This window comes from Brevibacillus sp. Leaf182 (genome assembly GCF_001423865.2).
GTDB classification, from domain to species: domain Bacteria; phylum Bacillota; class Bacilli; order Brevibacillales; family Brevibacillaceae; genus Brevibacillus; species Brevibacillus brevis_C.
The window spans coordinates 1-42,144 of sequence record NZ_LMPN02000011.1; the positions used below are offsets into that span (position 1 = coordinate 1).

The window sequence follows — 42,144 nt, forward strand, 5'->3', positions numbered from 1 at the left end:
ACCTATCCGGTATTAGCATAAGTTTCCCTTTGTTATCCCAGTCTGAGAGGCAGGTTGCCTACGTGTTACTCACCCGTCCGCCGCTAGCCTCCGAAGAGACTCGCTCGACTTGCATGTATTAGGCACGCCGCCAGCGTTCGTCCTGAGCCAGGATCAAACTCTCCAATAAAGTTTGTTACTGGTTCAAAGCTGGCAAATCATTTAATGATAGACTCATTAACGCTTTCGCTGTTCAGTTTTCAAAGAGCATTTTCACAACAACCATTTCATCTTATCAGGTTGTCCAGGTCGTGTCAACAAGTTTTTTCAACGTGTTTTTCAGCGACCTCATTAATCTATCACAAACCACAAAAGAAAAGCAAGAACTATTTTCACATCATTTTTGTGATTGATTCAGTAAAAAAGAAGAACAGGTATTAATATAACACTTAAACTTTTTAAGTGCAAGTAAAAAATAAAAACCACCTGAGTTTTTCTCAGATGGTTCTATTCTGCAAGGGCTAGTCGCGGTTACGCATATGTGGGAACAGCAGTACGTCGCGAATAGAAGGAGAGTTGGTCAACAGCATTACCAGACGGTCAATTCCGATTCCTAATCCCCCAGTTGGCGGCATACCGTACTCAAGCGCTTCAATGAAATCGTCGTCCATATCATGCGCTTCGTCGTTACCAGCTTCTTTTTCCAAGAGCTGTGCTTCAAAACGTTCACGCTGGTCAATTGGATCATTGAGCTCTGTAAATGCATTAGCATGCTCACGAGCTACGATAAACAGCTCAAAACGATCCGTGAATCGCGGATCCTGGTCATTTTTCTTCGCCAATGGCGAAATTGCCACAGGATGACCGTAAACAAAGGTAGGCTGAATCAACGTATGCTCCAGCTTTTGCTCAAAGAATTCATTCACTACATGTCCGAACGTATGGTGAGGCTCAACGGATACGCCATGCTCTTTTGCCAAAGCACGCGCTTCATCGTCGCTCATTTCCTTCCAGAAATCGACGCCGAGATTTTCCTTAATCAAATCTACCATGTGTACACGACGCCATTTTGGTGTCAGGTCAATCTCATTGCCTTGGTACTGAATTTTCATAGTGCCCAATACTTCCTGTGCAATATGAGCAACCATTTCTTCAGTCAGGTTCATGATATCCTGGTAGTCGGCATATGCTTCGTACAGCTCAATCATGGTGAACTCAGGGTTGTGACGAGTAGAGATCCCTTCGTTGCGGTAAACGCGACCGATCTCATACACCTTTTCCAGACCACCGACAATCAGGCGTTTCAAGTGCAGCTCAATTGCAATACGCATATACAGTTGCATATCCAATGCATTGTGGTGCGTGATAAATGGACGAGCAGATGCACCACCGGCAATCGCATGGAGTGTAGGTGTTTCTACTTCCAGATAGCCAAGGTTGTCCAAATAACGACGCATCGAAGTAAGAATGCGGCTACGAGTAATGAAGGTATCGCGAACTTCTGGATTCACAATCAAATCCACGTAACGCTTACGGTAACGGGTCTCGATATCTTTGAGACCATGGTATTTCTCAGGCAGTGGACGCAGTGATTTGGTCAGGTAGGATACTTCCTTCGCTTTTACACTGAGCTCGCCGGTTTTTGTTTTGAAAACAACACCAGTTACACCGATCATGTCACCGATATCAGCCAAATCAAATACTTTGCTCAACTCTTCGCCAACGGTATCCTGACGGACGTAGATTTGAATTTGACCGGAACGATCCAGCAATTGAGCAAAGCTCGCCTTACCCATTCCACGTTTCGCCATCAAGCGGCCTGCAATCGTAACCACGTTCTCTTCCGCTTCCAGCTCTTCCTTGCTCTTTTCACTAAAAGCTTTCGTTATATCTGCAGCGTGATGCGTTTGCTCGAATTTTTTACCGAACGGATCAAAGCCCCACTCACGCAATTGATTCATTTTGTCGTGACGCACTTGAAGAAGCTCGTGGAGCCCTTCCTGTTGCTGTTCTTCTTGTTGAAGGTCTTGCTCGTTTGCCATTTCACTCACTCCTCTAGAAAATGCCTGCATTAACAATTTTGTACAGACTTTTATAATAGCGATACGGCGTACCTCGCAAAAGGTACGCCATAGATCGACTGCTTACAGGTTAATATCAAGAATCTCGTACTGAATGACTCCTGCCGGTACGTTTACGTCAACAATCGCGCCTTTTGCTTTGCCGAGGAGCGCTTGACCTACCGGGGACTCGTTGGAAATCTTGTTGTTCATCGGATCGGATTCAGCAGAACCTACAATCGTGTAATCGACAACATCACCGAACTCGAGGTCTTTCAGTTTCACACGGGAACCAACGCTTACAACACCTGTATCTACATCTTCATTTGTGATGATGCGGGCATTGCGCAGCATTTTTTCCAGCGTCAGAATGCGGCCTTCGATGAACGCCTGCTCATTCTTTGCCTCTTCGTATTCAGAGTTCTCACTGATATCTCCAAAGCTAATCGCTTCTTTAATACGAGCAGCTACTTCCTTACGTTTAACCGTTTTCAAATCTTCAAGCTCTTGTTCCAGCTTCGTTAAACCTTCTGGTGTAAGGATGACTTCTTTTTCAGACATGGTTCAATTCCCCCGTTTTAAAAAATGATTCCATTTATACTGGGTAAAGTACAAAGGATTATATGTAGATGTTCTATACAATATACAGCAGAATGCAATCGTCTGTGAGGTTCAAAGGTAAAGCTGCCAGTGTGGACTGGCAGCTCGGCTCCCAATATTACGGAGTATTATAGGATATGAAGGAACCCTTGTCAATGTCTGGAATGAACCACCAATTTTAGTAGCTGACAGCCTCATCACGAGCTGTTTCCAGCGGTTCTTCGCTGTCATCTGCGTAGTTTTCAATCCAGTCGACATAGTTCATGAGGACGCTGCGAAGCTCCTCTTCTGTCTCAACCGCATTCACGAGATTTTTCGTGTGCGTCGAGCCCTTCAAGCCTTTCAAGTAATACGCCGCGTGCTTGCGCATCTCAAGGACTCCCACTCTTGGACCCTTCAGCGCGATTAAACGCTCTGCATGCAATAAACAAATATTCATCTTTTCACGTGCGTTTGGCTCCGGACCAAGCTCGCCCGTCGTCAGGTATTGAATGGTGCGATACAGCATCCACGGATTTCCGAGCGCAGCACGTCCAATCATAACACCATCACAGCCCGTTGTATCCAGCATGCGTCTCGCATCCTCAGGAGTAGCGACATCCCCGTTACCAATCACCGGAATCGAAACGGTTTCCTTCACGCGACGGATCCATTCCCAGTCCGCTTGCCCTTTGTACATTTGTACGCGGGTACGTCCATGAACAGCAACCGCTTTGCCGCCTGCACGTTCTACTGCCTTGGCGTTATCCAGGACGTACAGATGATCTTCGTCCCAGCCTAATCTCATCTTCACGGTGACCGGCTTGTCGACCGCATCGACCACAGCAGATACCACTTCGTAGATTTTATCTGGATCGAGCAACAGACGCGCACCTGCATCGCAGCTCGTAATTTTCGGCACAGGACAGCCCATGTTGATATCAATGATATCCGCATTCGTATGCTGGTCTACATATTTCGCCGCACTCACCAAGGTTTCCTTGTCTCCACCAAAAATCTGCAAACTTAGTGGTTTTTCGCGTTCGTCGACAAACAGCATATCCATCGTTTTTTTGTTTCCATGCACGATGCCCTTGTCGCTTACCATCTCAGCGCAAACCAATCCAGTACCGAACTCCTTGGCAATCAGACGAAAAGCAGGATTACAGACACCTGCCATTGGAGCGAGAACGACGTTGTTCTTTAATTCGATATTACCGATTTTCATCTATTTTTCGCCTCCTTATTCCCGCTTAGTCGGGGTCTTGGAGAGGACAATCCTATCCAAACTTCATTACATCACTTATTTATAGCACATAATTCATCATAGTCTACCTGTAAAGTGCTGGCGATCCTCCGTAATACAGGCTCTGTTGGCGTACGAGTTCCTCTCTCTAGTGATCCAACAAACGACAGTGACACTCCCATCTTTTCCGAAAGTGACTGTTGTGTATACCCTTTTAGCTTTCGGAAGGACCGGATTCGATTTCCCAGTTGATTGTTCCCCACTCACGTACCCCCTTGTGATCTTCTACCAATAAGGAAAGATAATGATCAATGGTCTGGTTATGCTCAGGTAAAACGCCGCCTTCCCAAACGTCTCGAAGCGGCACGAGTACAAAAGCACGCTCGCTCAGCCCGGGATGAGGAATCATGAGATTGTCTTGCGAAACACGAGATGTCCCGTACAACAGTAAGTCAATATCAATCGTGCGCGGTCCCCATCGAACCGTTCGCACACGACCCAGCTCTCGCTCGACTGACAAAGCCGTCTCTAGCAGTTGATCCGGGCTCTGTTCTGTTTCCACAGCGATCGCCATATTTAGAAATGCGTCTTGTTCGACGTTACCAAATGGTTCAGTCTCATAAACAGAGGAGACACGAAGCACGCGAATTCCAGGCTGCTCGTTCAATCTCTGTATCGCCCGGCGCAAATTTTGTGCCCGATCCCCGAGGTTGGAGCCTAGCGCCAAATACGCACAAACTGTCATGAAGCAAAATCCTCTCTTCTACGGATCATCTCAATCGCAACCGACTCATAATGCCCATTGATCGGCGGATTCGGCTTGGTCACTTTTGCTTTAACTTCATGCAAGGGGAATTGCCCCAATAGACGTTCTGCTATCACAGCAGTCAGTTTTTCTACCAGATGAAATCGTTCACCCTCGACAATTTTTTGCACACAAGTAAAGATATCGGCGTAATTGACTGTATCGTGAAGATCGTCACTTGCTCCGGCCTTGGATAAATCGAGCGATAGCTCCAGATCGACATAAAAACGTTGACCCAGCTCAGCCTCTGCTCCAAACACACCGTGATATCCGTAAAAAGACATGCCATTGAAGTAGATTTTATCCAAGGTTAAATGCCCCCTCTTAGCATCGCATCCATCATCTTCGTCACGCGCTTCATTTCTTTGACATCATGCACCCGTACCATATGACAGCCTTTTGCCGCCCCGAGGGCAACTGTCGCTGCCGTACCTTCGACACGTTCATCTACGGGCAAATCGAGAACATGACCGATCATCCGCTTGCGTGAAGTGGCAAGCAGAACGGGATAGCCCAGACCTACCAGATCATCCAGCCTGCGCATCGTTTCGAGATTTTGCTCGACAGTCCTTACAAACCCGATCCCCGGATCAAGGATGATTCGCTCCTGCTTTACCCCTGCCTGCAAGGCGATCTGTACTGACTCACGCAGGTCTTTGATATAGTTTGGGAAAAAATCGTGATAGTCCGTGTCTTCACGATTGTGCATCAGGATAATGGGCACATCTAGACGAGCAGCTACCTCTGCCATCCGCAGGTCACGCTTCGCTCCCCATACGTCATTAATGATATGTGCCCCTTCCAAAATGGCCCGTTCTGCAACCGCCGCTTTGTATGTGTCAATGGACAACGGAACAGACAATTCCTGCGAAAGTATCCGAATGACTGGCAGCACTCTGTCCAGCTCCGTCGCCTCATCGACTACTTCTGACCCCGGACGTGTCGATTCTCCCCCGATATCAATCAGGTCAGCTCCGGCCTCAACCATCGCACGAGCTTGTGCCAGTGCTGCCTCCACATCGACATAGCGACCGCCATCTGAGAATGAATCAGGTGTCACATTCAAAATGCCCATGACTAGCGTTCGCTCTCCCAATGGCAGGACATACTGGCCACAGTTCAGTTCGCGGCGCGCACGAAGCTTGGCAGGCATAGCTAAAACTTCCCGTACCTCTGCCGCCAACGCTCGTAGTTCTTCTGTTTGGGTTTTCATATAATCCAACGCCAAATCCATCTGCTTGTGTGAAGCCAGCAACAGCACGTATTTTTTGTCGATAGTACCTGGTTGGTCTGAAATAATGGCTTCCGCATCAAAAGAGTGCATAATCTCTCTCACACTCTGTGCTTTTGCTACACTCATGTTTTCCGTGTGAATCTTTAGGCTCGTCCCCGCTTCGGCCATGCGTTCGGCTTCCGGAACAGAAACTCCCCTTTTGACAAGCTCCGATACCATCTCAGCGAAGGTCGCAGCATGGATTCGAAATGAATTGTATTTCATGATCAAACTCCCTTTTTCCGTCTTCGCACATTGAATAGTAGCATACCATAATTTACTCGCTAGTCGCTACAGACTGACGGTAGGCGCGGTGCAGTTCGCACGAATATGTACCATATGTCGAAGGGAGGGATTGCCCGTCAATTTCGGTAATCGGAACGATTTCTTGCACGGAATTTGTCGTAAAGACTTCATCAGCGTTGAGCAGATCTTCCAAGCGATATCGCCCTTCTTCGACAGGCATCGATAATTGCTGTGCCAACGTCAAAACATGTCGCCGTGTCACACCATCAAGAATGCCCGTATCTATAGAAGGGGTAAACAACTTGCCGTTCTTGACCCAGAATACATTGCTCACAATTCCTTCCGCCACGAAGCCATCATGCGTTAAAAATAGACCTTCCACATCGGGACGGGCACCGAGTTCTTGGCGTGCAAGTGCATTGTTTAAGTAATTGTGCGATTTAAAGCGGTGCTGGCCCTCTGCTGTTTGTCTAGCCAACGCCAATGTCTGCAATCGTTTTGGCGGAGGAGGTACTGCCAGAGGTGCTACAGGTTTGGCAAATACGAATAAGGACGGACGCTCGTACCCCCCTGCTACCAAGCCCACTCCTTCTGAGCCCGCCGTAATACTCAAGCGGACATAAGCATCTCGCAACTCGTTAGCATCGATGGTCATCAAGATGGCGGCAGCCAGCTCTTCCCTTGTCCAAGCAGGTTGAATCTGCAACGCAAAAAGCCCGGAACAAAGCCGGGCGTAATGAGCATCCCATAGAAATAGCTTGCGGTCGTATACACGTAGCGTTTCAAACAAACCAATACCGTACAAAAACCCGTGGTCCAATACCGATACTGTAGCCTCATGAGCCGGACAAATCGTTCCGTTTACATAAACGTGCATCTGCGCTCTCTCCCGATAATATAGTCGAGAGCATCATATCACACTTCCGAAGAAAGCACCGTTTCCTCCGAGCGTTTGCCGTGTACGAAACGCGAGATAGTAATGGAGATTTCATATAAAACGATGAGTGGCACAATTACCATAATATCGGAGAGGAAATCAGGCGGCGTAATGGTAATCGAGATAATCGCGAGCACCAAATAGGCGGGTTTGCGCATTTTAGCCAAGCGATGCGGGTTGAGAATCCCCAAATGGCTCAAAAACAAAACGACAACCGGCAGTTCAAAAAGCAACCCAAACGGCAGGCACAGATTGAGCATAAAGGTGAAATAATCGTTCGCTGTAATGACCAGTTCAAAATTCCCGTTGGATAACCCCAAAACAAATTTGTACATCATCGGAAAGAGCACAAAGTATGCGAAGGAAAGCCCGAAAATAAACAGCAGGAATAGAGCCGGGATATACATGAGCGCCACTTTTCGCTCTCTTTCTTCCAATGCGGGCACCACAAAGCGCCAAACTTGATAAGCGGCAACCGGGATTGTAATCGCAAGCGCACCGACTGCGGCCAGCTTTACATAGATCGACAGGATATCACCCGGCCCAAGAATCGCCAGCTTTTCCCCTGAATGATTCGCTAACGCCAAATAAATATGATCCACAAACAAAAAACAGATAACCATACTGACAACAAGAACGGACAGCACAATCAAAATTCTGCGGCGCAGGTCTGTAACATGCTCAAGTATAGGCATCTCTTTGCTCACTCGAACTCCTCCTCATGCGCGGAAAAAGGCAGTGCGTCACGTGTACGCACCGCCTTCTCTCCGGCTGGATTAGTTGATTCGTTTCAACGCTTCTTCTGGAGCCTTCTCTTTTTCATCATCGTCTTTGGTCAAATCTTTTGCTGCAGTTTTAAATTCGGTCAAGGTTCGTCCAAAAGCACGACCGATCTCTGGCAGTTTACTCGGCCCGAAAATCACCAAAGCAATGATCAGGATCAGAATTAATCCAGGAATACCGATGCTCGACAGCATAATCTGTTACACTCCTTGTCCTAGAAACCTGTAATAGCAATCACGCTCGGCATGGCTACTGCATTTCCGCCTTTAGGCCAGTGGCTGGTCGGCTTGTCATACGACTTCAGGTTTTCACCTGGATGCTGCACCGCCAGGAACAGTGTTTTTTCATCAGGGGTGAACCAAGGACCTGTCATTTCAGCGCCTACTGGTGCAGAGGCGAATTGTGCGGCTTCTCCCTTGCCGTTACCTGTTGTTGGAATGAAAAACACACCATTGTTTCCAAAGGATTTATAAATGCCGCTGTTCATCGACGAGGACGAGATGTCTGTCACGATCCACAGATTACCCGCGCTGTCGAAAGCCATGTTGTCTGGCGCCGCAAAACCGCTTTGTGGTCCACCTGCTGCAAAAATCTCAAACGTAAACTCCAAGCCTGCATGGTTGTTATCATTCTCGAACAGGCGAACGATTTGTCCGTAGAAGTTGCCATGCTTGTCGTTGTTGGTCAAGGCAATGAAGACGGAACCATCAATCGGATGCACTTCCAGGTCTTCTGGGCGATCCATCGGGGTAGCCCCTACTGCTTTGGATGCATCTCGGCAGTTGAGAAGCACGTCAGCCTGAGAAGCAAACATCGGTTTGCCATCTGCATCAACTGCTTTTTTCAGTGCTTCGTTTGTTGCGAAATCCAACGCAATCCATTTACCCTTACCGAAGTTGGCAACGTACAGTGTACCATCTTCCAGCAGCTTGGAATTGTTTTTCCCTGCCTTCGGATCGTACTTGCCTTTGGATACATACTTATACACGTATTGGTCTTTCGCATCATCCCCCATGTAAACGACCAGTTGTCCAGACGGAGCCAGAACCATTGCCGTGTTTTCGTGGGAGAATCTGCCCAATGCTGTATGCTTTTTCGGAGTCGATTTCGGATCAAATGGATCTACCTCAACAACCCAGCCATAGTGCTCGGCTTCTGGCAGCTTGCAATCACCGACGACGTCCATGTAGTTTTCCTCGCAGGAAAGAATTGTATTCCACATTGTCACGCCACCAGAGCAGTTCGCAAATGTTCCGGTTACTTCTTTGGCAATAGAAGCTGCTGGACCAGTCAACACATGCTTGGTTAGTCCGCTCACCCGACGGCCATATTCGGAATCAGAAACAAGCTTCCAGCTTCCATTTTCTTTTTTGATTTCAATAATGGAACCGCCCAGTGCATACAAGTACTTCTTGATTTGCTCAGGGGTACGTTTGTTATCATCTGCATCTGCATTCAGATAGTCATAGCCATTCACGTAATATTCCAACTCACCTAAATATTCGTGATTCACCCACAACAGGCCATGATCGGACTTGCCTTCGATTGGAAGGAAACAGGTGAAGTCATTGTTGAACCCGAAGGTATCTCCGGCTGCATTGATTTTATCGCCATAGGAAGCCACTACATCGTATTTGAAGCCGTCCGGCAGTACAACATCGTCTTTCGTAGTCGGATGAATTTCTTTGAATTTCGGATTGAAGTTATGTTTTTTTGTATCGAGACCAAACAGATGGTCGGCTGTTTTTCCTGATAGGGTATTACCAGCTGCCAGGGCAGGAATTCCTGTTGCTACCGAAGCCAACGCCGCTGTCCCTACACCGAGATAAGTCAAAAACTGTCGACGATTTACATCCATTTACTATCTCTCCTTTTTCGCCTTCTTCGGTTTCATTGTACAAGCCGTATATCGAGGAACCATGAATGTTATATAAAGAGTATGTAAATTAAAAAACCGCCCTCGTAAAAAGGCGGTTTTCTGTCGTATCTATGTGTTAACCTGTCGTATGGCGCGCGTATGCAGTAAGGAAGTTCTTCAGTAATTGCTTGCCGTGCTCGGTAATAATCGATTCAGGGTGGAACTGGACGCCTTCGATTGGGTACTCCCGATGGCGCACAGCCATAATTTCGCCTTCGGCTGTCCGGGCGGTTACTTCCAACTCACTCGGAATGGACGCTTCCTCAATAATCAAGGAATGGTAGCGTGCAGCCGTAAAGGGAGAAGGAATGTCCTGAAAGATCGTTTTGCCGTCATGGAAAACTTCCGACGTTTTTCCGTGCATCAAGCGCTCGGCCCGAATGACTTTTCCGCCAAACACTTGTCCAATGGACTGATGGCCCAAACAAACACCCAAAATCGGAATTTTTCCGGCAAAATGGCGGATCGCATCCATGCTGATCCCCGCTTCATTTGGCGTGCACGGTCCTGGAGACACCATTAAATAATCCGGTGCCAATCGTTCGATTTCTTCCAGCGTAATCTTGTCATTGCGATACACTTGCAGCTCTTCCCCAAGCTCTCCCACATACTGCACCAAATTGTAGGTAAAGGAATCGTAGTTATCAATCATCAAAATCATCGTACACTCGTCTCCTCTCAACTCATCGTTCTCTGCTCACTCAACTCAAGCGCTTTCCACAACGCTTCTGCCTTTTTTAATGACTCGGCATACTCGGCCTCTGGGACCGAGTCAATCACGATACCCGCTCCAGCCTGAACATGAGCTACGCCATCCTTGATCACCATGGTGCGGATGGCAATGTTGACCTCGATATCACCATTGAAGCCAAACCAGCCGATTGATCCCGTATAGACGCCTCGCTTGACTGGCTCCAGCTCCTCGATGATTTCCATCGTGCGAACTTTTGGCGCTCCGGTGATCGTCCCTCCCGGAAAAGTCGCTTCGATCGCATCAAGCGCATCCTTGCCTGCTGCCAGCTCTCCTTTGACGTGGGAGACGATATGCATGACGTGGGAATATTTCTCCACGACCATGAATTCGCTGACCTCCACACTGCCAAAGCGACAGACACGGCCCATGTCATTGCGTTCCAGATCAACCAGCATGACATGCTCTGCGCGTTCCTTTTCATTATCAATCAGCTCACGTGCCAATTCATCGTCTTGCTCGTCCGTTAATCCACGTGGACGTGTACCGGCAATCGGACGCGTATGCACTTCCTTGCCTTTTACCTTTACAAGTAGCTCTGGCGAGGCACTAACTAATTGAAACTCAGGGAAGCTCAGATAGCCCATATAAGGAGAAGGATTCAGCTTGCGAAGCACATCGTACACTTCTGGGGCAGTCACCTGCACCGGCTTGCTTTGCCGTACGGACAGATTAACCTGAAAAACGTCCCCCTGGGCGATGTACTCCTGCACCCGACGAACGGCATCCTCGAATTGGTCTTTGGCAAAGGATACTGACGCTGGCACTAGCTTGGCAAGCGGTCTTTTGCGTAAAGCTTCCCAATCTGTCTCATCGCGATCCATTGTCAATGAAGCAATGGAATCCATGCGTTTTTCCAGGTGAAGTGCTGCTTGTCGATAGCTCTCTTCGGTCAAATTGTCCGCGCTCAAATGCGTCAGGCAAATGATCTCTCGGGTCTCATGATCAAAGACAAGAAGGTCTTGCATTATCATAACATACAGGTCTGGCAACTGTAAGTCGTCAGTCGCTATCTGTGGCAAGCTAGGCTCAAAAAAGCGGTTCATCTCATAGCTGATATAGCCTACGGCGCCTCCAGCAAAATCTGGCATACTTGGAAGCGCAGGCGTACGGTAACGAGAGAGCAGTTCTCGTAAAGCATTCAATGGGTTGTGAGTCTCTATGCTCTCGATTTTTTCTTCTGGGTACGAAACGGTGGTTTCTCCTCGCTGACTGCGCAGCGTAGCGATAGGCTCATATGCCAAAAAGGTATACCGCCCAGCTCGTCCACTTTCCAACAGGACAGCATGTTGTAGTGACGGCTGTAGTTTTGTGAGTACCTGCCACGGATCAATTGTCGAAGGCCACGGTTTACGCAGGGCAAGGGGAACTAACGGATAAGATAAGGCATACGTCTGGCAATCAGCAAAGGTAGGGAACATTCTTCCTCTTCACGCTCCGGTTTTCACTATTTATCCGTTCATTATATAGTTGCCTGATACAAAAAGAAAAGACCACGTCGCCGACGTAGCGCTCCGTGGTCTTGCAGTATCTTTTTACCATTAATCTTCGAACTGATACAGAGGCGTGGACAAATAACGCTCCCCATTCGAAGGAATGACAGCGATCACTTTTTTGCCTTTGCCTAGCTTCGCTGCTACTTGCAGAGCCGCATGGATCGCTGCTCCAGAAGAAATCCCGCCGAGAATACCTTCCTGACGAGCAACACGACGCGCGGTTTCAAAAGCGTCCTCGTTTTCTACCTTAATGATCTCGTCGTAAATTTGTGTATCGAGAATATCTGGAACAAAGCCAGCACCGATACCTTGGATCTTATGTGGACCTGGTTTGCCGCCAGACAATACTGGCGAAGCAGCAGGCTCAACAGCCACGATTTGTACATTCGGATAGTGTTCACGAAGAACCTGCCCTACACCTGTAATCGTTCCGCCTGTACCGATACCGGAAATAAACGCATCTACGCCGCCGATTTCCTTCGCTTGATCCAGCAGCTCACGGGCAGTCGTCTCGCGGTGAATGGCCGGGTTTGCCAGATTTTTAAATTGTTGCGGAATGAAATACGAGCTATCTTCTTTCGCCAGCTCTTCCGCTTTGCGAATCGCTCCGCCCATCCCTTCGCTGCCTGGTGTGAGAACCAGCTCCGCACCATATGCACGCAACAGGTTGCGTCGCTCAATACTCATCGTCTCTGGCATAACCAGAATAGCACGATATCCTTTTGCAGCAGCAACCATCGCGAGTCCAATACCGGTATTTCCGCTCGTAGGTTCAATGATGGTATCACCCGGTTTCAGACTTCCATCTGCCTCTGCTGCCTCAATCATCGACAAAGCAATTCGGTCTTTTACACTGCTGCCCGGGTTGAAGAACTCCAGCTTCAAGTAAATGTCTGCAATATCTTCGGTGACAATACGATTCAGCTTTACAAGCGGAGTAAATCCAATCAAATCGGTAATGGAATTAGCCACGCGCATATGTTCTGCCCCTCCTATTTTAAATAACCGAGTAAAACGCTAGGATTTATTGACATAATTATATCAACGGTAGCCTATTTGGTCAATGAGGCATTTGCCCAGAAATCTGAACCCCTACCGATTTTCGCAATCGCTCCAGCACAACATCCAGCGACTCGACCTGGGCAAATGCGATTTCTCGACGCAGCTCATCTTTTACCTCTTCAAACGTCCGTCGACTGGCTTCCCTACGCTCTGTCAGTTGGTAAATGACGAAATGATCTTCTATTTTGATCGCTTCGCTATATTTGTCTTTCTCCAGCTTTTCTACAATGGGCTTCGCCTCGTCGGGCAATCGATTATCCTTGATGGAAACCCAGCCTACATCGCCACCGTTCACCGCTGTATCCGGATCTATCGAACGCTCTTTGGCAATCGTCTGAAAGTCGGCCCCGTTTTTTAAATCAGCCAAAACTTGTTCTGCTTCTTTTTGGGAAGCCACGACGATTTGTCCCAAACGCATCTGCATTGGTCGGGTATAACGGTCAGATCGGCTATTGTAGACGTTTAGTACTTCTTCATCCTTGATGGTCATGTCCTTCGTTGCCAGGGTTTGCAGCAGGATTTGGTAAGAAATCTCCTGCTTCAGGGCTTCCACAGTCGTCCCCGCTTGTTTTAACAACGCAGCCTCAAACTCGCTATCTGTCCGACTGCCGTAGCTGTCGCGAATCTGGGAAAGCTCTTGCTCCAGTTGCTTCGGATCAACTGTGATGCCGGATCGCTTCGCCTCTTGAAAAACGACTTCCCGATTAATCATGTCGTTTAGCACTTGCTTACCGAACTTTTGTTTCAGCGCCGTTACATACTCATCGTTGCTAATCGTCTTATCCCCTACGATGGCGGCAGGCTGCAGCTTGCCTGATGCCTGGTACCATGCCCAGGTAACGGCAAGCAGCAACAATACAAGCGCCCCAATGAATGCCCACAACCCTTTTACGTTGGTCATGCCAACACTCCCCTACTTGACGCCGCGCTTACATGTCTTTCAGGATGTCTTCCAACGCGGATCTGTCATAATGGTAACGTTCATTACAGAAATGACAGTGTACTTCTGCTTCGCCCTGTTCCTCAATCAGACCTTCCATTTCTTCGCGTCCCATACTGATCAGTGCCTGAACAACCTTATCCGCTGAACATTTGCAGCTAAATTGAATCTCCGTGCGGCTCAGGATTTTTGGCTCATCCAATACGCGGGCCAAAATCTCTTCAGGAGTCAAGCCTTCGCCAATCATGCGAGAAACCTGTGGAAGCTGTCCCAGGCGCTCTTCAATGGCTGCCACAACCTCTTCAGGCGTATTCGGCAACAGTTGAAGAATAAAACCACCCGCCGCCAAAACTGAACGGTCTTCAGGATTAACCAATACACCCACACCTACTGCTGAAGGCGTTTGCTCGGACATCACAAAATAGTACGTGAAGTCTTCCCCTATCTCACCAGAGACGATAGGCGCGCTGCCTTGATACGGCTCCTTGAGACCGAGATCTTTCGTTACGTACACAAACCCGTCTGTTCCCACTGCACGCGCTACATCGAGCTTGCCTTTTTCGTTTAGCTCAAAGTGGACATGCGGGTTGGATACATACGCGATTCCTTCACCATGTGCGTTTGCTTCCGCCATGATCTGCCCGATTGGTCCGCCTCCTTTTACTTTGACATGGAGGCTCTCGTTTCCTTTTAACATAGCCCCCATCATCAAGGTAATGGTCAGCGTACGTCCCGCTGCTGCTGTTGCTGTATTCCACATGTCGTGACGACGACGCATATCTTCGACAGATTCTGTCGTGCGTGCGGCAAATGCACGAACATGCCCATTAAAACCAGTTGCTCTTATCATATAATCGCCCATGTAGCGATCCTCCTTTTCAAACTACCTCTTTAAATAGCGAAAAAATCATGAAGCTATCTTACCAGTTTACCACAAGGAGAAAAAGACTACGCCTCCCCTACTGTGAGTCTGACACTTTGTGAATTCGACCATTTCTGACAGAAAAAACCCCTCTGCACGAAGAGGGGCCGAAATAACCAAATCCTATGTTAGGTTAAATAATCTTTTAATACGTGTGAAGCTTTTTGTGTTCGCAATCGGTCAATCGTCGTCGCTTCAATTTGGCGAATACGCTCGCGGGTAAGTCCGAACATTTTCCCCACTTCCTCCAGCGTATACACTTGATCATCATAGAGACCATAACGCATGGAGATTATTTCTTGAGCGCGGGGACTAAGTCGCTCCAACGCTGCGCGCATTTGCGAGCGAAGATCTACCTTTTCAATCCAGTCATCCAGGGAGGACAACCCATCATCCATAATTTCTGCGTAGCTCAAGCTCTCATCCTCATGACAAGCCTGCCATTTCTCACTATCCAGTTCAGCATCGATGGATTCCATCTTCATCATTAAAGCCAGTTCAATGGCTTCCACCTTTTCTAATGGAATATCCAAGAGTACGGCAATCTCCTGCCGATCAGGCGTACGGTTCAAAGCATGGACGAGATGTAGTACTTGCTTCTGGTACTGGCGAATCTGCTCATGCATGTGGACAGGAATGCGAATCAAATTTGCTTTGTCGTTGATGGCACGGGTGATCGCTTGAGAGATCCACCAGTGTGAGTAATGATAGAGACGCACGCCACGTCCCACATCAAATTTGTCAATCGCGGTAAACAAACCTATGGTGCCCTCCTGAATCAAATCCAGGAACGGCATCCCTCTTTTCAAATGGCGCAAAGCGGTACTAACTACGTATCGTAAATAGGCGCGCACAATCGTTTCACGTGCTTCAAGATCGTCATCCCTTTGATAACGAATCAGGCAAGCAAGCTCTTCTTCTTTGTCCAACATGGGTGTTGCAGCGACGCTTTCCAAAAACAGTAGAGCAGAAGTGTCCGATCGAAGTGATCTAGGGACAACAATTCCCAACTGTGTCTCCACTTCCCGCCAGCGACGGGGAGTTGAATGGAACGAGGAGGTACTCAGAGTCATATGCAACCCTCACTTCTCTGGAATGAAGTTCACGATGAAGTAGGTGAGTCACGGAATGTTTTACTGTATCCGTATTTCGACAAAACCCGTTCGATTCCTGCCAGTTAACAGAATATTAACAGTTCTCCTCTCCAAACAGTTGATGAAAGCCCTTTCATAGGTTAGAGTTAAAAGTTTATGAAGAAAAGGCCATCCCCATTAACGAAGGATGGCAAAAGGACAATGTCGAATCTTCTGATAAAATGGAAGTCTACTGATACAAGTGACAGGCGACGAAGTGGTTGGTGTCTACTTCTTGCCAAATAGGCTTCTTTTCGGCGCATACAGCTTTGGCTACCGGACAGCGCGTACGGAACACACAGCCGCTAGGTGGATTGATCGGGCTTGGAACGTCACCTTCGATAATGGTGCGCTCACGGCTTTTCTCCAAATCAGGGTCGGGGACAGGAATGGCCGACAACAACGCCTGCGTGTAAGGATGCTTCGGTGAATCGTACAGGATTTCACTGGCAGTCATCTCAACCATATTGCCCAGGTACATGACGCCAATCCGGTCACTGATGTGCTTAACCATCGCCAAATCATGCGCGATAAACAAATACGTCAGCTTTTGTTCCTGCTGTAATTTCTTCATTAAATTAACGACCTGTGCCTGAACCGAAACATCAAGTGCGGAAATCGGCTCATCGGCAATGATGAAGGTAGGATTGACGGCAAGCGCCCGCGCAATCCCTATCCGCTGTCGCTGACCACCACTAAACTCGTGCGGGAAACGGTTGGCATGCTCTTTTTGCAAACCAACCATTTCCAACAACTCAATCACACGATTCATTCGTTCCTTCCCTTTATATAGACCATTCAGATGCAGGCCCTCCGAAATGATTTCCGCAATATTCATTCGAGGGTTCAGAGAAGCATATGGGTCCTGAAAAATCATTTGCATATGGCGTGTCAGCTTGCTCCGCTCAGCAGATGATGCCTGATGGACGTTTTGCCCGTCAAAAATGACCTCACCTGTCGTCGGTTGATACAATCCGATAATTGTACGGCCTGTAGTCGATTTGCCGCAGCCAGATTCCCCTACCAGTCCAAACGTTTCCCCCTCGTATATATCGAAGGAAACATTGTCCGCTGCCGTCAGTGAGAGCCCTTTACCCAACGTAAAGGTTTTTGTGAGGTTCTTTACCTGGACCAGCTTCTTTCGTTGCATCTGGCCACTCCTCCCCGTTATCCGTTTACCAGTATCGTCTGGAGACGCAATGTTCCTTTTCGAGCTTGTAGCCATCCAGCTTGACGATCTCAATGACACTTCGCGAATCCGGAGAATGAATCATTTCGCCATTCCCCATGTAAATGCCTACGTGATGGACTCTGCCTTTCCCCTCTTCATGGGCAAAAAACAGCAGATCGCCCGGAAGCAAAGCTTCTTTTTCCACGAGCTGTCCGGCTTTTGCCTGATCAGATGCATCACGCGGAATCTGGAGACCGACAGATCGGTGCATGTTGTACGCAAATCCCGAGCAGTCATACCCGTAAGAAGACATGCCGCCCCATAAATAATGCAGGTTGAGGAATCGCTTGCCCGTTTCTACGATTGCCTCTCCACGGTTACCGGAAAGCTCGATGGGCTCGTTTGCTTTTACGATTTGGACGTCTGCTTTTGGCAAAAGTGCTGTGCCGTTCGGTGTCGCTACCGTTACCCAATCCGCAGTTTCCTCAATCAGCGGCAGTTTGGTTAAAAACGCAAGCTCCATGTCTGGCTTTTTGTCGGCTGTATGTAGATGGGTAAACGCCGCCGTGATCATCGCCAGCTTTTGGCCTTGCTGTACCTCAAAAGCGTCTGACCACGGTGCTAGCTGGCGAGACGGAATCCAGCCCGGATAGCCTGTTGCGTTTTTGTTCGTAGTCTGATCAGGAATCAGAATCTGTGACCATTCCCCTTGCTCCTCGACTACCTCTACGCGGGTACCGTACAGTGCTTGTGTTTGAATCGCGTTATTGTCGTAAAAACCAAGCTTCTCCTCCACAGTAAGGGAAGCGAGCCAGCTTCGTGCATCAACCGGGGATTGCAGTGCTACTTGGTCAATTTCACGCGGCGACTCCGGCTTGGTCCACACAGTGGCAACAGAGACAGAAACAATGGCAGATTTCATCTTAGTTCTCCCCCTCCCACAAGCTGACGGAACGAATACCGAGCCCAGACTCTTCTGGCATGCGCATCAAGCGGCCCTCGTACATTACGCCACCTTCTATACCATCGTGCAAAAGCATTAACGGAGCATCAAAATCAAAGCGGGTGATGTTCTTCTTACTAGCTGCAAAATGAGCTGCTGCTGATACAGCCAGTCGCGATTCGATCATGCTGCCAACCATGCATGGAATACCGTACTCTTCAGCCAATTGGTTGATCAATTGTGCTTTGTAAATGCCGCCAGCCTTCATCAGCTTGATATTAATCATGTCAGCCGCACGGTTTTGCAAAACCTGCAAGGCCTGCGCTGGTGAAAACACACTCTCGTCAGCCATGATTGGCGTATCGACCGAATCTGTTACCCGCTTCAACCCTTCCAGATCATGCGCTTTTACAGGCTGCTCAATGAGTTCGATGCCAAGACCCATGTCCTCCATTTTGCGAATGGATTGCACCGCTTCTTTTACATTCCATCCCTGGTTGGCATCAAGACGAATCTTCACCTGATTGCCCACAGATTTGCGAATTTCCTGGATGCGCAAAATGTCATCCTCGATATTGTCCTTTCCAACCTTGATTTTCAGTACGTGAAAGCCTTGCTTGAGATAGGCAGCCGCATCCTCGCCCATTTCTTTCGGAGAGTTCACGCTGACAGTATAGTCAGTCTCCAATTGGTCACGGTAGCCACCCAGGAATTGATACAACGGCATTCCTGCGCGTTGAGAAATGAGATCATACAACGCAATGTCTACCGCTGCCCTCGCACTCGTATTTCCTACCATGGATTGATGCAAGGTTTGGAAAACTCGTTCATAGGCAAGCAAATTCAAGCCGATGAGCTGAGGTCTCATCGTATTCATAATCGCCGACTCGATGCTCTCGATGCTGTCTCCGGTAATGACGACGGTAGCCGAAGCTTCGCCCCACCCGACCATACCGTTGTCGCAGGTGATTTTCACCAGAATCGATTCCAGACTATGCACCGTACGCAAAGCAGTTTTAAAAGGCTTTTTCAATGGAACAGATATTCGTTTTACTTCGATGGCTTGAATAATCATGTTTTCCTCCATCTTCTCCAGCACTCGTGCTTTCTTTAGCTGTGTTTTTTCTAATAGACATACTAAATTATAGCACTATTAAAAATTCTAGCAAAAAAGGGGGGAGAGTCATTCCATCCGCCTGAAATGACTTCTCCCAACTCATTTTTTCTTACTTCACGACAGCTTTTCTCAGGTCTGTGTAGCTAAGTGAAGAGCTTTGTACACCACTCACTTTGTCGCTTGAGAGCAAGGAAGTGTTGTAAAAATACAGCGGTGCGATTGGCGCTTCATCCAACAAGATTTTTTCTGCATCATGCAGTAGCTTCAGACGTTTCGCATCGTCTGGCTCCTTGTATGCATCTTGGATCAGCTTATCGAATTGCACATTGCTCCAGCCCGTACGATTGCTTGCTGCCTTCGATTGGAAAATATCAAGGAAGTTGATCGCATCACCGAAGTCAGGCAACCAGGAAGAACGAGCAATTTGATACTGCAATTGCTTTTGCATATCCGTCAAAACTTTTCCTTCTACTTTTTGCAACTTCACATCAACGCCCAGCGTCTGCTTCCACATTTCTTGCGCGGCTTGTGCCGTTTTTTCGTTAGCCGTTCCGCTGCGGTACGTGAGTGTAACCTCTGGCAGCTTTGTGTAGCCTTTTTCTTTCATTCCTTGCTCCAGGAGCTTCTTCGCTTCATCTGGGTTGAAGTTCACCAATTCTCCGCCTACCTCACGGAATTGTCCTTCACCGTTGGCATCAGGCAAACCATAAGATACAAAACCTGTTCCCGGTTTTTGCTGACGCATCAGCACCAGGTCGACCAGCGTTTGACGGTCAATCGCCAAGCTAAAGGCTTTACGAATATTGGCGTTATCAAATGGCTCCTTCGTTACGTTGAAACGATAAAACTCTGTACCTGCTCCATCACGCACGAATACTTTGCCGTCTTTGAACAATTGGTCTGCCATGTCCGCAGGAACAGTTGTCGTTCTGTGCAGCTCTTCGTTCGTAAACATTTGATACTCGGTATTCTCGTCATCAATCATTTTCCAAACAGCACCAGGCAGAGTTACGTTTGCTGCATCCCAGTACGTATCGCTCTTCATTATTTTCAGTTCACTGTCATGCGCCCATTCTGTCAGCTTGAATGGCCCGTTTCCGACAAAGCTTGCTGCTTCTGCTGCCCATTTCGGATCTTTTTCTACAGTTGCTTTGTGTACAGGGAAGAAAGCTGGGTTGGATGCCAATAGAAGCGTCCAGGATGCTGGTTGAGCAAGAACGACCTCTAGTGTTTTGTCGTCCACCGCTTTTACTTTTACGCCATCCGCCGGTCCTTTACCGCTGTTATATGCCTCCGCTCCCTCGATAATGTACGCGAGGGATGCCGCCGGAGATGCCAGTGCAGGATCAAGCATGCGTTTCCACGCGAATTCGAAATCCTGAGCCTTTACTGGTTCACCATTGGACCATTTGTTGTCACGAAGGGTAAATGTGTAGGTTTTTCCATCTACAGAGACTGTCCATTCGGAAGCGGCCGCTGGTTGAGGCTTTTGATTTTCGTCCAGGCGAGTCAAGCCTTCCATCAAGTTGTTCAAAATGTTATAAGACGGCTCATCGAAGCCAATCGGCGGGTCCAATGACGTCGGTTCCTTGATATTGTTCAGCAACAGAAGCTTTGCCGCTTGATCGCCCGGCGTCGGAGCGTTTGGCTGAGCCGTGTTGCCTGGTGCAGGCTCACTTGGTGCAGCTGGTTGAGCCGATGTACATCCAGCCATGAGCATAGACACACCCAGCGTAGCCGACAGCAACAATGTTGATAGTTTTTTCACTGTTTCGTCCCCCTTATTTCTTTGTTTTTGTATGACGTAAAAGGATAGCGCCGTCAGACGACACCCTCTTTTACACGAATGAAGCCGGGCTTGACCACTGCCCTCGACAGCTATGAATCAGGTCCCCGTTGGCGGTTGCATCGACGCCAACAACTTCTTCGCCCGCGGGTCCTGCAACCAACAGGAAACCGCGTGTTTGCTATGGACATGGGTCTCCGCTGGCTGGTAATTCCGACATACTTCTAACGCGTAGTCACAGCGCGCAGCGAATGCACAGCCAATTGGCGGGCTGAACAAATCCGGGGGTGTTCCAGGTATTGGGCTGAGCGGAATGGAGCGATCGGCATCCAAACGAGGCATCGACGCCAGCAAGCCTTTGGTGTACGGATGCTGCGGATTGTAAAAAATGTCGCGAACAGGTCCGGACTCTACCACTTTTCCGGCATACATGACATTGACCCGATCCGCAACCTTGGCGACGACTCCCAAATCATGCGTGATAATAATAATCGAGACTCCCGTCTTTTGTTGAATGCTTTTGAACAGCTCGATGATTTGTGCCTGAATCGTTACGTCCAACGCTGTCGTAGGCTCATCCGCAATCAGAATGGACGGCTTACAGACAAGCGCAATTGCAATCATGATCCGTTGGCGCATCCCGCCACTAAACTGATGGAGGTACTGCTTGAGACGACTTTCTGGATTGGCGATCCCGACCAAGTTGAGAATTTCAATCGCTTGCCGCTTGGCTTCGCTTCTGGCGACCTTTTGATGGCGAATGATTCCTTCCATTATCTGCTCACCAATGGTGATGGTCGGGTTGAGCGACGTCATCGCATCTTGAAAGATCATGGAGATTTCTTTCCCACGCAGCTCGCGCATTTGCTTTTCCGGTAGCTTTGCCAGGTCCTGCCCTTTAAAATGAATGCTTCCACCCGCGATTTTTCCGATATGCTCCGGGATCAGGCGCATGATACTCCTTGCAGTCACGCTTTTCCCACATCCCGATTCACCAACAATCGCCAGTGTCTCCCCTTTGTTCAAGGTAAAGTTCACGTCCCGGACAGCGTTCACTTCACCACCATGCGTCTTGAATGTGACCCGAAGCCCACTGACCTCCAGCAGCTTTTCCGTTTTATCCATGATGCCTACCTCCTTGACTTCGGATCGAACGCATCGCGCAAGCCATCACCGAGCACGTTGAACGCGAGCATCGTCAGCGAGATGAGGAAAGCAGGGAAAAAGAGCCGCCACCAATGACCGGACAAAATGGTGGGGAGTCCATCGTTCGCCATCACTCCCCAGCTAGCCATTGGCGCCTGAATACCGAGACCGAGAAAACTCAGAAACGCCTCTGAAAAAATCGCAGATGGAACAGATAACGTGACATATACAATGATGATGCCAATTGTGTTGGGCAGCAGATGTTTACGAATGATGTAGAAAGGCTTTGCCCCCATTGTTTTTGCTGCCAGTACGTACTCTGAGTTTTTCATTTGCAGGACCTGACCACGCACAGTCCGGGCCATCCCGATCCAACCGGTCGCACTTAAGGCGATAATAATGGTTAAAAGTCCGGGCCCCATGACGACCATTAGCAAAATCACCACCAACAAATAAGGAAGGCCGTACAAAATGTCCACGAAGCGCATCATGATATTATCGATTCGACCGCCCAAATATCCGGCAATTCCTCCATACAAGACACCAATGAAAAAATCGATAAGTGCTGCCGTCAAACCGACAAACAGGGAAATACGCGCACCATACCAAACACGCGTGAACACATCGCGGCCAAAATCATCAGTTCCGAACCAGTTCACTTCCGACGGCGGCTTGTTTTTCATAATAATCGACTGTTTGGCGTATTCATGACCAGAGATCATCGGTCCAATCGTAGCCATAACCCCAAGCAAGATAATAACCACCAACCCCATCAGGGCCAGCTTGTTTCCTCGGAGGCGAAGCCAAGCTTCTTGCCAAAACGTCAATTGAGGTCGCACAATCGCTTCCGCATTGAGGTTGTCTTTACGCATCGGGATAAATAAATCATCAGAAACGATCATCCTTCGCTCTCCTTTCGATGCAGCTTAATTCGTGGATCAATGATGCCGTATAGTACATCGACGACAAACATCAGAAAAATCAAAAGTGCGCTATAGAAAACTGTCGTTCCCATAATGACGGAATAATCACGGTTATTAATGCCAGCGACGAAATATTTCCCCATGCCAGGAATCGCAAATATTTTTTCGATTACAAAGCTTCCCGTTAAAACGTTGGCAATCAGAGCGCCTAAAAGCGTGACGACAGGCAAAATCGCATTACGCAGTGCGTGCTTCAATACAATCGTCGCCGGAGACAGCCCTTTTGCTCGAGCGGTTTCAATGTATTCCTGAGTCAACACTTCCAGCATGTTGGTACGGGTCAAACGAGCAATAATCGCAATCGGACCAAACGCCAATGCAAGCGCTGGCATAATCACATGCTGCCAAGTCCCCCATGTTGCGGTCGGCAACAACTTCCATTCGACCGCCAAATATTTGATTAATAAGGATGCGACAACAAAGCTGGGAACAGATATCCCGATAACAGCAATAATCATGGCAAGGTAATCAATAAGACGGTTATGTCGTAGCGCGGCGATCACACCAAGCGCGATACCGGTGACAATCGCAAAGACGACAGAAATCAGACCGAGTTGAAAAGAAACGGGGAATCCACGGGCGATCATTTTGTTGACTGTATCCGAGCTGTTGGCAAGAGATGGCCCGAGGTCAAATTGTACCAGCTTTTGTAAGTACAGCCCGTATTGGACCAGTAGCGGCTTATCCAGGTTGTAGTAGGCATTGAGGTTAGCTTCCACCGCTGGGTCTAATGCCTTTCCTTCTCTTTCAAAAGGAGATCCTGGAACGGCATGCATCAGGAAAAAGGTGAGGGTAATGATGAGCCATAACGTCACGATCATGGAGATAAATCTGCGGAAAACAAAAGATAGCAAGGACTCTCCTCCTTTTCATCAAAAACTGATCTCTCGTGATAAGCAAAAAACCCAGCAAATGCACGCGATCATGGCATTTGCTGGGTTTTACTTACGTGTATGCCGTGCATACGAATAAATAAAGCAGCGGGTGTATTCATTTGGTGACTGTGGCTTTATTTCTCGTGGAAACTGCTTGTTTGTACTTCTTTTGCGCGTCCTTGAACGCTGCGATCAATGTTTTTTGGGAAGATCCAAAATACCGATAGCGAATCTCTTCGCCAATTTCCTCCGACGCCATAATCGAATGACCGATAAAGATCGACCGAGCAAAGTCAGACGTCAGTTGGACAGTGGAGGAACAGGCCGCATCTACGATCTTGTCGTTGGAAGTATCGACAACCAATCCGATAAAAAAAGCACTGAATTGCTGTGTAATCGGATTGTTCGAAGAGGATTGTGCATCGCCTACGATATAAATGGTATCTTTATCAAACAAATCCATAACCCCACTTTTACTATGCTTAACGGACCGGCAAACGGGATGTTCGGAGAGCGACTTCCTCACAATCGCAAGCTGGGTAAGCACTTTCCTACATAGTACCAGAAGAATTCGCAATTTGTAAATAAGTCTGACTAATCTTTCAGTTCTTCTACAGATACGACTGGAAACGAATGTGACGGCAGCATCGGCAGAAACGGTCGCTCGTCGATGTAGGCAACTACGACATGGGATGGACCGACCATTATTTTCGGTGCGAGCTGTAGTACTTCGCCACGCTCGGTTACTACGGTAATTTGCAGCATTCCGCCTCCCGGACGAGCTGGGCCTTTCGTTGCCCGCTCTGTCACGAGGGTCGTCCCATTGTACTGTAGGCGTAATTGGAGGTCATTGCGCCACGATCGGAAATCCACATAATAGCGTGAGAAAGGAATGGGATCAGTGGTCACACTGTCTGCTTGAGGGATGAACATGGCTTGCTCTCGATGGTATCCTCCATTCTCGTACATTCTGTCATCAAAACGTTTAAGAGCCTCGTCTTCCAGCAGATCAATCACACCCTCTGTTTTCAATACAGGATCAACAGCGAAGGTGGCGTGATGATTAGACAACTCCAGGAGTATCTTCACTTCTGTCTTTTTCTGCATGGCGAGGTCTGCATCTACAATAAACATACCTACCAGCAAAAAAAACAGCATTGTAGAAATGGATAAGATGTTTATACCCGTAACGATAGCCTCCTAACGGGAGCTTTTACAGATCGTAGTCCATGATGTTAACGGTACCTATTCTTTGGACTTGCAAGGAATCAGCCGGCATTGGAATCCATGAAGTAAAGCGAGGGTATGGGATTGCCAGCTCCACGACAAATTCATCTTCGTGGCTCCACAGGACGGGATCGAGTGAACGAGTGCGAGTGATACTGACAAACAGGTCTTGATCTGGAACGGAAAACTTTTTCTCCCTCAGCTCCCGAGCGATCAATGCCCGAACCTCTTGTTCTAAGTTGGCTTCACTCGTCCCCCCGTGGTTGCTGACGTATTTCGTAGCAGCCACGCTCACTTCCAATAATTCGTTTCTGGCCTGAACAACCGTATGTACCTGTAAAAGTCCTAATGGAACGAGTAGCATAACCATAATGTTCAGAATCACAGCGATTAATTGACCCATTAGCCTGTACCAAAACGCGTTACTTCAGCGAGCAAATCACCGAAAAACTGCGTGCATGCCGAAAGGAGATTTTGCGGACCGGTGAGAAGCAAACCTACCGTCAAAGGCAATACAATAGCCATTACAGCCAAAATGCTAATCATTTTATTCATGCACTACCACCCTGGATCAAAGTATTCGGACGGCCGGCTTCCCGTAAAGGAAAAGGATGTATCCCCCTCCACAAATTTGTGCAGCCATTGGGTCACTTTTGAAGGCTGGATGGTAACCGACAAGGTAATCGCCTCCTGCCGCTCTTTGCGAGCTCGCTCGCTCTCGGTTCGAGGCCAGCTCCCAGCAAACGCATCCCCTGTCACTTCCCAACCTAGTTCTTTCATTTTAAGGAGATAGTAATCTGCTAACGTAGGCTCCAAATACCCGATGTCCTGCATATCATCCAATAAGTCAGCATAGATTCCACGGGCAATCGCCCTTTCCATTGCGTACAAGTGGTAAGCTCCCAATGCAGAAGTAACCAACAGAAGGACCAATAGACAAATAAGAAAGACCTTTGCTTTCACCATCTTTTAGCCAGCTCCTCTTTAATGGAAGATGACTGTCGCTGCTCGATATACCCTTTCTTGTTGCGTCTGTTTAAGCTGCTCCTCTGGCTGGAGATTCCAAAGCACCGCGCATAAGCTCCCTACCATAATCGAAATGATGAGAAGAACGTGTATGTGCAGCATCATTTTGACGACGTATAGGATGTCCCGTTTTGCATCCTAAAGTTGATGTTTTCATTTCGGGTATCGTAATTCAGCGATGTGATAGATTGGTTAATGCTCTCGGCAGAATCGTTTGCCGCAGGGCTTAACTCATTACCATAACTACTGACACCGATCCCTAACACCATGACACATGCTAAAAATATAAAAAACATTTTCGACATCTCGAATTTCCCCTTTTCTCATACGTGATTTAAGGTATAGCTTTGTCGATCCATCCAACTGCTCGATCTCTCAGCCCGTCTTCTCTCACTACCGATGTGTTTATTTCGGACAAGCTAGAAACGATTATTCCTAAAGAGAACACGATGCACATGATGATAGATAATAGCTTGGTCATAGTTGCTCCTCCTCAGGTCAAATATTTATCCAGAATTTCTGTAAGCAGCTTATACCAAGGAAACATGGCTACCAATAACCCCATATAAAATGCCGGGTAGACAATGACCGTGTAGCCAATCCCTAAAGACTTTATCTTTTTTCGATGACGGAACATTCTTCGGTGATCGACAGCCCACTCCATTCGTTGCATAGTTGTACTTACTTGTCCTTCGCTCAGCGTCTCAATTGTACGCATGCTCGATACGAGAATGATTCCGTCGTCGACACCAATTTTGCGTTTAAAGCTCTCAAGTGCCTCATTAGGGTCTCTGTTCCACTCAGATAAAGTAGGGATATACTTTTTTAGCTTTCTAGTCGGTCTTGCTGCCTTGACCATGGCATTGTAAATGGGCACCTGATTTTCTAGAAGGGTCACATAGCGATTGATAAATCTGGCGATGTCTGTGCTCAGCATATCCTCCCTGTGATTTGCCCACATCTTCAAGCCCATGTACGGAAGCATGTAACTCCCTGTAGATGCCAGGCACATCGACAGAAGTGGAAATGATTCCATTCGACTTACGACGACCCACATAAGAATAAGGATGCAAACGGTACTTCCAGTCAACAATTGCAGAAACACCCACTCCGGTTTTCCCCACCCAAAAGGTCTTCCTGCTCGTGATAGTAACTGCTCCCATTTGTCGTCTTCGCCAGGCTTGAGTGCCTGCTCCCACTTTCCCCACCACACCCCGGAAACAAACAGCTTCGGCTTTTGCTTGTGAAACAAATACTTCCCGATCATAAACGTTGCACTAAAAACAAATAGAGCGCCTAATCCAAGGTAGGTATACATGATTAGCATTGGCATTAGCGATATCTCCTTCCCCAAATAAACGCCAATAGGATCGAAAAAGTCCAAACAGTCGCCGCAATTGCCAATATGGCTTGTCCATCTGGCGTGTAGAAATAGAGACGATAGGAATCTTGAAGCAACCCTTGATTGTAAGGGATCAAACAAATGCAAATCGCTATGACGATAAGCAGGCTGATCCAAATGGAGTATATTTCACTATCACGCTCATGCTTTTCATCTTGTTGTACAAACATCTCATTCGTTAACCGATTTAGAGGTGATTGAATATCTTCTGTTTCTCCTTCCAAACCACTGGAAATATACGTTGCAAAATCAAAAGCCCACGGATGGTCCAGTCTCTGCGCAAATTGTTCTACTGCCGCAACCGAGTTTCCCCCATCCGAAAGGCTATTGTTCAGCAGAAGAAGGTCAGGCAATAACTCTTTGGGGCATTCCTCTATCATTTCGCGAAAGGTAAGGACAATGTTTTTGCGACTGTTATAATAACGGGCAAACAACTCGACGAAACGACAGAATGAGCTGATTTTTTTATTCATTTGTACGGTATAGCGTGCGTATAGAATCAGTGTTGGCAGCAAGAGGAATAAGAGAAAAAGCGACAAGGATACAATCATATTTCCTAACAAAATACCCGAGATGAATCCCGCTACCCCGCCAATCATGGATAGAATTAAGTACCCTTCTGGTGTCCCCCCCACGATTTGACACCAACGTTCAAAGCGTTCATACATCATGCGCCGGGTAGAATGCCTTAAAAATTTCTCTCTCCATACCTCAACTGTACGCGGGAAGAATACGCGTGGACTTCTCCATCCCTTATACAGGTGTAATCCGAGAAACAGAAAGCCAGAGAAGAGACATAGAAACACCGGGAAAAGTAATGTGTAAATCATAGCTGCCTACCTATATCGGTAAGACGTAGCTCTTTCAACACTTCAATGTCTGCTTTGCCGACGTAACACATGTATTCAACTAAATGTGGGCTCAGTTGATTTCCCGTCCATTCATAAGCTCCCGTCTGCATGTTGCGATCTACGAGGGGAATAGATTCGACTCGGTTAAAAGATGAATTCCACTCCGTTGTATGAATGGCATCAATAAAACGGTGACCACTGTTGCGGTATGTAAGTGAATTAACAAAATTGACTGCCCTGCTAATCCGCTCCTGAGTCAGCTCGACACTCCGCCCTCCGTATTGATACACAAGATCAGTCAAATCATGTAACGCTCTATGAGCAAATCGTTCGTGCATCGCACCGATTGTAGCGTCCGTCCCTCTAATTCCGGCATTTATAAAATGGTACGCTTCTATAGGCTCACGAATTTCTCCAATTAAAATCGTATTTGCGGTCGATCGATACATGTCTTTGAAGCAATACCCTAATTCAATGCCGATTTCCTCCACGTTTTGGAGTTCAATCACTTCACCTGGCCAAATATCACCGAATCGCATTTCGTGTTCACTTTCAAAGATCGTGATATATTCTGTCCGAGGGTCCTTCAGCTTCATCATACACATCATCAACGTTGTTTTCCCAGCAGCCATCGGTCCAATAACCAGTACATTGCTGCGTCCGTACACTTGCTGTTCCATTAGCCATTGAATTCTTTCGTCGAAAGCTGGCTGTTGTTGTGTACGGAGTTGGTCGAGCGAAAAAGTAGGCGTAGTAAATCGTCTAACCAGAATGGTCGGTACTCTGGAATAAGGGAAAGTGAACATGGTCAGTCTCGCTTTTAGTGAATGTAAGTATCCGCTCAATCTAGGTTTTTTCTCGTTAAAAGATAGACCGGCTGTATTGGTCAACTTTTGTTGGAGGGTTTCAACCTCTTTCCAGCTCGGTGTGTAAGGGAGAAATTTTTTGACCCCTTGCTCCAAGTACGCAATGTTGCGGTTTGCAGAAATTCGCACTTCCTCTACCCACGGAGACAAATGGAGAACGGCATCGAGTATGCCCCACCCGTATGTAGAAAAGGTGAGACCTTCGTAACCGTTAACATGCGGCAAAATTTGTTCGGTTACTGGTCGTTGGAGGACTTCTTCAAAATAATGCTGCAAGCGAAGAATAATATGGTTGTGACTATCACGATCTCCCTGTTCTGCCAAAGCGAGAATTCGTTGCATCTCTAGCTTCTCTTCTCGAGTTTTGCCAAAATGATTTAAATAATCTCTTGCGGCTTGTTTAATGTCCTCAATGGTTTGAATGTCCGATCTAATTGGTTGTTCTCGTTCTATCCCTCTCATCAGTAAAACACCGCACTTTTATCCATATATTGTGCCTTAGCAATCTCCTTCAAACTGCTGATGTACGATTTGGGAGGGAAAAACTCTTCTATTAATACACTGCAGCTCTGATGAGATTGATTGAGCCTACTCTCCGAAATGCGTGGTACTACACCATAAACCGAAACATCCTCCCCGATTCGAAAGGGTTGCCCAGGATCTAAATGACTGAGTAAAACCTCGCATTTCACTCCTCTTTCTCTCCATTTGTGCAACCACTCTCTGGCACTATCGATACTAAAGGGATCAGCTCTCACGAATAAAAGATTGCGGTCAACGATATGAAGCAACCGCTGTAGAGTCTCAGACTCAGGAAAGCAGTAACCCCAATCTACGTATACATAGTCAAATTGCATGCGAAACACACGAATTAGATTGCTTAATTCTGAGCTTTTCCATTTGCTAGCAGCATGTGCGTAATACAGATTAGGCAAGTGATCGCTCTGTTTGCAGACATTGCTCCAGTTACGCTTGGCAGTTTTTTGTATATCGATAAAATCAGGACGAAATAAAGATAATTGATGGCGTTGGAGCTTGAAGAAACGTGTTAGATCCGGCTTGGCTTCATTCATATCAAGTACGACAATTCGCTTTTCAGGATGTTGCCTCGCTAGTATGACAGGATAATTAATACAAAAGGTAGTAATGCCAGAAGCTCCGTAGCTCAACAAAGCGTATACGAGCCCCTTTTCTTTTGACGACCCAATATCTGGGCACTCTTGCACGAAGCCAAGAATCAGACTGATTTGATGGCGTATTTCTTCTTGTGATAAATGGGCTGATAACAGGTATACACGCTCTAGCCCGGACTCCTCCGCTACCTTCTCAATCATCTTCTCATCCCGATAGAGAGGAACAATAATTAACGGTGAGTTTGGCGGGAGTTGTCCTTTCAGGGCAGGAAGCCATTCCCAAACGGGAGCGTTGAACATTTCGGAAAAGATCACGGTAGCCTCTGGCATATAAAGCTGTACAAGCCGTGAAAACTCCTCCGCCGACTCTGCTACCAGCACATCACTATACTCAGGCATATATGTCTTGGCGAGTGACTTCATCGGATAACAAACTAAAATTTTCATGATGCTTGCTCCTTTGAACCCATGACATGACCTACCTGAAGCATTCCATATGACATTGCCTCGCTTACTATCACATACTCCTCGTCTGTCAAATTAAAGCCGATAAAAGCAGGTAGTGCTGTTGGCTGGACCCGGTAGTCACGGTATCGTTTTTCGCCATTCTGCAACGGCTTTTCTTTTGATCCATGAAAGATGGAATCCATCTGATCAGGCGATGGCAACAAGCTCGGCTTTAATGTATAGATCTCAATACCATTACTGTCCCTCACGCTTGCAAGCTGACTTTCAAATAGCAAATCTGCCGTATCATTGGTTTTTCGAAAATGCAGTGGTGTAGGATAATCTTGCAGCTCCGAGAGACTCTTGTATTTGACCCAAATTTTCACATGATCCCCTTTGCGTAATTCCGTTAAAGGATGAATGGATAGTAGGGGGAACTCGTAGCGCGCCTCCCCTTTTTCCGGTAAAAGCTGCGAATCTGTCAGCTTTTCTACTAATAATTGCTCGCCTTCGTATATAGTCTGCGTGCTCCTTTTCCCCAGAACAGTATCCAAATCACGCGCTGAATCTGGAAGAATTTCATCCACTTCTTCCTGTACAAGTATCACATCATCTTGTGTAATCGGCTCGAAGGCTGATATTTCTTTTCCTGTAGCAACCTTTACAACTGGGGCAAACAGCTTTTCCGCTGCCATCGCATCAATATATTGAGTCGCTGCATAAAAGGACGACCCTGCTAACAGAAATGAGATTAAACAAATGACAAGTAATGTTTGCTTCTTCATAACATCCTTCCTTTATAAGCATGAATCAATGACTGGAACTCAATCTCTTCCTCCGGGAAAAGCTCCAATAGTAGATTGGCTTTGGCGCTTGCCATTGCTGTTTTCTCTCCATCCATCAACGGAATCATGTCAGTTACCCGTGTAGCTCCAGGCTGCTGATCCCATAGTGAGAGCGTTCCTTCCAATTTTTTCATGATGCTTGTCCGAGACAATTGGCTATTCCACTTGTTTGCTATCAATTTTATTTTCCTTCTTTCTGTCTTCCACCAGGCAGGGGCTGGACCTACTAGGAACAAACGGGTAAGTCTTGCCAAATCTGCATCAAATACTACCCATATTTCGTCGGCATGCTCAAAAATTTGTTTGGAGTGGATATCATTCCAGTAGGAAGAAACATCAATGACAACAATGGGACTATCCTTACAAATCCGTAGTAACCAGTTGGCTATATCTGTTTGTGAAGATTCGTGCTGAAATTGTGCTGGGGATTCTATCTGGATGCGAAGATGGTTATTCTGCATGAGGAGCGATGGTGTAAGCGAATCTCTTACTTGTTGTCGAACTCTACGTTCAAAATCAAGTGCAAAATAATAATAGGAAGTCACTTTTGGTAACTCGCAAAGGGTGACTAGAATGCCTTTTCCTGACCATGCATACGCTAGGTTACTTGCAAGAAAACTAGCTCCAGCCTGTTCGTACAAACTCATAACAGCAATACATTTACGTTGATACGACTCCTGTTGCTCAACTATTGGTGACGACGCAAGCTTTTCTTTAAGCACTCTCCATTGCCGCTCTTCCTCAATAGACTGTGAAAACTCTTGCTGCTCCAAATCACGGAACCTGGAGACAAAGCGGCTCATTTGGCAAAACATGATTATCCCACCTGGGAATCATTTGATTTATTTTTACTGGCAATGTATTTCTCAAATTTCTCAACCATCTCTCGAACAGTGAGGGACTTGCGATGATAATAGTATATTTTGCGCAGTCGCTCCCGTTCCTGAGCTGTCATTTCTGGTCTCACTTTCATGGCTAGCTCGATTAACAGAGCGAGCTCGACGTTGTTAGGTCTTCCTCTTCTCGGTGGATTGGCAAATAGCTCCTGCTGCTTTTTATTAAATGCGTTTGGGTACTCTACCAGCCACATGTCTACCAACATTTCAATATCTTCATGTGTACGTACCCCGAGCTTCATCAAGTATTTAAAATATGTGGGGATGGGACGCTCACGTATCTGCCCATTTTGCCAACGGGCAAGGAATCCATTTGGCATAGTTAGGAGCTTGGTTACGTCTCGGATGAGTGCTATCCGATTTGGAGATTGGTATTGAACGACTGCTTCCTTTACTAGCGTAAACAAAATGTCATGATAATTGACGCCTTTATTCCCGCTTCCATACTCTGTGATGTACCATTCCTCAACTGCTCGATCAAAATCTCTCCGGCAATTCGATAACTGAAGCTGATTCAGATGCTCATAAAACTCTTCCAGATCATACTGAACCGTAAACTCTTCCTGGTAATCTCCAAAAACAAAAGCAATAAAGGATTCTTTAAACTCTTCCAATGACAACAATGTCAGCTTGTTTGTCTCCTCATAGCAGCGGTTGACTAATTCGATTGCACTCTTTGCCAACACGTGAAAATACCCCCATTTTCCTTTTTATAGAGCGATAGCTATACTCCAAGAGCATTCTCGGCTCATCGAATCTTATTTAGCCTGATAAACCAGGCATTTCGCTTTATTGGTCGCCTCACACGCACCCGTGCAAGGCGATTAAGAGAACCTACTGCGTTACAAAGTAAAGTTCTTCTCCGGTCGCGAAAAGAAGAGCGATCCTTCCCCCGCGCTCCATGACGGTTGGAGCATTCTCCATTACAATCAGTCCGTCATTGAGTACTACTCTGTCTCCAAATCGATGTACGGATTCGATCTGGAACGCTCCCTGCGGAACTCTTTCCACTGAAAGATACCTGCCGGGTTTGTGCTTCTGGTAGCGTACTTTTCGCCCTAGAAGCAGCTCCACGGATGCAGAGCATTTCTGGTGAGCCTCTACTGTTGCCATACGCAACGCCTCCTTCTCTCACCTGTAGAGTACGGCCGTTTCATCTGCTTATAAGCCTATGAAACTATCTCTACCGTAAAAAAAGACAGCAGGGTTGTGCAAATATTTTTATAACTCTTCCCAATAAGAGGGATCACTAAGTTCGGGATACATTTCAGTGACCATATCAAATGGTGAAAAGTAGAGTGTATCGACTAGAATCTTGAGTTTATATGTTTTCAGGAGCGTATACGCTCTCTCTGTTTTGCTGAAGATACTTGGCAGTTGACGCAAATCTGCCAGCTTTAGTAGATGCTCGCACATATAATCGACGCATATTTTTGCCCGTTCCTCACCCTTTATGCTCTGAAAATAACCGGGGGGGAAATGGCGTCTTATGCCTGAAAGCACTTCCTGATAAACCCATAGCACTCGTTGCTCTTCTGAAAGCCGAGGTAAATACGGATAAGCAAATTCGACGAAGTAATACACATCCTCAGCCTTTGCCTCAATAGGCGGCTCAATAAATTCTCTCACTAAATGCAGCTTCAGTTCTTTGACATCTTGCAAGCTCAATTCACGTCGCGCTTGCTCTGGCGTCCATCTTTTTACATTTTCAATCGCATATCTGACAACTAATTGGACTTTTTGCTTACGGTACTGCACATCTTCGAACTCATACGGGGAAAAACGTTTTTGCTCTCCGTTAAGAATTCGTTTGTACCTATCGACTATTTTTGAGGGCACTGTCATCTCACTCCTATCCCCATTTTTGGAATATGCTACTAAATTACCATGCGGGAATAGGACAAAAATAACAGTAACTTCATTCAAAATTGTGACTTTATTCATATACCCCAGACTGGGAGACTCTATTCATTTTTACAAAAAGCTCATCCCAAAATACAGGTATATTCTTTTCAACCTTTACTTCTAGATGATAGATTCCTTGCAAGTACAGATAAGGCCGTTCACCTTTTTGGTGAGTGACAGAGACTTCATCACTTGTCCCCTCTAGATTCGACCTATTTAATCTCCAAAGAATCTCCGCTTCTTCACGTGCCCCGCGAATGATATCCGCATCACGCCGATCAGCTTCTTCTGTTGTCGCAAACAATCTGATTTGCTTATCACCGTTTGAATCTACGTACTCCCATTTTCCAGCCGCACGCGATCCTTTGGTAATCAGATCTGCTGTATGTTGCATCTTCATTTTTAGATAATCTGTCTGCTCCAAAAATAACAGGATAGAGAGCAGACTGCCCAAGCAGAAGAGAAAGAAGAGCACAGTAATCATTGTTGCCCCGCGCTCTTCCTTCACTCGAATCAAAAAATGATGCAACAAATCATTCATTGCTTCTCCTCCGCATTTTCAACCATCATGTGATAGCTTTCGGTTATCTCGTATAATTCCCCCGTAGCGAGAAGCCGAAATGAAACTGTTGCTTCAGCTTTTACATGACTGCCTTTTCTCCAGCCGTTCCCATCAAGCTCCAACTGCACATCTTTATGAAGGACTCCGATACCTTGTGCTAATTCCGATGTGCCTCGCTCTTTCGCATGGAATTTGGCCAAACCGAAATTGGGCTGCACTGCAGCAATTCTCCCTGCCTCATACGCAGCTGCCAATGCCTTTTGCTTGTTGTACATCATGCTGAATTGGTCAAAGGAGAATACAATCAAGATCCAAACTAAAGGAAACACCAAAATAAACTCAATCATTTGGCTGCCTCGCTCATCTTTCGCCCTCGCACGTATCACTCGTCCCATTCGTGTGATCATCCGCTTGCTCCGATGACATTTCGTACGGATTGGAACACAAAAGCACCCAGCAAATATACCGCGTAGGGGAATGAAAAGGCTGTTTTTTCCCTGCCTGGAAGCCATACTTGTCGATGAGCCGACCATCCGGCTGCTATGATTTGAAGATTGTTGCGTAGACGAGCCCAATTTTGCGGATAGAACACCATAACAATCAAGCACAAAACGATGGAATGCAAAAACAAAGAGTACACCACACTCCAGCTAGTCCAAGCACCAACAGCCATCAGCAGCTTTTGATCGCCCATCCCCATCCCTTTTAAGAATACAGGACCAACTGTCAACAAAAAGGCTCCTGCCACACCTAACAATGCTCCAGCTAATAATTCACCTTCCCACTGATACCATAAGCCGACAGCAATCGCTGGAAAAACAAGAGTATTCGGTATCTTTCTTTGTCTCCAATCCATCCATGCTGCCGCTCCTAACACGCCAAGCAAGACTACGTTTGTCATTTGCTTATCTTTTCTTGCAGTTCCTTCAGCTTCTCGTCTTCGGCAGTGCCTAGTTGTGTCAGTGTCGGAATAAGCACAATCAAGATGACGGCAATGATAATGACCATTTCCACGATCGTAACACCGTCCTCCTCGTACCAAAAACGCTTGACGTAATCTGCGATGGCTCCCATTCCATTCACTCCTCATTGAGATTTTGGTTCTATTTTCACTCTGCCAAAAGACAGTGCCTCTCGCAAAAATATTTACACGAACTTATTTTTCTACAAGCTTTCTCCGATACCGATGAATGCAGGGCCCATCACCAAGAACAACAGCGGTAGACCCATTAACAAAATGACAAAAGGCAATAACCTGATATTTAACCGATTCATATGGGTAGCAGCCTCGTCTTCTTGTTGTCTCACTTGCTCCTCTACTTGGACAGACAACATTTGTGATATGCTAACCCCTTTTTTCATCGCTTCGTTCATCTCCAACGCGATGGTAGTCAACGAATCTACCTCCCACCGAAATGCCAGCTCTTCAAGCGCCTTTCTCCAGTTCCCATGCCTTTTTTCTCCCATTTCTAGGCTCGCGAGCTCTCTGCCCAGTCTTGCATCAAAACGTCTCGCTGTCTGCTTAACAGCCTGCTGCAATGGCATGCCTGCTTCCACAAGTGATTGCACAATGCTGAAAAAGATAGGGACCTGCTCACGAATTTCAGCTTTTGCCCGCTTGTCCACCCAATCTAGCAGCATATTGGGTAGCAAGTACAAAAATAAGCTAAACGTTAAGGGAAGCCCAGTCACCATACCGATTTGCTCACCGTTAACCATGGTCATTGCCAATGAAGCTAGAGATGAAGCAATGAAACACATACTGATAAGCCGGAACAAGACAATCTCTGTCAGGCTTATATCAATCTCCAGACGCGCCAATGTTTCCTCTATTTTTTTCTTATCGACACCCGTCCATTTGTAGAAATGCTGTAGCAGTACCTGGTTTTTCTCCAAGCCTCGAATCAGTGACCACCTTTTTCGTCCTTTTTGAAACGCTTGCTCAAGCTTTGCCTGCTTCTCAACATCAATCCTGCCCAAAAGTGTGGAGGAGAATGGTTCTCCCTTACTCACACAAGACGGCAAGCCGTACAGAAATATAGCAACACTCACCATGATACTTATAACGAGAACGAACATTGCACCCTCTCCTATGCTCCCCTGCTTATGCTTTTATGCGCAACATAACGAATTGTTTCTCCCCCAATCAAAATAGAAGCCAAGCTACCCAAAATAAGCAACCGTCCCCCCATTGTTGCCGTTAGTGGGTCGAAATGATTGGGATTATTCACATACAACGCAATGACAAAAACAAACGGCATGACACTTAGTAAATTCACTTGTGCAACGATCTGAGCCATAGCTGCTTTTTGTCTACGGAGTGACTGTCTGCGCCGCAATATCGATGAAGCAGCCAAATCGAGCGTTTTGGCCATATCTCCGCCCATCTCACGTTGAATCTGAACAATGGTCGCTAAATATTTGACATCTGCTGATCCTGTACGTTCAAAGAATCGATTCATTACGTGCTCCAACGGGACTTGTGCCCGCAATAGCTCTACAATACGCCTGTACTCCTCTAATACAATTTCTGATAAAAATGGACTAGCTGCTACCTGTTCAAACGCATGTAAATACGATGGAGAGGTACGTAAGGAACTGGCCATAAGACGAATCGCTTTTACATTACCTGCTTCGAAATCGTCCTTTCGACGAGCCCCCCATACACTCACTAACCGTTCGGTAAACATAATCCCTGTCGGCAAAGCAGGCAATGCCATCCACCAAGACTGCAAGATCTGACTACTCACACCAAAGGACGCGATCCCCAATAAAAAAGAGAGGGTGACATACTGGTTTACCCCCCACCCTGAGCGCGATTTCGCCAACCTCTCCTCAAACTGCTTCCAAATCGTTTTTCTGTCCTGTTGCAGCACTTCTACGATTTCGTGCTTCCCCGTCGGTTCCCGCATGTAAAATTTGTTGGGCATGATCAATAACAGGATGGCCATTCCCATCCCTATCGCAACAGGTAAGCTAATATCCATGCCTTCTCCTCCTATAGCGGTATTGGTGTGGTGAAAAAGACTTGCTCAATCTCCTCTCGCGACAGCCCTTTCTCTAGCCATCGCTTAATTAGCCGCTCTGGGCGATAGCCTGTCCATTTGAAGTGACCCTTTACTCTCCCATTCTCCACCGCAGTTGCTTCGTACACATAAATATCCTGCAAATACACCCGATCAGGGAGAACCTGTTTAATGTTGCAAGCCCGTTTTATCCATTCTTCATGCGATTGACCCGTCCCCACTACCTCCGTTATTGCAACCACCTTACGACTGCCATCTTCTTCAAAACGTTTTACTTGAACAATCAGATCTAGTGCTGAACCGATCATTAAATTGCGCTCCTCAGCACTATACCCTTCATCTGCTTTTCCAAATAAAATGGGCAATGTTGAATCGACCAAAGCTCGCGGTGAGTTTGCATGCGCTGTGCTCCAGCTACCAGGGTGATCTGTATTCATCGCCCAAAGCATATCTACGATTTCACCACCTCGTGTCTCGCCGACCATAATGACATCCGGCCTTTTTCTTAAGGACAAACGAACACAATCCTTGATCGAAAACCCACCCTTGCCCTCATAATTCGCAGGTTTCGCTAAAAACCTGCGAACAAAAGGATGCTGAAGCTTCATCTCCAAAACGTCCTCGATCGTAATAATACTTAAATGATCAGGAACATATTGGGAGATAAGGTTGAGCATGTGTGTCTTGCCTGAGCCTGTTCCTCCACTGACAATGCCAGATGCACGAGATAAACGGACGGCTCTGTTTAAAAAGAGAAGCATCGGCTCGCAAATGGAACCATACCGCAAGTAGTCAAACTCGCTGAGTAACTCACGGTGTTTTCTGATCGTGAGCATATGACCATCGGGAGAAATAGAGCGATGTGTAGCAGCAACCCGGGAACCGTCTGGAAGCTGTGTATGTAGCTCTGCTTTTGTTTCATTAAACTCACGCCCCATTGTCGCTGCAATTTGTTCCAATAAGCGCAGCAGCTCCTCCTCATCGCGAAAAACAGCAATGTCCGGCGATTCAAGGCGACCAGTACTTTTTCTTTCAATGACGAGATAGTTATAGCGGTGAAAAAGAATCTCCGTGATGTCGTTATCCTCTAATAAAGCGTCTAATGGCCCCCAACCGGTCAAAGAATGCAGTAATCGTTTTACTTCTGCTTCCCTTTGTATGGAAGTCAGGGTGGTTTGCGACTCCAACAGCATTCGAATATCTGCCGTCAGCTCATCTAAAAAGAGTGGGGACTGCTTTTCTTCCCATAATCGTTTTCCGTATTTCTCGACAATCTGGGTGCGTATCGATGTTTCTCTATCTGTCCCGACCCATTTTTCATTCGTCCGCTCGTGGTCGGGGGCTTGCATTTTTTCGTGAAGCGTTGAAGGAACTCCCGCCATTCCCCTGCCCGTTGATCGTAATTCTTGCGCAGGTCGGACTTGATTAGAGATGCCTAGTAAGTGCTTTTTATCGAACATGACACCCTCCCTTATCCCCATAACCACTTGAAGAGAGATGTTTTCTCTTTTTGTTTCTCTTTTCCAGCAGCCTTCATTTGCTCCCCATCTACGGGGAACAGTGCTTTTCCTAATGTTTCAATGGCTTCCTTGGCCGGAATTCTCCCTGTCTGGAGCATGACTGGCGTTCCGGTGTTAATCGATTTTTTTACTTCCACATCATCAGGTATTGAGAAGATTTTTTTGCTAGGGTGAAGTTGGAAATAGGCACGAATTTCTTCTAAGGTAAACATTTCTTTCCGCTGCAAGCGATTCATACAAATTTGAATGCGTTCTTCAGGGTACTCTGCTTCTCTCAACAGTTTCAGCAATCGTTGAATATTTTCAATGGAATCTACCACCGGATTTCCCACCATCACGACATGTTCTGCAAAAAACAGCGCTTGAATCGTTGCATCTGTTGTATCAGGAGCCGTATCGATTAGGATGACGTCGTAGTTGCTTTGTTTTAACGTCTCGAGAATCAGATATAAATGATAGTCACGGATTTCAAAGCTTTGCCGAATATCACGGGGGGAGGTAAGTACATGCAGTCCCGTATCAGGATGAGCAACCACATATTTCTCGATTTGTTGTGGAGATAACGGCAAGGCTTGTGCGTATTGCTGCCATTCCTCACTGCTAATGGAATACGGGTCTTTTCCTTGACTCTGTATAAGGGCATGCAACTGAGCATCAAGATCCTTTACCCACGTAAAAAGATTAGGGGTACGAGGGAGATTCAAGGTAGTCGCAAATGTTCCGAGATCAAGATTGAAGTCAACAGCGATTACCCGCAATGGGAGACCTTCGTTTTTTTGCATGGAAAAGAAAATCGCTAACTCTCGAGAAATAAATGTTTTTCCCACGCCACCCTTTGGACCGTAAACAGTAATAAGCTGTTTGGGACGAGCTATTTCAGGAACTTGACTTTCTGTGATCGGCTCGGGGAATGACGGCGGTTGGCTCGAATAGCTCTTGGTTTGTTCCTGGATGACATACTGCTGTTGTTGTGGCACAGCTTCTGCTACCATGCCTGAAGGTTGTATCATCATGGCTAACGCTTCGATTTGCCCTGATTCAATGGGCTTGGCAATAACCCATAAGCCTAAGTTCCGGAAAAAGGGCTCCCACATCAGTTCATTACTTGAGCAAGCAGCAATAAATGAAAGATGAGGAAAGGCTAGCCGAAACTGCTGACACAACACCCCTCTTTCCGTTCCCTTAATACCACCCAGCAACACCAAATGGGGTTGGTTAGCCTGTAATTTTGCCCATGCCTCTTCCACTCCGAATGCTTCCCCGCACACTTCTATCCATCTGCTGTTTATAAGTTGATCCTTTAACAAGCGAACTGAATCTCGATCATCATCTACTATGAGCAAACGCCTTTTCACTCCTGCTCCTCCTTTTGAATTCCCCAGCGTGTTTTCGTCTTCATTAACTCTGCAGCGAATTTTGCGTCTCCTATTCCCGGATTTCCCCCATCCTTCACTGCCGCCAAGCCCAATCTGATTTTTCCATAATGAAGTGCGTGTGTTAGCAGAACAGCCTCATCACGTGTCAGGGAAAGTGTAACAGCTACCAAATTGGGATGATCACCTTCCATTTCACGTTGAATGCCAATGATCGGCATGTTTTGCAATAGGAGTCCAGAATGTGCTCCTGTCTCATCTTCAAAGGAAGCATAGACGTGTACCCTTTCTCCGCTTGATACATGCGGTGAAACTCCTGCTACATTGTCTACGGGAATGCTCATACCTGTCATTTTTTCTGATATCTCTCCGCTGCCTTGCGCCTTGCTTTTTTGCTCCAAATCACTTTGCAATAACGGTCGGCCTCCCTTTACTTGACGCGTGAATGCTAAACCGACAAGACTCTGTCCTTCTTCCCATGGAATCAAGCCTGGAATTGGGGCAATGGGTTGTTGAAAGATCCCTCCCAGTCTCAGTGTCAATGGCTCCATATCCCTCGCCTCAAGTAATTGGCCACTTTCTTTTTCCACTGTTGATCGCAATTGTATATAGGTCACTTGATGCGGCTTCAAAATGATGTAAGTCGCTACACCTATACATGTAGCGAAAAGCAATATAGCCAATAGTCGTAGCGGATGTATAGACATTCTCTCCCTCCTCTCCATTTTTTCTAGCGTAGGGGAGAATAGAGGGACAAAAAAAGAAAACAAAAAAACCGTGCATTCGTTCTGCACGGTTACACCTATTACACAAAAAAAGCTGCATTCTCCATTACTTTTACAAGTAATCGGGAATACAGCTTTTCGTCTCATTCCTTCAAAACTGAATACGCATGATTGCTAAGAATGTGTGGA

48 protein-coding genes and 1 rRNA gene are annotated in these 42,144 nt (G+C 46.8%); all 49 read right to left on the minus strand.

The genetic code is table 11. The features are described from left to right. A 16S ribosomal RNA gene (locus ASG16_RS01655) occupies positions 1 to 169 on the minus strand; the annotation flags it as partial. A 331-nt stretch (positions 170 to 500) separates the two neighbouring features. After that, on the minus strand, positions 501 to 2,021 hold the full coding sequence (gene lysS, locus ASG16_RS01660; RefSeq protein WP_056493370.1) for a lysine--tRNA ligase: 1,521 nt from the start codon (positions 2,019 to 2,021) through the stop codon (positions 501 to 503). Between the two features lie 102 nt (positions 2,022 to 2,123). Then, positions 2,124 to 2,600, minus strand: a complete 477-nt coding sequence (gene greA, locus ASG16_RS01665) for a transcription elongation factor GreA (protein ID WP_047074771.1) — start codon at positions 2,598 to 2,600, stop codon at positions 2,124 to 2,126. Between the two features lie 217 nt (positions 2,601 to 2,817). Next, positions 2,818 to 3,846, minus strand: a complete 1,029-nt coding sequence (dusB, locus tag ASG16_RS01670) for a tRNA dihydrouridine synthase DusB (protein ID WP_056493373.1) — start codon at positions 3,844 to 3,846, stop codon at positions 2,818 to 2,820. Positions 3,847 to 3,917: 71 nt separating this feature from the next. Further along, complete coding sequence (locus ASG16_RS01675) at positions 3,918 to 4,127, minus strand: helix-turn-helix domain-containing protein (RefSeq protein ID WP_082196031.1); 210 nt, start codon at positions 4,125 to 4,127, stop codon at positions 3,918 to 3,920. Further along, positions 4,079 to 4,609 (minus strand): 2-amino-4-hydroxy-6-hydroxymethyldihydropteridine diphosphokinase, encoded by a 531-nt coding sequence (folK, locus tag ASG16_RS01680; protein ID WP_056493376.1) that lies wholly within the window; start codon positions 4,607 to 4,609, stop codon positions 4,079 to 4,081. Before folK ends, ASG16_RS01675 begins: the two co-directional genes overlap by 49 nt. Beyond that, complete coding sequence (folB, locus tag ASG16_RS01685) at positions 4,606 to 4,977, minus strand: dihydroneopterin aldolase (RefSeq protein WP_048035630.1); 372 nt, start codon at positions 4,975 to 4,977, stop codon at positions 4,606 to 4,608. Before folB ends, folK begins: the two co-directional genes overlap by 4 nt. Positions 4,978 to 4,979: 2 nt before the next feature. Then, entirely contained in the window at positions 4,980 to 6,167 is a 1,188-nt protein-coding gene (gene folP, locus ASG16_RS01690) for a dihydropteroate synthase (protein WP_198674177.1), read from the minus strand. A gap of 52 nt (positions 6,168 to 6,219) precedes the next feature. Then, entirely contained in the window at positions 6,220 to 7,065 is an 846-nt protein-coding gene (gene pabC / locus ASG16_RS01695) for an aminodeoxychorismate lyase (RefSeq protein WP_056493378.1), read from the minus strand. A gap of 38 nt (positions 7,066 to 7,103) precedes the next feature. Then, the gene (gene tatC / locus ASG16_RS01700) at positions 7,104 to 7,832 is read right to left on the minus strand and encodes a twin-arginine translocase subunit TatC (protein ID WP_056493382.1); all 729 of its coding nucleotides are present in this window, start codon (positions 7,830 to 7,832) and stop codon (positions 7,104 to 7,106) included. A gap of 69 nt (positions 7,833 to 7,901) precedes the next feature. Further along, positions 7,902 to 8,102 carry a twin-arginine translocase TatA/TatE family subunit gene (gene tatA, locus ASG16_RS01705; protein ID WP_017247013.1) on the minus strand — a complete coding sequence of 67 codons (201 nt, stop codon included), beginning with the start codon at positions 8,100 to 8,102 and terminating at the stop codon, positions 7,902 to 7,904. 20 nt (positions 8,103 to 8,122) lie between these two features. After that, the gene (locus ASG16_RS01710; protein ID WP_056493385.1) at positions 8,123 to 9,766 is read right to left on the minus strand and encodes a PhoX family protein; all 1,644 of its coding nucleotides are present in this window, start codon (positions 9,764 to 9,766) and stop codon (positions 8,123 to 8,125) included. Positions 9,767 to 9,902: 136 nt separating this feature from the next. Next, positions 9,903 to 10,487: an aminodeoxychorismate/anthranilate synthase component II gene (pabA, locus tag ASG16_RS01715; protein WP_056493388.1), complete on the minus strand. Its 585-nt coding sequence runs from the start codon at positions 10,485 to 10,487 to the stop codon at positions 9,903 to 9,905. A 17-nt stretch (positions 10,488 to 10,504) separates the two neighbouring features. Beyond that, complete coding sequence (locus ASG16_RS01720; protein ID WP_056493391.1) at positions 10,505 to 11,998, minus strand: anthranilate synthase component I family protein; 1,494 nt, start codon at positions 11,996 to 11,998, stop codon at positions 10,505 to 10,507. A 120-nt stretch (positions 11,999 to 12,118) separates the two neighbouring features. Further along, complete coding sequence (gene cysK, locus ASG16_RS01725) at positions 12,119 to 13,051, minus strand: cysteine synthase A (RefSeq protein ID WP_056493393.1); 933 nt, start codon at positions 13,049 to 13,051, stop codon at positions 12,119 to 12,121. Between the two features lie 82 nt (positions 13,052 to 13,133). After that, positions 13,134 to 14,036, minus strand: coding sequence for a peptidyl-prolyl cis-trans isomerase (locus ASG16_RS01730; RefSeq protein WP_056493394.1), 903 nt, complete (start codon positions 14,034 to 14,036; stop codon positions 13,134 to 13,136). 28 nt (positions 14,037 to 14,064) lie between these two features. Further along, a complete protein-coding gene (gene hslO / locus ASG16_RS01735) occupies positions 14,065 to 14,937 on the minus strand; it encodes an Hsp33 family molecular chaperone HslO (RefSeq protein WP_056493397.1) in 873 nt (290 codons plus the stop codon). Between the two features lie 188 nt (positions 14,938 to 15,125). Continuing rightward, positions 15,126 to 16,070, minus strand: coding sequence for a sigma-70 family RNA polymerase sigma factor (locus ASG16_RS01740; protein WP_056493400.1), 945 nt, complete (start codon positions 16,068 to 16,070; stop codon positions 15,126 to 15,128). Positions 16,071 to 16,320: 250 nt separating this feature from the next. Continuing rightward, positions 16,321 to 17,280: an ABC transporter ATP-binding protein gene (locus ASG16_RS01745; RefSeq protein ID WP_056493403.1), complete on the minus strand. Its 960-nt coding sequence runs from the start codon at positions 17,278 to 17,280 to the stop codon at positions 16,321 to 16,323. Positions 17,281 to 17,305: 25 nt separating this feature from the next. After that, the gene (locus ASG16_RS01750; protein WP_056493406.1) at positions 17,306 to 18,223 is read right to left on the minus strand and encodes a C40 family peptidase; all 918 of its coding nucleotides are present in this window, start codon (positions 18,221 to 18,223) and stop codon (positions 17,306 to 17,308) included. 1 nt (position 18,224) lies between these two features. Further along, positions 18,225 to 19,319 (minus strand): dipeptide epimerase, encoded by a 1,095-nt coding sequence (locus ASG16_RS01755; protein ID WP_056493409.1) that lies wholly within the window; start codon positions 19,317 to 19,319, stop codon positions 18,225 to 18,227. A 151-nt stretch (positions 19,320 to 19,470) separates the two neighbouring features. After that, positions 19,471 to 21,129 (minus strand): peptide ABC transporter substrate-binding protein, encoded by a 1,659-nt coding sequence (locus ASG16_RS01760; RefSeq protein ID WP_056493413.1) that lies wholly within the window; start codon positions 21,127 to 21,129, stop codon positions 19,471 to 19,473. 117 nt (positions 21,130 to 21,246) lie between these two features. Beyond that, positions 21,247 to 22,272, minus strand: coding sequence for an ABC transporter ATP-binding protein (locus ASG16_RS01765; RefSeq protein ID WP_048035617.1), 1,026 nt, complete (start codon positions 22,270 to 22,272; stop codon positions 21,247 to 21,249). 5 nt (positions 22,273 to 22,277) lie between these two features. Continuing rightward, positions 22,278 to 23,165 carry an ABC transporter permease gene (locus ASG16_RS01770; RefSeq protein WP_370444391.1) on the minus strand — a complete coding sequence of 296 codons (888 nt, stop codon included), beginning with the start codon at positions 23,163 to 23,165 and terminating at the stop codon, positions 22,278 to 22,280. Positions 23,166 to 23,191: 26 nt separating this feature from the next. Continuing rightward, entirely contained in the window at positions 23,192 to 24,130 is a 939-nt protein-coding gene (locus ASG16_RS01775) for an ABC transporter permease (protein WP_056493419.1), read from the minus strand. A 136-nt stretch (positions 24,131 to 24,266) separates the two neighbouring features. After that, a complete protein-coding gene (locus tag ASG16_RS01780) occupies positions 24,267 to 24,608 on the minus strand; it encodes a DUF3870 domain-containing protein (protein ID WP_056493478.1) in 342 nt (113 codons plus the stop codon). Between the two features lie 137 nt (positions 24,609 to 24,745). Then, the gene (locus tag ASG16_RS01785; RefSeq protein ID WP_056493422.1) at positions 24,746 to 25,309 is read right to left on the minus strand and encodes a hypothetical protein; all 564 of its coding nucleotides are present in this window, start codon (positions 25,307 to 25,309) and stop codon (positions 24,746 to 24,748) included. A gap of 55 nt (positions 25,310 to 25,364) precedes the next feature. Beyond that, entirely contained in the window at positions 25,365 to 25,781 is a 417-nt protein-coding gene (locus ASG16_RS01790; protein ID WP_056493424.1) for a hypothetical protein, read from the minus strand. Continuing rightward, positions 25,781 to 25,933: a hypothetical protein gene (locus ASG16_RS30800; protein ID WP_007725191.1), complete on the minus strand. Its 153-nt coding sequence runs from the start codon at positions 25,931 to 25,933 to the stop codon at positions 25,781 to 25,783. Before ASG16_RS30800 ends, ASG16_RS01790 begins: the two co-directional genes overlap by 1 nt. 3 nt (positions 25,934 to 25,936) lie before the next feature. Next, positions 25,937 to 26,344 (minus strand): hypothetical protein, encoded by a 408-nt coding sequence (locus tag ASG16_RS01795; RefSeq protein ID WP_056493428.1) that lies wholly within the window; start codon positions 26,342 to 26,344, stop codon positions 25,937 to 25,939. A gap of 394 nt (positions 26,345 to 26,738) precedes the next feature. Beyond that, positions 26,739 to 26,885 (minus strand): hypothetical protein, encoded by a 147-nt coding sequence (locus ASG16_RS30805; protein ID WP_007725181.1) that lies wholly within the window; start codon positions 26,883 to 26,885, stop codon positions 26,739 to 26,741. A gap of 12 nt (positions 26,886 to 26,897) precedes the next feature. Beyond that, on the minus strand, positions 26,898 to 27,737 hold the full coding sequence (locus ASG16_RS01805) for a hypothetical protein (RefSeq protein ID WP_056493432.1): 840 nt from the start codon (positions 27,735 to 27,737) through the stop codon (positions 26,898 to 26,900). Continuing rightward, positions 27,737 to 28,441 carry a hypothetical protein gene (locus tag ASG16_RS01810; RefSeq protein ID WP_241970671.1) on the minus strand — a complete coding sequence of 235 codons (705 nt, stop codon included), beginning with the start codon at positions 28,439 to 28,441 and terminating at the stop codon, positions 27,737 to 27,739. Before ASG16_RS01810 ends, ASG16_RS01805 begins: the two co-directional genes overlap by 1 nt. Before the next feature lie 191 nt (positions 28,442 to 28,632). Beyond that, positions 28,633 to 29,985 (minus strand): ATPase, T2SS/T4P/T4SS family, encoded by a 1,353-nt coding sequence (locus tag ASG16_RS01815; protein ID WP_056493437.1) that lies wholly within the window; start codon positions 29,983 to 29,985, stop codon positions 28,633 to 28,635. Then, complete coding sequence (locus tag ASG16_RS01820) at positions 29,985 to 31,103, minus strand: P-loop NTPase family protein (protein ID WP_056493440.1); 1,119 nt, start codon at positions 31,101 to 31,103, stop codon at positions 29,985 to 29,987. The genes ASG16_RS01815 and ASG16_RS01820 overlap by 1 nt, the downstream gene beginning before the upstream one ends. After that, a complete protein-coding gene (locus ASG16_RS01825; protein ID WP_056493443.1) occupies positions 31,100 to 31,888 on the minus strand; it encodes an SAF domain-containing protein in 789 nt (262 codons plus the stop codon). The genes ASG16_RS01820 and ASG16_RS01825 overlap by 4 nt, the downstream gene beginning before the upstream one ends. Continuing rightward, positions 31,885 to 32,763, minus strand: a complete 879-nt coding sequence (locus ASG16_RS01830) for a CpaE/TadZ family protein (RefSeq protein WP_056493446.1) — start codon at positions 32,761 to 32,763, stop codon at positions 31,885 to 31,887. The genes ASG16_RS01825 and ASG16_RS01830 overlap by 4 nt, the downstream gene beginning before the upstream one ends. 2 nt (positions 32,764 to 32,765) lie before the next feature. Next, positions 32,766 to 33,530, minus strand: a complete 765-nt coding sequence (locus ASG16_RS01835; protein WP_056493449.1) for a hypothetical protein — start codon at positions 33,528 to 33,530, stop codon at positions 32,766 to 32,768. 148 nt (positions 33,531 to 33,678) lie between these two features. After that, positions 33,679 to 33,957 (minus strand): hypothetical protein, encoded by a 279-nt coding sequence (locus ASG16_RS01840; RefSeq protein ID WP_056493452.1) that lies wholly within the window; start codon positions 33,955 to 33,957, stop codon positions 33,679 to 33,681. A 108-nt stretch (positions 33,958 to 34,065) separates the two neighbouring features. Further along, entirely contained in the window at positions 34,066 to 34,683 is a 618-nt protein-coding gene (locus tag ASG16_RS01845; protein WP_056493481.1) for a DUF4046 domain-containing protein, read from the minus strand. A 97-nt stretch (positions 34,684 to 34,780) separates the two neighbouring features. Further along, entirely contained in the window at positions 34,781 to 35,290 is a 510-nt protein-coding gene (locus tag ASG16_RS01850; RefSeq protein ID WP_048035603.1) for a hypothetical protein, read from the minus strand. Then, positions 35,287 to 35,718: a TadE/TadG family type IV pilus assembly protein gene (locus ASG16_RS01855; protein ID WP_056493455.1), complete on the minus strand. Its 432-nt coding sequence runs from the start codon at positions 35,716 to 35,718 to the stop codon at positions 35,287 to 35,289. The genes ASG16_RS01850 and ASG16_RS01855 overlap by 4 nt, the downstream gene beginning before the upstream one ends. After that, a complete protein-coding gene (locus ASG16_RS01860) occupies positions 35,715 to 36,212 on the minus strand; it encodes an A24 family peptidase (RefSeq protein ID WP_056493458.1) in 498 nt (165 codons plus the stop codon). The genes ASG16_RS01855 and ASG16_RS01860 overlap by 4 nt, the downstream gene beginning before the upstream one ends. Beyond that, complete coding sequence (locus ASG16_RS01865; protein WP_017246982.1) at positions 36,209 to 36,385, minus strand: hypothetical protein; 177 nt, start codon at positions 36,383 to 36,385, stop codon at positions 36,209 to 36,211. The genes ASG16_RS01860 and ASG16_RS01865 overlap by 4 nt, the downstream gene beginning before the upstream one ends. Positions 36,386 to 36,475: 90 nt before the next feature. Beyond that, entirely contained in the window at positions 36,476 to 37,390 is a 915-nt protein-coding gene (locus tag ASG16_RS01870) for a type II secretion system F family protein (protein ID WP_056493461.1), read from the minus strand. An 11-nt stretch (positions 37,391 to 37,401) separates the two neighbouring features. Next, the gene (locus ASG16_RS01875) at positions 37,402 to 38,298 is read right to left on the minus strand and encodes a type II secretion system F family protein (protein ID WP_056493464.1); all 897 of its coding nucleotides are present in this window, start codon (positions 38,296 to 38,298) and stop codon (positions 37,402 to 37,404) included. Between the two features lie 11 nt (positions 38,299 to 38,309). Then, positions 38,310 to 39,797, minus strand: a complete 1,488-nt coding sequence (locus tag ASG16_RS01880; RefSeq protein ID WP_056493467.1) for a TadA family conjugal transfer-associated ATPase — start codon at positions 39,795 to 39,797, stop codon at positions 38,310 to 38,312. Between the two features lie 11 nt (positions 39,798 to 39,808). Next, positions 39,809 to 41,212 (minus strand): CpaE/TadZ family protein, encoded by a 1,404-nt coding sequence (locus tag ASG16_RS01885; protein WP_056493470.1) that lies wholly within the window; start codon positions 41,210 to 41,212, stop codon positions 39,809 to 39,811. Then, complete coding sequence (cpaB, locus tag ASG16_RS01890) at positions 41,209 to 41,937, minus strand: Flp pilus assembly protein CpaB (protein WP_056493473.1); 729 nt, start codon at positions 41,935 to 41,937, stop codon at positions 41,209 to 41,211. The genes ASG16_RS01885 and cpaB overlap by 4 nt, the downstream gene beginning before the upstream one ends. Positions 41,938 to 42,144: the final 207 nt, after the last annotated feature.

Coding starts and splice junctions, on each gene's coding strand:
- pabC (WP_056493378.1), bottom strand. CDS start 7,065: ATGCACGTTTATGTAAACGGAACGATTTGTCCGGCTCATGAGGCTACA.
- ASG16_RS01880 (WP_056493467.1), bottom strand. CDS start 39,797: ATGTTCGATAAAAAGCACTTACTAGGCATCTCTAATCAAGTCCGACCT.
- ASG16_RS01860 (WP_056493458.1), bottom strand. CDS start 36,212: ATGACAAACGTAGTCTTGCTTGGCGTGTTAGGAGCGGCAGCATGGATG.
- ASG16_RS01855 (WP_056493455.1), bottom strand. CDS start 35,718: ATGATCACACGAATGGGACGAGTGATACGTGCGAGGGCGAAAGATGAG.
- ASG16_RS01865 (WP_017246982.1), bottom strand. CDS start 36,385: ATGGGAGCCATCGCAGATTACGTCAAGCGTTTTTGGTACGAGGAGGAC.
- folP (WP_198674177.1), bottom strand. CDS start 6,167: ATGAAATACAATTCATTTCGAATCCATGCTGCGACCTTCGCTGAGATG.
- ASG16_RS01770 (WP_370444391.1), bottom strand. CDS start 23,165: ATGCGTAAAGACAACCTCAATGCGGAAGCGATTGTGCGACCTCAATTG.
- ASG16_RS01790 (WP_056493424.1), bottom strand. CDS start 25,781: ATGGGTCAATTAATCGCTGTGATTCTGAACATTATGGTTATGCTACTC.
- ASG16_RS01850 (WP_048035603.1), bottom strand. CDS start 35,290: ATGAATGATTTGTTGCATCATTTTTTGATTCGAGTGAAGGAAGAGCGC.
- ASG16_RS01755 (WP_056493409.1), bottom strand. CDS start 19,319: ATGATTATTCAAGCCATCGAAGTAAAACGAATATCTGTTCCATTGAAA.
- cysK (WP_056493393.1), bottom strand. CDS start 13,051: ATGCGCGTGGCTAATTCCATTACCGATTTGATTGGATTTACTCCGCTT.
- pabA (WP_056493388.1), bottom strand. CDS start 10,487: ATGATTTTGATGATTGATAACTACGATTCCTTTACCTACAATTTGGTG.
- ASG16_RS01840 (WP_056493452.1), bottom strand. CDS start 33,957: ATGGCAACAGTAGAGGCTCACCAGAAATGCTCTGCATCCGTGGAGCTG.
- ASG16_RS01710 (WP_056493385.1), bottom strand. CDS start 9,766: ATGGATGTAAATCGTCGACAGTTTTTGACTTATCTCGGTGTAGGGACA.
- ASG16_RS01750 (WP_056493406.1), bottom strand. CDS start 18,223: ATGAAATCTGCCATTGTTTCTGTCTCTGTTGCCACTGTGTGGACCAAG.
- ASG16_RS01745 (WP_056493403.1), bottom strand. CDS start 17,280: ATGCAACGAAAGAAGCTGGTCCAGGTAAAGAACCTCACAAAAACCTTT.
- cpaB (WP_056493473.1), bottom strand. CDS start 41,937: ATGTCTATACATCCGCTACGACTATTGGCTATATTGCTTTTCGCTACA.
- ASG16_RS01740 (WP_056493400.1), bottom strand. CDS start 16,070: ATGACTCTGAGTACCTCCTCGTTCCATTCAACTCCCCGTCGCTGGCGG.
- ASG16_RS01805 (WP_056493432.1), bottom strand. CDS start 27,737: ATGCCAATGCTAATCATGTATACCTACCTTGGATTAGGCGCTCTATTT.
- hslO (WP_056493397.1), bottom strand. CDS start 14,937: ATGGGCGATTATATGATAAGAGCAACTGGTTTTAATGGGCATGTTCGT.
- ASG16_RS01875 (WP_056493464.1), bottom strand. CDS start 38,298: ATGGATATTAGCTTACCTGTTGCGATAGGGATGGGAATGGCCATCCTG.
- ASG16_RS01730 (WP_056493394.1), bottom strand. CDS start 14,036: ATGACCAACGTAAAAGGGTTGTGGGCATTCATTGGGGCGCTTGTATTG.
- ASG16_RS01830 (WP_056493446.1), bottom strand. CDS start 32,763: ATGTTTTGCCAAATGAGCCGCTTTGTCTCCAGGTTCCGTGATTTGGAG.
- ASG16_RS01825 (WP_056493443.1), bottom strand. CDS start 31,888: ATGAAGAAGCAAACATTACTTGTCATTTGTTTAATCTCATTTCTGTTA.
- ASG16_RS30805 (WP_007725181.1), bottom strand. CDS start 26,885: ATGACCAAGCTATTATCTATCATCATGTGCATCGTGTTCTCTTTAGGA.
- ASG16_RS01720 (WP_056493391.1), bottom strand. CDS start 11,998: ATGTTCCCTACCTTTGCTGATTGCCAGACGTATGCCTTATCTTATCCG.
- tatA (WP_017247013.1), bottom strand. CDS start 8,102: ATGCTGTCGAGCATCGGTATTCCTGGATTAATTCTGATCCTGATCATT.
- ASG16_RS01765 (WP_048035617.1), bottom strand. CDS start 22,272: ATGGATAAAACGGAAAAGCTGCTGGAGGTCAGTGGGCTTCGGGTCACA.
- ASG16_RS01870 (WP_056493461.1), bottom strand. CDS start 37,390: ATGTTCGTTCTCGTTATAAGTATCATGGTGAGTGTTGCTATATTTCTG.
- dusB (WP_056493373.1), bottom strand. CDS start 3,846: ATGAAAATCGGTAATATCGAATTAAAGAACAACGTCGTTCTCGCTCCA.
- ASG16_RS30800 (WP_007725191.1), bottom strand. CDS start 25,933: ATGAATAAAATGATTAGCATTTTGGCTGTAATGGCTATTGTATTGCCT.
- lysS (WP_056493370.1), bottom strand. CDS start 2,021: ATGGCAAACGAGCAAGACCTTCAACAAGAAGAACAGCAACAGGAAGGG.
- ASG16_RS01815 (WP_056493437.1), bottom strand. CDS start 29,985: ATGAGAGGGATAGAACGAGAACAACCAATTAGATCGGACATTCAAACC.
- ASG16_RS01820 (WP_056493440.1), bottom strand. CDS start 31,103: ATGAAAATTTTAGTTTGTTATCCGATGAAGTCACTCGCCAAGACATAT.
- ASG16_RS01785 (WP_056493422.1), bottom strand. CDS start 25,309: ATGCTGTTTTTTTTGCTGGTAGGTATGTTTATTGTAGATGCAGACCTC.
- greA (WP_047074771.1), bottom strand. CDS start 2,600: ATGTCTGAAAAAGAAGTCATCCTTACACCAGAAGGTTTAACGAAGCTG.
- ASG16_RS01795 (WP_056493428.1), bottom strand. CDS start 26,344: ATGGTGAAAGCAAAGGTCTTTCTTATTTGTCTATTGGTCCTTCTGTTG.
- folK (WP_056493376.1), bottom strand. CDS start 4,609: ATGACAGTTTGTGCGTATTTGGCGCTAGGCTCCAACCTCGGGGATCGG.